The sequence below is a fragment of the Rhodovulum sp. FJ3 genome (genome assembly GCF_032918305.1).
Lineage (GTDB): Bacteria > Pseudomonadota > Alphaproteobacteria > Rhodobacterales > Rhodobacteraceae > SAT37.
The window spans coordinates 1-55898 of sequence record NZ_JAWJUU010000006.1; the positions used below are offsets into that span (position 1 = coordinate 1).

General features: G+C 61.5%; 54 protein-coding genes and 1 tRNA gene (1 of these 55 running past the window's edge). 19 read left to right on the top strand and 36 right to left on the bottom strand.

What is annotated here, in order from left to right; all coding sequences use genetic code 11:
- Positions 1–108, top strand: a 108-nt coding sequence (locus R1W00_RS14960; protein ID WP_317263723.1) for a 5-deoxy-glucuronate isomerase, incomplete at its 5' end; no start/stop codon positions are given.
- On the opposite strand, the gene R1W00_RS14965 is transcribed toward R1W00_RS14960, so the two are convergent.
- Genes R1W00_RS14965 through R1W00_RS14975 form a run of 3 tightly spaced genes read right to left on the bottom strand, consistent with a single transcriptional unit; the run spans position 100 to position 3209 of the window.
- Positions 100–1140, bottom strand: coding sequence for an ABC transporter substrate-binding protein (locus tag R1W00_RS14965; RefSeq protein WP_317263573.1), 1041 nt, complete (start codon positions 1138–1140; stop codon positions 100–102). The genes R1W00_RS14960 and R1W00_RS14965 overlap by 9 nt on opposite strands.
- Positions 1133–2545, bottom strand: a complete 1413-nt coding sequence (locus tag R1W00_RS14970) for a sensor histidine kinase (protein WP_317263574.1) — start codon at positions 2543–2545, stop codon at positions 1133–1135. The genes R1W00_RS14965 and R1W00_RS14970 overlap by 8 nt, the downstream gene beginning before the upstream one ends.
- Positions 2538–3209: a response regulator transcription factor gene (locus tag R1W00_RS14975; RefSeq protein ID WP_317263575.1), complete on the bottom strand. Its 672-nt coding sequence runs from the start codon at positions 3207–3209 to the stop codon at positions 2538–2540. Before R1W00_RS14975 ends, R1W00_RS14970 begins: the two co-directional genes overlap by 8 nt.
- Before the next feature lie 192 nt (positions 3210–3401).
- On the opposite strand from R1W00_RS14975, the gene R1W00_RS14980 reads away from it, so the two are divergent.
- From R1W00_RS14980 to R1W00_RS14995, 4 genes are all read left to right on the top strand, one after another.
- Entirely contained in the window at positions 3402–4388 is a 987-nt protein-coding gene (locus tag R1W00_RS14980) for a Bug family tripartite tricarboxylate transporter substrate binding protein (protein WP_317263576.1), read from the top strand.
- Between the two features lie 81 nt (positions 4389–4469).
- On the top strand, positions 4470–4901 hold the full coding sequence (locus R1W00_RS14985) for a tripartite tricarboxylate transporter TctB family protein (protein WP_317263577.1): 432 nt from the start codon (positions 4470–4472) through the stop codon (positions 4899–4901).
- A gap of 9 nt (positions 4902–4910) precedes the next feature.
- Positions 4911–6449, top strand: coding sequence for a tripartite tricarboxylate transporter permease (locus R1W00_RS14990; RefSeq protein WP_317263578.1), 1539 nt, complete (start codon positions 4911–4913; stop codon positions 6447–6449).
- 129 nt (positions 6450–6578) lie between these two features.
- On the top strand, positions 6579–7583 hold the full coding sequence (locus tag R1W00_RS14995; protein ID WP_317263579.1) for an AraC family transcriptional regulator: 1005 nt from the start codon (positions 6579–6581) through the stop codon (positions 7581–7583).
- 33 nt (positions 7584–7616) lie between these two features.
- Here R1W00_RS14995 and R1W00_RS15000 read toward each other — a convergent pair whose 3' ends face one another.
- A complete protein-coding gene (locus tag R1W00_RS15000; RefSeq protein ID WP_317263580.1) occupies positions 7617–7964 on the bottom strand; it encodes a helix-turn-helix domain-containing protein in 348 nt (115 codons plus the stop codon).
- Between the two features lie 123 nt (positions 7965–8087).
- Here R1W00_RS15000 and gstA point away from each other — a divergent pair, with 123 nt between their 5' ends.
- Genes gstA through R1W00_RS15020 form a run of 4 tightly spaced genes read left to right on the top strand, consistent with a single transcriptional unit; the run spans position 8088 to position 10261 of the window.
- Positions 8088–8699 carry a glutathione transferase GstA gene (gene gstA / locus R1W00_RS15005; protein ID WP_317263581.1) on the top strand — a complete coding sequence of 204 codons (612 nt, stop codon included), beginning with the start codon at positions 8088–8090 and terminating at the stop codon, positions 8697–8699.
- Positions 8696–9079 carry a nuclear transport factor 2 family protein gene (locus tag R1W00_RS15010; protein WP_317263582.1) on the top strand — a complete coding sequence of 128 codons (384 nt, stop codon included), beginning with the start codon at positions 8696–8698 and terminating at the stop codon, positions 9077–9079. The genes gstA and R1W00_RS15010 overlap by 4 nt, the downstream gene beginning before the upstream one ends.
- Position 9080: 1 nt before the next feature.
- Positions 9081–9302, top strand: a complete 222-nt coding sequence (locus R1W00_RS15015) for a 4-oxalocrotonate tautomerase family protein (RefSeq protein ID WP_317263583.1) — start codon at positions 9081–9083, stop codon at positions 9300–9302.
- Positions 9299–10261 carry a nitronate monooxygenase gene (locus R1W00_RS15020; RefSeq protein ID WP_317263584.1) on the top strand — a complete coding sequence of 321 codons (963 nt, stop codon included), beginning with the start codon at positions 9299–9301 and terminating at the stop codon, positions 10259–10261. Before R1W00_RS15015 ends, R1W00_RS15020 begins: the two co-directional genes overlap by 4 nt.
- A gap of 84 nt (positions 10262–10345) precedes the next feature.
- Here R1W00_RS15020 and R1W00_RS15025 read toward each other — a convergent pair whose 3' ends face one another.
- The 6 genes from R1W00_RS15025 to R1W00_RS15050 all read right to left on the bottom strand — a co-directional run bounded on the left by R1W00_RS15025 (position 10346) and on the right by R1W00_RS15050 (position 17043).
- Positions 10346–11848 carry an amidohydrolase family protein gene (locus R1W00_RS15025; protein WP_317263585.1) on the bottom strand — a complete coding sequence of 501 codons (1503 nt, stop codon included), beginning with the start codon at positions 11846–11848 and terminating at the stop codon, positions 10346–10348.
- Entirely contained in the window at positions 11845–13389 is a 1545-nt protein-coding gene (locus tag R1W00_RS15030; RefSeq protein ID WP_317263586.1) for an amidohydrolase family protein, read from the bottom strand. Before R1W00_RS15030 ends, R1W00_RS15025 begins: the two co-directional genes overlap by 4 nt.
- Positions 13386–14171, bottom strand: coding sequence for an ABC transporter ATP-binding protein (locus tag R1W00_RS15035; protein ID WP_317263587.1), 786 nt, complete (start codon positions 14169–14171; stop codon positions 13386–13388). Before R1W00_RS15035 ends, R1W00_RS15030 begins: the two co-directional genes overlap by 4 nt.
- Before the next feature lies 1 nt (position 14172).
- Positions 14173–15063, bottom strand: a complete 891-nt coding sequence (locus R1W00_RS15040) for an ABC transporter permease (protein ID WP_317263588.1) — start codon at positions 15061–15063, stop codon at positions 14173–14175.
- A gap of 11 nt (positions 15064–15074) precedes the next feature.
- On the bottom strand, positions 15075–15992 hold the full coding sequence (locus R1W00_RS15045) for an ABC transporter substrate-binding protein (RefSeq protein ID WP_317263589.1): 918 nt from the start codon (positions 15990–15992) through the stop codon (positions 15075–15077).
- 685 nt (positions 15993–16677) lie between these two features.
- Entirely contained in the window at positions 16678–17043 is a 366-nt protein-coding gene (locus R1W00_RS15050) for a carboxymuconolactone decarboxylase family protein (RefSeq protein ID WP_317263590.1), read from the bottom strand.
- A 153-nt stretch (positions 17044–17196) separates the two neighbouring features.
- Here R1W00_RS15050 and R1W00_RS15055 point away from each other — a divergent pair, with 153 nt between their 5' ends.
- Complete coding sequence (locus R1W00_RS15055; protein WP_317263591.1) at positions 17197–18162, top strand: LysR family transcriptional regulator; 966 nt, start codon at positions 17197–17199, stop codon at positions 18160–18162.
- Positions 18163–18383: 221 nt separating this feature from the next.
- On the opposite strand, the gene R1W00_RS15060 is transcribed toward R1W00_RS15055, so the two are convergent.
- Positions 18384–20036: a carboxylesterase/lipase family protein gene (locus tag R1W00_RS15060; RefSeq protein ID WP_317263592.1), complete on the bottom strand. Its 1653-nt coding sequence runs from the start codon at positions 20034–20036 to the stop codon at positions 18384–18386.
- A 51-nt stretch (positions 20037–20087) separates the two neighbouring features.
- Positions 20088–21629, bottom strand: coding sequence for a tannase/feruloyl esterase family alpha/beta hydrolase (locus tag R1W00_RS15065; RefSeq protein ID WP_317263593.1), 1542 nt, complete (start codon positions 21627–21629; stop codon positions 20088–20090).
- Between the two features lie 238 nt (positions 21630–21867).
- Between R1W00_RS15065 and R1W00_RS15070 the strand changes: the two genes are divergently transcribed.
- Complete coding sequence (locus R1W00_RS15070) at positions 21868–22512, top strand: TetR/AcrR family transcriptional regulator (protein WP_317263594.1); 645 nt, start codon at positions 21868–21870, stop codon at positions 22510–22512.
- Between the two features lie 314 nt (positions 22513–22826).
- Here the strand turns inward: R1W00_RS15070 and R1W00_RS15075 are convergent.
- From R1W00_RS15075 to R1W00_RS15085, 3 genes are all read right to left on the bottom strand, one after another.
- Positions 22827–22903: transfer RNA gene (locus R1W00_RS15075), tRNA-Met, on the bottom strand.
- Between the two features lie 85 nt (positions 22904–22988).
- On the bottom strand, positions 22989–24152 hold the full coding sequence (locus R1W00_RS15080; RefSeq protein WP_317263595.1) for an acetate/propionate family kinase: 1164 nt from the start codon (positions 24150–24152) through the stop codon (positions 22989–22991).
- Positions 24149–25537 (bottom strand): bifunctional enoyl-CoA hydratase/phosphate acetyltransferase, encoded by a 1389-nt coding sequence (locus R1W00_RS15085; RefSeq protein WP_317263596.1) that lies wholly within the window; start codon positions 25535–25537, stop codon positions 24149–24151. The genes R1W00_RS15080 and R1W00_RS15085 overlap by 4 nt, the downstream gene beginning before the upstream one ends.
- 119 nt (positions 25538–25656) lie before the next feature.
- Here R1W00_RS15085 and mnmH point away from each other — a divergent pair, with 119 nt between their 5' ends.
- The gene (mnmH, locus tag R1W00_RS15090; RefSeq protein ID WP_317263597.1) at positions 25657–26706 is read left to right on the top strand and encodes a tRNA 2-selenouridine(34) synthase MnmH; all 1050 of its coding nucleotides are present in this window, start codon (positions 25657–25659) and stop codon (positions 26704–26706) included.
- Here mnmH and selD read toward each other — a convergent pair.
- The 6 genes from selD to R1W00_RS15120 are packed head-to-tail and all read right to left on the bottom strand — an operon-like array spanning position 26703 to position 36293.
- On the bottom strand, positions 26703–28895 hold the full coding sequence (selD, locus tag R1W00_RS15095; protein ID WP_317263598.1) for a selenide, water dikinase SelD: 2193 nt from the start codon (positions 28893–28895) through the stop codon (positions 26703–26705). The genes mnmH and selD overlap by 4 nt on opposite strands.
- 33 nt (positions 28896–28928) lie before the next feature.
- Positions 28929–29972 (bottom strand): lipocalin-like domain-containing protein, encoded by a 1044-nt coding sequence (locus tag R1W00_RS15100; protein ID WP_317263599.1) that lies wholly within the window; start codon positions 29970–29972, stop codon positions 28929–28931.
- Complete coding sequence (locus R1W00_RS15105; protein WP_317263600.1) at positions 29962–32382, bottom strand: FtsX-like permease family protein; 2421 nt, start codon at positions 32380–32382, stop codon at positions 29962–29964. The genes R1W00_RS15100 and R1W00_RS15105 overlap by 11 nt, the downstream gene beginning before the upstream one ends.
- On the bottom strand, positions 32379–33038 hold the full coding sequence (locus tag R1W00_RS15110; RefSeq protein ID WP_317263601.1) for an ABC transporter ATP-binding protein: 660 nt from the start codon (positions 33036–33038) through the stop codon (positions 32379–32381). The genes R1W00_RS15105 and R1W00_RS15110 overlap by 4 nt, the downstream gene beginning before the upstream one ends.
- A gap of 58 nt (positions 33039–33096) precedes the next feature.
- A complete protein-coding gene (locus tag R1W00_RS15115) occupies positions 33097–35604 on the bottom strand; it encodes an ABC transporter permease (protein ID WP_317263602.1) in 2508 nt (835 codons plus the stop codon).
- Positions 35601–36293 (bottom strand): ABC transporter ATP-binding protein, encoded by a 693-nt coding sequence (locus R1W00_RS15120; protein WP_317263603.1) that lies wholly within the window; start codon positions 36291–36293, stop codon positions 35601–35603. The genes R1W00_RS15115 and R1W00_RS15120 overlap by 4 nt, the downstream gene beginning before the upstream one ends.
- Between R1W00_RS15120 and R1W00_RS15125 the strand changes: the two genes are divergently transcribed.
- Positions 36292–36987: an arylesterase gene (locus R1W00_RS15125; RefSeq protein ID WP_410901564.1), complete on the top strand. Its 696-nt coding sequence runs from the start codon at positions 36292–36294 to the stop codon at positions 36985–36987. The two genes, R1W00_RS15120 and R1W00_RS15125, sit on opposite strands and share 2 nt — an antisense overlap.
- Positions 36988–37036: 49 nt before the next feature.
- Here the strand turns inward: R1W00_RS15125 and hemC are convergent, their stop codons facing one another.
- Complete coding sequence (gene hemC, locus R1W00_RS15130) at positions 37037–37984, bottom strand: hydroxymethylbilane synthase (RefSeq protein WP_317263604.1); 948 nt, start codon at positions 37982–37984, stop codon at positions 37037–37039.
- Between the two features lie 103 nt (positions 37985–38087).
- Between hemC and hemE the strand changes: the two genes are divergently transcribed.
- Entirely contained in the window at positions 38088–39119 is a 1032-nt protein-coding gene (gene hemE / locus R1W00_RS15135) for a uroporphyrinogen decarboxylase (protein WP_317263605.1), read from the top strand.
- A 17-nt stretch (positions 39120–39136) separates the two neighbouring features.
- Here hemE and R1W00_RS15140 read toward each other — a convergent pair whose 3' ends face one another.
- Entirely contained in the window at positions 39137–39685 is a 549-nt protein-coding gene (locus tag R1W00_RS15140; protein WP_317263606.1) for an rRNA large subunit pseudouridine synthase E, read from the bottom strand.
- A gap of 73 nt (positions 39686–39758) precedes the next feature.
- Complete coding sequence (gene hemF, locus R1W00_RS15145; RefSeq protein ID WP_317263607.1) at positions 39759–40649, bottom strand: oxygen-dependent coproporphyrinogen oxidase; 891 nt, start codon at positions 40647–40649, stop codon at positions 39759–39761.
- A gap of 103 nt (positions 40650–40752) precedes the next feature.
- Between hemF and R1W00_RS15150 the strand changes: the two genes are divergently transcribed.
- Positions 40753–41136: a hypothetical protein gene (locus R1W00_RS15150; RefSeq protein WP_317263608.1), complete on the top strand. Its 384-nt coding sequence runs from the start codon at positions 40753–40755 to the stop codon at positions 41134–41136.
- Positions 41137–41139: 3 nt separating this feature from the next.
- On the opposite strand, the gene R1W00_RS15155 is transcribed toward R1W00_RS15150, so the two are convergent.
- The 3 genes from R1W00_RS15155 to clpS are packed head-to-tail and all read right to left on the bottom strand — an operon-like array spanning position 41140 to position 43321.
- Complete coding sequence (locus R1W00_RS15155; RefSeq protein WP_317263609.1) at positions 41140–41949, bottom strand: SDR family oxidoreductase; 810 nt, start codon at positions 41947–41949, stop codon at positions 41140–41142.
- 22 nt (positions 41950–41971) lie between these two features.
- Positions 41972–42985 (bottom strand): class I SAM-dependent methyltransferase, encoded by a 1014-nt coding sequence (locus R1W00_RS15160; RefSeq protein WP_317263610.1) that lies wholly within the window; start codon positions 42983–42985, stop codon positions 41972–41974.
- A 15-nt stretch (positions 42986–43000) separates the two neighbouring features.
- Positions 43001–43321 carry an ATP-dependent Clp protease adapter ClpS gene (clpS, locus tag R1W00_RS15165; protein ID WP_317263611.1) on the bottom strand — a complete coding sequence of 107 codons (321 nt, stop codon included), beginning with the start codon at positions 43319–43321 and terminating at the stop codon, positions 43001–43003.
- 134 nt (positions 43322–43455) lie between these two features.
- Here clpS and R1W00_RS15170 point away from each other — a divergent pair, with 134 nt between their 5' ends.
- Positions 43456–44157, top strand: coding sequence for an HAD family hydrolase (locus R1W00_RS15170; protein WP_317263612.1), 702 nt, complete (start codon positions 43456–43458; stop codon positions 44155–44157).
- Between the two features lie 248 nt (positions 44158–44405).
- Positions 44406–45845: a D-alanyl-D-alanine carboxypeptidase family protein gene (locus R1W00_RS15175; protein ID WP_317263613.1), complete on the top strand. Its 1440-nt coding sequence runs from the start codon at positions 44406–44408 to the stop codon at positions 45843–45845.
- Positions 45846–45851: 6 nt separating this feature from the next.
- Here the strand turns inward: R1W00_RS15175 and ccoS are convergent, their stop codons facing one another.
- From ccoS to R1W00_RS15200, 5 genes are all read right to left on the bottom strand, one after another.
- Positions 45852–46010, bottom strand: a complete 159-nt coding sequence (gene ccoS, locus R1W00_RS15180) for a cbb3-type cytochrome oxidase assembly protein CcoS (RefSeq protein WP_317263614.1) — start codon at positions 46008–46010, stop codon at positions 45852–45854.
- 10 nt (positions 46011–46020) lie between these two features.
- Complete coding sequence (locus R1W00_RS15185) at positions 46021–48210, bottom strand: heavy metal translocating P-type ATPase (RefSeq protein WP_317263615.1); 2190 nt, start codon at positions 48208–48210, stop codon at positions 46021–46023.
- A 5-nt stretch (positions 48211–48215) separates the two neighbouring features.
- Positions 48216–48674: a FixH family protein gene (locus R1W00_RS15190; protein ID WP_317263616.1), complete on the bottom strand. Its 459-nt coding sequence runs from the start codon at positions 48672–48674 to the stop codon at positions 48216–48218.
- 2 nt (positions 48675–48676) lie between these two features.
- A complete protein-coding gene (ccoG, locus tag R1W00_RS15195; protein WP_317263617.1) occupies positions 48677–50107 on the bottom strand; it encodes a cytochrome c oxidase accessory protein CcoG in 1431 nt (476 codons plus the stop codon).
- A gap of 98 nt (positions 50108–50205) precedes the next feature.
- Complete coding sequence (locus tag R1W00_RS15200; protein WP_317263618.1) at positions 50206–51108, bottom strand: LysR family transcriptional regulator; 903 nt, start codon at positions 51106–51108, stop codon at positions 50206–50208.
- Between the two features lie 94 nt (positions 51109–51202).
- Here R1W00_RS15200 and R1W00_RS15205 point away from each other — a divergent pair, with 94 nt between their 5' ends.
- Positions 51203–51367: a hypothetical protein gene (locus R1W00_RS15205; protein WP_317263619.1), complete on the top strand. Its 165-nt coding sequence runs from the start codon at positions 51203–51205 to the stop codon at positions 51365–51367.
- A 100-nt stretch (positions 51368–51467) separates the two neighbouring features.
- Here the strand turns inward: R1W00_RS15205 and ccoP are convergent, their stop codons facing one another.
- The 4 genes from ccoP to ccoN are packed head-to-tail and all read right to left on the bottom strand — an operon-like array spanning position 51468 to position 54893.
- Positions 51468–52337: a cytochrome-c oxidase, cbb3-type subunit III gene (gene ccoP, locus R1W00_RS15210; RefSeq protein WP_317263620.1), complete on the bottom strand. Its 870-nt coding sequence runs from the start codon at positions 52335–52337 to the stop codon at positions 51468–51470.
- Positions 52334–52543, bottom strand: coding sequence for a cbb3-type cytochrome c oxidase subunit 3 (locus R1W00_RS15215; protein WP_317263621.1), 210 nt, complete (start codon positions 52541–52543; stop codon positions 52334–52336). Before R1W00_RS15215 ends, ccoP begins: the two co-directional genes overlap by 4 nt.
- A gap of 11 nt (positions 52544–52554) precedes the next feature.
- A complete protein-coding gene (gene ccoO, locus R1W00_RS15220; protein WP_317263622.1) occupies positions 52555–53280 on the bottom strand; it encodes a cytochrome-c oxidase, cbb3-type subunit II in 726 nt (241 codons plus the stop codon).
- Between the two features lie 14 nt (positions 53281–53294).
- Positions 53295–54893, bottom strand: a complete 1599-nt coding sequence (ccoN, locus tag R1W00_RS15225) for a cytochrome-c oxidase, cbb3-type subunit I (protein WP_317263623.1) — start codon at positions 54891–54893, stop codon at positions 53295–53297.
- A 205-nt stretch (positions 54894–55098) separates the two neighbouring features.
- Between ccoN and R1W00_RS15230 the strand changes: the two genes are divergently transcribed.
- Positions 55099–55898, top strand: partial view of a universal stress protein gene (locus R1W00_RS15230; RefSeq protein ID WP_317263624.1) — the 5' portion only. It continues 40 nt past the right edge of the window; the window shows 800 of its 840 coding nt (coding positions 1–800); its start codon is at positions 55099–55101; the stop codon falls past the right edge of the window.

Below are 55898 nucleotides of genomic sequence, written 5' to 3' on the forward strand. Positions count from 1 at the left end.
CCCTGTGGCGCGCCCTATGGTATCGAAATGTACTACCTCAACGTCATGGCGGGGCCGCGCAGAAACTGGCGCTTCGTACCAGCTCCAGAGCTCGAACACCTATTGTAAAGGGGGAGGGGAGACAAAGTTTGACGACCAGAACTCGGCAAACCGGTCGAGTTTCTGGGCGTCCAGTGGCACAAGCAGTGCCGGGGACAAGGTAATGAAACGGCGCGCGCTGGGGATCAGGCCGGTGTCGCCTGCATCCTGCGGGAAAGTCAGGCCCGCCTGTTTGATTTGTGCCTGTCCCTCGGGAGATAGGAGAAAGTCCAGCAGGCGCGTTGCCGCCTGCGGGTTTTGGGCGCGTTTGGGGATCATGAAACCGCGCGACAGGAAGAGCGTGTAATCCTCAGGCAGGATCAAACCGACCGTCGAATGAACGCCGTTCGCGACGTAGGATCCCAGCACGTTATAGGCCAGCGCGTAGGTGCCATCGGCAACGCCGTTGATGATCTCGGCCGAGCAACAGGTGGCGACGGCGTCCGTGCGCGCGAACCCCTCAAGCAGCGCGCCGAACGTAGTGGCCTCAAGGCTATCGCTGTAGGCGAACAGATAGCCCAAGCCGGATTGTTCGATGTCATAGGTCGCGATTTTGCCACGCAGCATTTCGGGCTCTCGTCGCATCAGATCGAGGAGCGCGAAACGGTCACGTGGCACGTCGGCAGGATCGATTAGATCACGGTTGTAGATCATGACCGCGGGTTCCTCGGTCAGGCCCCAGAGTTCGTCCCGCCAGCGCCGTGAAGGCGGCAAAGAGGCCGTTAAATCAGAGCGATAGCGATAGGCGCAGGCCGCATTGACCAGATCGACCATCTGCTGTACCGCCGAGGAAAACACCACATCGGCGGGGGTGTCGGTTCCCGCGCAACCCGCCTTGGACTTGGCGTAGAGCGGGTTTGAGTTCCACTGCTCATAGGTGATCGTCAGGTCGGGGTTCATGTCCACGAAGCGTTCCAACGCGGGGCGGATGATCGCGAAATCGGTGGTGGAACGGATCAACAGGGGCTGGGACCCTGTGCCTAGGGTCGCAAGGGCCTCTTGGGCCGTTATGGGTGTGGCTAGGGCGATCAGCGCGGCCAAGGTGGTGATGAACTTACGCATCTGTTTTGTCCGTATGTTGCGCCAGCGGAAAGACCATTGTGATCCGGAAACCAGCCTCGTCACGGGCCATTTCGATCCGCCCGTCAAAGGCCGTTGCCACCGCATAAACGATCGACATCCCCAAACCACGGCTATCCTCGCCGGACGTATTGGACCGTTCAAACCGGCGGCCCAGTTTCGCGGCAATCTCGGGGGGCGGTCCGTCGCCTGCATCCTCAATCCACAGCCGCGCGGTGCCGTCCGTTTGACTGACCCCGATGCGGATCGGCGCGCGCCCGTGGGTCATCGCGTTCGAGAGCAGGTTGCTGGCCGCTTGGGTCAGGGAAAACGGGTCGGCAAGGACACAGATCGGGGCCTCGCCAATCACAAGTTGAACATCGTTCTCGGGCGATAGGACCTCATGGTCGCGCTGCTCCAGAACCTCAAGCGCGATGTCGCGCAGGTCGATCAATGTGCGGGGCAGGTTGTCGGTGCGGTGAATGACCATGGCGCGCGACAGCAACTGATCCAGCAGCCGGCCAAGGGTCCGTGTGCGCGCCACCAACCGGTCCACGGTGCGCCGTGGGGAATCGTCGGTCGGGGCGGTCAGGATGCTCTCGGCCTGAACACGGATGGCGGCGACGGGCGTGCGCAACTGATGCGCGGTGTCGGAGATCAGGTTGCGCATCACCCCCATCTGTCGATCCAGCCGCCCCATAAACCGGTTCATGGCGGACAACATCACCTCAACCTCGCCCGGGACATTGTCGGTCGGGATCGGGGTCAGGTCATAGGGATCGCGGTCGCGCAAGTTGGCCGCGATGGTTTCAAGCGGGCGCACCGCCGCGCGGATCGCGAAATAGGAGGTCAGCAACAAAACCATCCCCGCCGCCAGAATGGGAACCAACGCATCCAGCATCAGATCAAGCGCCATCACCTGACGCGCGCGCAGGGTTTGGCCCACGCTGATCCGGACCGCGCCGCTAAAATCCCGTTCGGCAAAGCGGCGGGTGACCTCGACAAAGCGCGCGGGTTCACCATGCATGGTGCTGTCGAAAAACGGGGAGGTCTGCGCGCGGGGATTGGAGACGGGGTTGAACTTGGCGTCCTCAAACCCCGTGATCAACACCCCGCCCGGTCCGCGCACGGCATAAGAGACGCGATCGTCAGGGGCCTGCGCCAGTAATTCGAACGCGGATACGGGCAGGTCGACCACGGCCCGACCGTCGATGATGCGCACGGATTCCGCGATGTCACTGGCCGCGCCGATCAGGATGCGGTCATAGGCGTCGCGCGCGGCCTGTTGGCCGTTCACCCACGCGGTCACCCCGACCAAAACGCCACCCAGCAACAAGAGCGCGATCACGATGCTAAGTACCCGTGACTGCAGCGACATGGTGGAATGGGCGCGGGTGTGATCAGTCATTGATCGCGATCCGGTAACCAATCCCGCGCTGCGTCGCGATGCTGACCGTGCTGCCCGACAGTTTGCGCCGCAGACGCGCGATATAGAGTTCAATCGCATTCAATCCGACATCCGCGTCGTTGAAGGCAAACAGCCCGTCATAGAGACGCTCTTTGGACAGGAAATGCCCTGAATGACGCATCAACAGGCCCAGCAAAGCGGCCTCGCGACGGGTCAGCGACAGGTGCTGATCGTCCAAGGTCGCGGACAATCGCGACGGCGAAAACCGCAAGGGACCAAGGATCAGTTCCTCGCCCTTTTGGCCGCCCTCACGCCGCATCAGGGCCCGTAACCGCGCCTCTAGCTCACGCTGATCAAACGGTTTCACAAGGTAGTCGTCGGCCCCCAGATCAAGGGTCTGCACACGGTCATCCACAGAGTAGAGCGCGGTCAGCATCAGCACCGGAACCAGATCCCCGCGCCCCCGAATACCGCGCAGCAAATCCGTCCCCGACCCGTCCGGTAGATTGATGTCCAGAATGATCGCGTCATAGGTTTGCACGCCCAGATAGTCCTCGGCGTCGGCGACACTCAGCGCATGGTCACAGGCGATTCCCGATTGCCCCAAACGGGTCACAACCGTCTCGGCCAGATCGACAGCATCCTCCACCATCAGCACGCGCATCAGTGATTCCTTTTCCCACAACCCATTGCCATCACGTCATTTTTTCCTGTGACAGGTTGATGACAGCTTTCCTGCGTAGAACGCTGTCATACCCCGCGAGGAGAAGGACGCAAAGAATTTCGGTCCTGCGGGGGCAAGGTGTGTGGCGCGCAAAAAACGTGCCACGCGGAAAATTCGTGGAGGAAAAATCGAATGATCAACGCAACCCGTATGGCGCTGGCCGCGCTGGCCCTTGGTGCATCCAGCATGACCGCTATGGCCGATGGTTTCACCCCTGAAAACCCCGAGTGCATCGCGCCCGCCAACCCCGGTGGTGGCTGGGACTTCACCTGTCGTCAGGTGGGCAAGTCGCTGCAGGATCTGGGTCTGCTGGACAAGACCATGCAGGTCGTCAACCTCGCCGGTGGCGGCGGTGGTGTGGCCTTTGCCGAGGTGGTCAACAAACGCGGTGACGACAACGATCTGATCGTCGCGGCAAGCTCGGCCACCGCAACCCGTCTGGCCCAAGGTGCATACCCGGGCAACAGCATGGATCAGGTGCGCTGGCTGGCGTCGATCGGCGCGGACTATGGCGTGATCGCCGTTGCTGCCGATAGCGACGTGACCACGCTGCCCCAACTGCTGGACAACATCAAAAACGACCCGACCTCGACCTCGGTCGCCGGTGGTTCGGCTGTTGGTGGCTGGGACCACCTGAAGGTGCTGATCGCGGCAAACGCCTATGGCATCGACGATGTACGCAGCGTCAAATACATCGCGTTTGACGGTGGCGGTGAGGCCGTGACCCAGCTGCTGGCCGGTTCGGTTCAGGCGTTTACTGGTGACATCTCCGAGGCCAAAGGCTTCGTCGACAGCGGCGACATCCGCGTGATCGCCGTTCTGTCGCCCGAACGTCTGGGCGGTGAATTCGCCGACATGCCGACCGCCAAAGAGCAAGGCGTTGACGCAATCGGCGCAAACTGGCGCGGTTTCTACGCCCCCGCCGACATGAGCGACGCCGCTTATGACGCATGGGTTGGCAAAATCTCGGACCTGTACGCTTCGGCAGAATGGAAAGAGATCATGGCCGCAAACGGTCTGGCCCCGCTGGACCTGCAAGGTGACGCCTTCCAATCGTTCGTTTCGGACAGCGTTGCCCAGATTCAGTCGATCTCCAAAGAAATCGGCATCATCAAATAATCACCACGCCTGTGGTAACGCCAAGGGCCGCCAACCGCGCGGCCCTTGGTCATTCCCTGCGCGACCAAGAGGAACCCACACATGAGTGACCGTATCTTCGGCATCTTTGGGGTCTTGCTGGCCATCGGTTTTGCCGCAGCCGCCCTGACCATCGAAGAGAGCTTTCTGTCCGACGCCGTTGGCCCCAAGGGCTTTCCGCTGATCATCGCGGTGGTTCTGGGCCTGTCCAGTGCCGTCATCGCCCTGAAACCCGATCCCGAACCCATCTGGCCCGCATTGCCGCGTCTGGTCGAGGTGATCGCGGCCATTGTTGTGATGATCCTCTATGCGCAGCTTTTGCCGGAAATCGGCTTTGTTTTCGCGACCGCCTTTGCCGCAAGCTATCTCAGCTGGCGCTTGGGTTCGGCCATCATCGGCGCGGTTCTGACCGGCGTGGGCACCTCGGTCGGCATCTATGTCATTTTCCATCTGGTTCTGGGGCTGTCGCTGGCCCGTGGGCCGCTGGGTTTCTAGGGGGACATCATGGAAACTTTGGCAAACCTAGGCGACGGGTTTCTGATCGCACTGACGTGGCAGAACCTGCTGCTGGCCCTGATGGGCTGTTTTCTGGGGACCATTATGGGCGCGCTGCCGGGTTTGGGCCCGTCAAACGGCGTGGCCATCCTGATCCCGCTGGCCTTTACCTTGGGTCTGGGCGCGACGCCGTCGTTGATCCTGCTGACCTCGGTCTATTACGGGGCGATGTACGGGGGCCGGATTTCGTCGATCCTGCTGAACATTCCGGGCGATGAGCCTGCGATGATGACCTGTCTGGACGGCCACCCGATGGCGAAGAAAGGCATGGCGGGCGAGGCCCTGTCCCTGTCCGGTATCGCCTCGTTTGTTGGCGCATTCCTTGCGACTTGGGGTCTGATCGCGCTGGCACCGCAGTTGGTGAAAATCGCCCTGCTGTTCGGTCCGGCGGAATATTTCGCCCTGTTCGCGCTGGCGTTCATGACGTTGGGCGGGGTGTCCTCGACCAATCAGGCGAAATCGGCATTTGCCGCCGCTCTGGGCCTTGGCCTTGCGATGATCGGTGTGGACACGCAAACCGGCGTGCCTCGGTTCACCTTTGGCGAGGTGCACCTCTACGACGGCCTGGACTTCCTTGTTGCTATCGTCGGTCTGTTCGCCCTGTCCGAGGTATTTATCTTCCTCGAAAACCGCCACGGTGGATCCGATGCGACCTCGGGCAAGCTCAAGATCGGGCGCCTGACCCCGCCGATGAGCATGATCAAAGAAACCACGCCGACGATGCTGCGGACCTCGTTCCTTGGGTTTATCGCGGGCGTTCTGCCGGGTGCGGGTGCATCGCTGGGTTCTTTCATCAGCTATTCGATGGAAAAGCGTCTGGTGGACAAGGACAACACCTTTGGCACCGGTGATCCCCGTGGCGTCGCCGCGCCTGAGGCTGGCAACAACGCCGCCGCCGGTGGTGCCCTTGTGCCGATGCTGGCGCTGGGTGTGCCCGGATCGGGGACGACGGCGGTTCTGCTGGCGGTTCTGCTGTCGCTGAACATCACGCCGGGGCCGTTGCTGTTCACCCAGAACCCCGATGTGGTTTGGGGCCTGATCGCCGCGCTGTTCATCGCGAACTTTATGCTCTTGGCTATGAACATCCCGATGGTGGGTCTGTTCACCCGCCTGTTGCTGATCCCGCCGCGGGTTCTGATGCCCATCGTTGCGATGGTGTCCTTTGTCGGCATCTACGGGATTTCGGGCTCCAGCTTTGACCTGATGGTGATGATCGGCTTTGGCATCATGGGCTGGGTTCTGCGCAAGCTAGACGTGCCTTTGGTCCCGATTATCCTTGGGACGCTCTTGGGCAACTCGATGGAAAACAACCTGCGCCGTGCGATCACGATCGACAATGGCAACTGGTGGACCCTGATCGATAGCCCGCTGTCGATTGCCCTGTGGGCGATTGCGCTGATCGGGTTTGTGTTGCCCCTGATCGTAGGGGCACGGGTCAAGGCGCGGATGCACGCCCGCCGTGACGAAGAAGGTTCGATCGCCGACTAACCGGCCATCCACACCACGTACCGCATAAAAACGCGCCCGCCGGACCCATGTTCGGCGGGCGTTTTCTTGACCCTCCCCATCGGCCCTGCAAGGCGCTATGCTATCGCCCAAGTTGCAGGGGGCCGCGCGATGGGTGTCGTCACAGGGTTATTCGCACGCAAGGTGATTGAGGCCGCCGGTCCGGGATTGGACCGCGCGTCCCTGTTTCGAGACCTCGGCCTGAACCCCGACGATCCGCCAACGGTGAAAACCATGGTGGCCGACGTCGATTACTATGCGTTTCTGGAACGACTGGCCCATCTAGTGGACGACCCCACCGGATTTCCCCTGCGCGTGGGGCAGAGCATGCAGTGCGACGATTACGGGGCCTTTGGCCTTGCGTGGAAGACCGCACCGACCCTGCGCGGTTCGCTTGAGCGGGCGGTGCGTTATGCGCGGTTGCTGACATCCGTGGCGGAATACGAGGTGCGCCCACACCCCAAAGGCGCGTTTTTCCTGCTGCACCGTGACGGGGTTCGCAAACTGGGGGTGCGCCTATCCAATGAGGCCACATTGGCCAGCGCCACGTCGATTATGCGTCAGGTTTCACCGGCCCCCGTGATCCCCCTTGCCGTTCATTGCAAACACGCCGCGCCCGACGATATCGCCCCGCACCACGCCTATTTCGGATGTGAAATGATCTTTGGCTCGGACAAAGACGGTGTGCTTTTGGATCACGCGACACTGGAGCGGTCCAACCGTCTGGGCGATCCGGCCATCGCGCAGTTTCTGGAACCGCATCTGCAATCCGAACTGGCCGCCGTGGCCGAAGAAACCTCGTTCCAGCAGACCTTGCTGCGCCGGATTTCCGATCGGCTTAGCGACGGCGCGCCACGCGCAGCCGAGATGGCCCGCGACATGGGGATGAGCGAACGCACGTTGCAACGCCGCCTGTCAGACGAAGGCACCACTTATCAATCTGTTCTGGAAAAAGCGCGCCGTCGTCTGGCCGAGGGATTATTGACCCAGAGCGGTCATTCCCTAGCGGAAATCGCCTTCCTCACAGGGTTCTCGGAACAAAGCGCGTTCAGCCGTGCCTTTAAACGCTGGACCGGTGATACGCCCGCCACATATCGCGACACATTCGACGGCTGATCCGTTCGCCGCCTCCGGCACGTTGCCCCGACCTTAGGCGCGCAGGGCCTTTAGCCGGTGTCCCACCTGAACAATCGCATCCAGCGCGGGGATCAGTTCCTCACCCAACGATGTCAGTTCGTATTCTGTCGACGGGGGCGATGTGCGGCGCACATGCCGCACCAACACGCCCCGCCCTTCCAACTCGGACAGGCGCGCAGAAAGGACCTTGGCCGAAATCGGGGGGATATCGGCGCGCAGCTCGCTGAACCGGCGCGGTCCCGCCCGCAGCGACCAGATAACATTGGGTGCCCATGCCCCCGCAATCACCGACATGCATTCGGTCAGCAGGCAGGGTTCCGGCGGCTCCGGGCTTTTGTTGTGACGCATTTTAAGGGGCATCGGGGTTACCTGGTTTCTGTGGAGTAACTCGTTTCTTTTGGTAACCATCGGAAACCACGTTGTCAACGGAAACTGCTTTGCCCATCTATCGGGTCATCGACAACCCTATAAGGCCAAAACACGATGAAACTCTTTTACAAACCCGGCGCCTGTTCTCTCGCTAGTCACATTGTCCTGCATGAGATCGGTAAGGCGTTCGAGATCGAGGCGGTAGATACGTCCGAGGGCAAGACCGCCGGCGGTGCCGATTTTCTGGCGATCAACCCCAAGGGCTATGTCCCCGCATTGCAAATGGATGACGGCGGTGTCCTGACCGAAGGTCCGGCAATTCTGCAATTCCTGTCCGACACCGCCCCGCAGGCTGGCCTCGCGCCCGAAGCTGGCAATCTGTCGCGCGCCAAAGTGCTAGAGCACCTGACCTATGTGGCGTCCGAACTGCACAAATCGTTTGGCCCGCTGTTCCGTTCGGCTTCGACCGACGAACAAAAAGACGCCGCGCGGGACCTGGTCGGCAAGAAATTCGATCACATCGAAAGCCTGTTGTCCGACGGTCGGGACTTCTTGGTGGATGGCGCATTTTCGATTGCCGACGCCCATCTCTTTACCATCTCCAACTGGGCGAACTTTACCGGTATCGACCTTGCGAATTGGCCGAACCTTGCCGCCTATGTGAACCGCATCGCCGCCCGTCCGGGGACACAGGCGGCCATGCGTGCCGAGGGTTTGATCCAATGACCCGCAACGATCATGCCGCAATCGTCGACCTGATGGAGGCCTATTTCGCGGGCCTTCATCACGCGGACAGCACCACACTGCGCCGTGTGTTTCACTCCCGCCTTGCCTATGCCTGCGCGACCGAAGGGGATGAACTGTACCTCGATCTGGAAACCTACATGGCGCGCATCGACAAGCGCGAAGCACCCGCAAAACGCGGTGAGCCGCGCGACGAAGCCATTCTGGAAATCGCCTTTGGCAGCGATCGTTTGGCCCGCGTCACTGCAAAGATGACGATGATGGGACGCAGCTATCTGGATTTTCTGACCCTTGTGCGCGAGGGTGCAGAGTGGCGCGTCATTACCAAGGTTTTCACCTTCATTCCCGATAAGGATCACTAGGATGCCCTATGTAAACATCAAGATCACACGCGAAGGCGGCCCCGAGGGGACCGGCCCGTCGCCCGAGGAAAAAGCGCGCCTGATCAAAGGCGTCACCGACCTGTTGACCGAGGTTCTTGGCAAGAACCCCGCCACCACGGTTGTCGTGATTGACGAGGTCGCCCTTGCGGATTGGGGGATCGGCGGTCTGCCGGTGCTGGACTACCGCAAGGCCGCCACATGAAGACCCGTCTGACAGAACGGCTTGGTATCGAATACCCCTTGATACAGGCACCCATGGCGTTTGTATCGGGGGGTCTTCTGGCGCGAACCGTGTCTGATGCGGGTGGTTTGGGCATGATCGGTGGCGGCTATGGCGACGATAACTGGCTGCTCCAACAGTTCGCCCTTGCACTGGGGGCGCAGGTCGGGTGCGGGTTCATCACATGGGCGCTTGCCCAAAAACCGCACCTGTTGGACCTTGCGCTGGAGCATGGGGCGAGCTCGATATTCCTGTCGTTTGGTGATCCCGCCCCGTTCGCGGAAAAGGTGCGGGGTCACGGCGCGACCCTGATTTGTCAGGTGCAAACGCTGCGCGATGCCCGCCGCGCGATTGAGGTCGGCGCGGACGTGATTGTGGCGCAAGGCTCCGATGCCGGTGGCCACGGCGCGGTGCGCGGCACGATGGCCCTTGTCCCCGAAATCGCCGACGAAATCGCGCGGTCAGGTCATGACGTAGCCCTTTGTGCAGCCGGTGGAATTGCCGACGGGCGCGGCATTGCCGCCGCATTGATGCTGGGGGCCGATGGGGTCGTGCTGGGCACTCGGTTCTTGGCCACGGCAGAGGCCCTGATCCATCCAAATATCTTGGCCAAAGCGTTGGACGCGGATGGCGACGAAACCCTGCGCACCCGTGTCGTCGATCTGGCCCGCCAGATTGACTGGCCCGAAGGGTATTCGGGGCGCGTTCTGGTCAACGACTTCATCACCAAGTGGCACGGCCAAGAACAGGCGTTCGAAGCGTTGCAAAAACAGGAACCCGTGGCCTGGGCCGCCGCCGTCGAAAATGGCGACACCACCATAGCCACCCCGTTCGTGGGTGAGGCAATCGGGCTGATCTCTGATGCGCCCTCGGCCAAGCAGGTCTTGCAATCCCTGATGGACCAGACACGGGAACGTCTCGGCGCCCAGATCGCGCGATAACCCGCCCGCGCAGAGCGACCACTCAAGAGCGCGCGTTCAATCTCGCGCTTTTGAAACGGACCCCTAGATGACGTGCGCTTAAATTCAATTCGGCACGCGTCGCTCCATCTGCAGGTCGTAGCGCCCTGCCTTTTGATACATCTCGCGGTAGTAGGGTAGTAGCCGTGCCATGCGTTTGTCGGCCTCGTCCATGGCCGATTTCTTTTGCGAGAAAAGCTCGGTAGCTTCGACCAGAATGTCGGCCTCACTGACGGTTGTCAGCTTTCCGGCTTGGACGACGATTTTTCCGGCAACCATGGTAAGCAGGACAGACTGTCCGAGTTCGCAATGTACCAGTTGCCGCGGAAGATCATTGAGCGGCACATAGGGCAGAGCGGCGAGATCGATCAACATGAGATCTGCGGGGGCGCCGATCGCAAGCGTGCCCAGACCCGCCTCGCGCATCGCGATGCCGCCGCCCACAGTTGCGGCACGGATCACTTCGCGGGCCTTTGGCCAACGCTCAAAATCCCATTCCGTGAGGTTGTGAATGACACCTGCGGTTTTCATCACCGACCACATATTAATGGCATCATCCGCGATTGCCTCATCTATCCCAAGGCAGACGGGGATGCCGCGGTCGTGGATGTCCCGCCACCGCATAATGCCGCTGCCGAGCCGCAAATTGGAGTTGGGATTATGCGCGATGCTGACGCCCGTCTCGGCCATCAGGTCGAGATCTCGGTCACTCACCCAGATCGCATGGATCACATTCATCCGATCACTGAGCAAACCGAGGTCATGGGTGTACTCCACAAGTGAACGCGCGTTGAGGCATTCCTCTCCAAAGACACGTTGCAGACGGGTTTCGAGCATATGCGCGTAAAACGGCAAGTCGTGGCGAAGGCTGAGATCATCGAGGCGTGCGAAGTAGTCTGGAGACACGCGTTGCGGTGCAGAGCACGAAACGGCCGCTTTGATACGCCCATCTTGGGCACCATGCCAGCGATCGATCAGGTAGTCATAGAGTTCGAGCAGTCGAGTGGCCGGAACGCCAGTGGCAGAGGCCAATGCGGGGCGTAGGTCATCAGGAACCAAGTCGCGCAAGAAGGGCAGTTTGTCCAATTCCGCAAGTTCCGGCTGGTCGAGCGCAAGGCGGGCGCGGATGCCACTGTCGGCATAGGCCTGCGCCACGGCGTCGATGATCTCCGGATCTGGTTCGGGGACAAAGAAACAGTCGTCTTGAACCGAGGTGGTTCCACACCGGAGCATCTCGATACAGCCCAGCATGGTGCGCAAATAGGCCTCACGCGGTGTAGGGCGCAGGACCTCCAATTCAGGACACTCATAGAGCATGAAAATCTCGAGCGGCAACGAAGGCAAGCGCCCTTTCATGTGGTTGACCGCCGAATGAAAATGCCCGTTGATCAGTCCGGGCATGACGAGGTTGCCATTGCCCTGGACCACGTTGTCGGTCGGCTGCGCGGCGATTGAGGGCGAAATTTCTGCGATGCGCCCGTCCCTGATTTTAAGGTCGCACGGGGCGCCCATGCCATCCGGGTGCTCTAAATCCAACAGTCGAACGTTTTGAAAGACCGTTGCACTCATGTCCGCGACGACGCCTTGTAAAATGGGACGCGGGCGCCTGTGTTTTGCAGATAGCCGTCATAGAAGTCCTCCACGACGGGAAAGACGTTTTCGCGCAGCCAGTGACGCTCACGCTCATCGCCGTCGCGTGGGGCCGACAGGGCCTCGGCGATTTGCGCAAGGATCGCGTCGCGGTCGATCTGCGTAAAGGTTCCGTCCTTGTAGACAATCTGCCCCTCGATCATGACGGTTTTGACGTCTTTGGTCTTGGCGCGATGGATCAACGCATCCAGCGGGGCAATGTCCGTGTCCTGAAACGGGAAGGTCGCGCTGTCATAGTCAAAAATGACCGCATCCATGCGCCGACCGACGTCCAGTCGGCCGATTTCCGAACCAAAAGCGGTCGTCAGGCCGCCGTGCTCGCTCGCCATTCGCAGGACTTGAGCGGGGGACGGGACATCTGAAATATCGAGCCCTGGCGTGCGGTGAACGGTAAGCGCCATCCGCATCTCTTGCAGCATGTCTCGGTCATCGTTGATCCCTGCCTCGTCCATGCCCATGCCCACAGTCATGCCGCGCTTTTGCAGTTCCATAAGCGGCAAGACTCCCGAGCGCAGTCGGAAGTTTGAAGAGCAATTGTGACAGATGCACGTGCCTGTCCCAGCGCAGATTTCGATATCTTCTTCTGTCATCCAAACCCCGTGACCCAAAGTCATATGCGGCCCGAGCAAGCCCAGCTTCTCGAGGTGTTTCACGGCGGTGGTGCCTGTCCTTCGGAAGGCGTATTCCTTTTGCAGTGGCGTTTCCAAAAGGTGCATATGCATGGGCACCTCTGCGGCTTGGGATTTCTCCTGCAGCGCAAGAAGCCCCTCATCCGTCATCCAATGCAGGTTTGCAGGCGCAAGCTGAATGCGCGAGCGGGCACTGGTGTTGTTCCGCGTCAGGACGTCGAAGAGTTGCAGAAAATCACTCAGTTGCAGCGTTTGGGCTGCAAAATGCGCCGCCATGACCTTGGCGACGTCTGCAGGCAGGCGCGCACAGAAATCTTCATCCGCCTCATAGACAAACCTGTTCTGCTCGCGCACGGCATAGCAATAAGAGACCCGCATGCCGATGTCGTCATAGGCACGCAGGACCGCACTTGCCGAGGCAACGACCTGATCGAAGTCTCCCGTCGCCCAGCCCTGAATGTGCTGCACGGTGGTCACGCCTGATGCGATCATTTCAAAGGCAGAAAACAGTGTGTCGAGGTAAGGGTCGATTTTGCGCATCGCCAAACGGGCCGCGAACCATAACTCAAGCGGATAGTCCGGTGCGCCCAGTTGAAGAGGCGTGAGTCCCAGATGGTGATGGCTGTTGACCAGCCCGGGCATGATCAGGTGATGAGGGTGACTGCTGACCCCCGCCTCGGGATAGGTGGCTTTGATCTCGGACAGGGTCCCAACGGCCACGATTTCGCCGTCCGTGTACGCGATTGCACCGTCGTCGATGATCTGCGGTTCGCCCTCTTCGGATACGCCTGTGACAATCCAGCGGGCTGAAATGATTTCGACTTGTGTCACAGCGACTCCTGCTCTTTGAAGGATTTCTCGACCTCTTCGCCCAAAAGGGCCTCACACTGACGCGCAAGGGCGATCATCTCGTCACTGCGCATGTCGCGCGGACGGGCAGCCTCAATCGGAATTTCGGCTTTGATCTGACCGGGGCGGGCCGTGAACACGATGACGCGGTCGGCAAGGGCCAGAGCCTCCTCAATGGAGTGCGTGACAAGCAGCACCGAGGCTTTGGATTTCTCCCAAGCGTTGAGGAGATGCGCCTGCATTCTGGCGCGGGTCTGCACATCAAGCGCGGCAAACGGCTCGTCCATCAGCAGAACTTTGGGTTCAACGGCCAAGGCACGGGCAAGAGCCGCGCGTTGCCGCATGCCACCAGAGAGCTCATGCGGACGTTTGTCCCCTGCGCCGTTCAGGCCGACGAGCCTGAGCAGGCGTTCGGCGGCCTCGTCCATCTTACGCGGGCTATCTCCCGCGATCTTTAGGCCAAAGGTGATGTTGTCGCGCACCGTCAGCCACGGATAGAGCGCGGCTTCCTGAAAGATCAGGCTACGCTCCGGCGAAGGATCTGTGACCTCAAGACCGTCAAAGGTGACGGCGCCTTCTGTCGCGTCCTCCAGTCCGGCTACGATGTAAAGAAGCGTACTCTTGCCGCATCCCGAAGGGCCAAGCAGGACCACGAACTCCCCCAATTCAACATCTAATGACAGGGACCGCACAGCAGGGACAGGTGAGGGCCCATCGGGGTTCCAGACCTTGGACACGTTTTTGATTTTCAAACCGGTTGCCATGTTACAACCCTCCCACGCTGGATGGACCAACCCACCACAGCACTTTGCGTTGTATGTATCGAAGCGTCTGATCGAAGGCGAACCCCGTTAATCCGATCAACGTCATGGTGAAGAAGACAAGGCTGGCGTTGAACGTATTGCGTGCCATCATCGTAACCTGCCCAAGCCCTGATCCGACCCCAACGGCCTCTGCGATCAGGACCACCATCCATGCTGCAAACAGGTTCATGCGCAGTGTCACGAACAACTCGGGCAGGATCGCGGGCAGGATGACATGGCGGTAGATCTGGCGCTTGTCGCACCCCATGACGCGGGCCAATTGGATGTAGTGAACGGGCACATTGTCGATCTGTGACAAGGTCGCCAGCGTCATGATGAAAAAGATCGCGATAAAGACCAAGAAGATCGCAGGGGGATTGCCAATCCCGAATATAAAGACTGCAACGGGCAGCCAAGCGACGGGTGAAATCGGCGCGAGCATCGTCACCAGCGGCAGCATCAGCTTGCCGAAAATCCGGAAATAGCGAATGCCCAACCCGACCGCCAAGGAAAGGGTAAACCCGAGAACAAGCCCTGCCGTGACACGGAACGAAGACCACGCGATCACGCCCAAAACAGAGAAAATCGAACCCCCAGTCGCCAATGCACCGGCCCGGGTCCCGCCCGGATCGAAAAAGCGGAATTGATCTGTCAGGTTCGCCAGAAAGATATGTGGTGGCGGAAGCAAGAGCGGGTTCGCCCACCCCCGCCACCATGCAAATTCCCAAAAGCCGACGAAGATCGCCAAAGAGGCAATCACCCACAAAGCCGGCTCCAAACGCGCGAGCAGTTTCTTGCCAAAGGTCTTGGTTTTCGGTTCAGCCACAGGCACGTCGAGAGTTCCGTCGGTCATGGGTCTATTGCTCAGGCTGTTTTCAGTTCAAGGCTGTCGTAGAGATCGCCATTTTCGGCGATGACTTCCTCAAGCAACGTCCAGTTCACGGCGGTGTCAGGCAGGGTGTTTTTGACGTACCCCATCTTCTGCATGGACACCGAGCGCTCGACGAAAAAGTCGGTGTTGTTGCGCTGGTCGATCATGACGGGCTGGCGCGATTGCGCGAGGGTCAGAGCCTCGAGAGAGGTTTTGTAATAGGTGCCTTGGGTTTCAGCCAGCGCGGCCGCGGTGTCCTGTTCGGACTGCATCTGCGCCGTCATCATGGCCTTGATCACTGCTTTGACGGCTTCGGGGTTTTCGTCAAGCAACGGAGTGCGCGCAGCCAGAACGCAGTCGGAATAGCCTTTGCCGTAGAGATCAAGCCCGTCGCTCAGGACCGACGAACCCGCTCGCTCGGTCAGACACTGGGTCGCATAGGGTTCGATGTGGCTGACCGCGTCGATCGCACCGTTGATGAAAGCAGCGGCAAGCTCAGGCGAGGAGTTGAAGTATTTGATCTCTGCATCCGCGAATTCCAATCCGGCGGAGGTCATGTAGTCATAGGGCAGAACTTCGAGCGTGTCGGCCTGGAAAGTACCGATGGTTTTCCCCTTGAGGTCGGCAGCCGAGGAAATCCCTTCAGAGCCGATCAAGATACAGCCTTCGACACCTGCCCCAGCCACGATCTGCACAGGGGCGCCTGCATCGACCAAAGTGATGAAGTTCGAGTAGGGAATGACCGAGACATCGACCATGCCCGCCCCGAAAAGGGTCACGACATCCGTCGTGGTCGGGGTTACGACGAAATCCAGTTCAACCCCATCGGGTTCGGCCAGTTGGCGTTCCTTGGCGAGGAAAATCCCAAGGTTACACAGGCCGCCGCCGTGTGTCGCCTTGATCGTTGTCATGCCGGCCGCCGAAGCTTGTCCGGGAGACAGCAGGCCAGCCGGAAGGGCAAAGCTTGCTGCAGCTGCCGCACCGCCTTTGAGGAAGCCGCGGCGGCTTGCCTGTTGAATACTATGATATGTATTTCCGCATCTTTCGCACATGTTATGTCCTCTCTGTCGGGACACAAACGAAGATTTCGGGCCAGTGAATTGAGCAGGTCGACCCCGTCACTCCGCTTGTGACAGTTTCGGCACGCCAACCAAAAAAGCAGTTCGGCAGTTGTGAGGAAGGAGATGCCACCCAACCGCTTTGCGCTGTGCTTAGGATTGCGAGAACACAGAGGTTCGGCTCATTAAAAAGCGCCAAGATGGCCAAAGTTAGATTGGAGATGCCTGTTTTTTGGCGAAAAATTCAGTCAGCTGCCATGAAACTGGGCGCCACATGTCCCTGTGAGCTGACATTGCTGCGCGCCGCAAAACTTAGAATCGCCGCACGACAGGTCACATTGAATGCCCCAACCATACCGCTGACGATGTCCTCAATGAGCCATGGAAAGGACAAACGCGGGACGGATGAGACGACGCTAACCGGAAGGTATGGTGGGGCCCAAGTCTGCGGTTCACCGGCCCATCACTCCGCCCATCTTGCCCTTTGGTCGGCCCCACTTGCCCGAGCATTCGCCCTTTTTGACACGACAACAGATGGTCATTCCTCGGCGCAGAGCGTTCTGAGCGTGTTCAAGGCATTGATCGCGGCAGGCAGGCCACCGTAAAGCGCCATTTGCCAGATCGTTTCCGCGATTTCCGTCTCTGTCAGCCCAACCTGTAGAGCCGCCTGAATGTTGATCCGAAGCTGGGGCGCCGTTTGTGCGCCCATCGCCGTCAGGGCCGCAATCGTCGCAATATAGCGGCTTTTGAGATCAAGGCCGGGGCGCGCATAAAACCGGTCATAAGCCATGTCGATAACCGTATCCGCCATGCCCGGCAAAAGATGCCCATAGCGTTCTTCCAGAACATCCCGCACCCCCGGGTTCAGCTGGTCTGCAAGCCGTGCGCCATCCGACTGTGTCATCGCGACACCCTCCCAAGGGTGAAACCCCCTTCTTCGACGACCCCGCCCCGCATCATTGCAAGCAATCCTGCGTTGGACGCGGCATAGGCACCGGCTACGATCGCTGCTTGGTTCTCAAATCGTCGTTCCATGAAGGTTCCTCGTGATGGACTGATGGAACAACTTGTAAACCACCAAGGATTCTATGATAATTTTCTAAATTTCTTCCAGTTTAAAAAGGATTTCTTTTTAATGGACCTTTTCACGGCCATGAGAACCTTTGTTGACGTCGTCGAGGCAGGGTCCATGAACGCGGCTGCACGCAAACGCAATGTCACCAGCGCGCTGATCGGACAAAGGATTGCCGCACTCGAAGATCATCTGGAGGTGCGACTGCTGAACCGGACGACCCGTCAACAAAGCCTCACCGATTTTGGCGAGAGATATCTGGAACAATGTCGGGATATCCTTGAACTGGTGGCCCAGTCCGAGGGCACCGCCAGCGACCAACAGACATCCCCCAAAGGTCGCTTGCGCATTGCCGCCCCGCACAGCTTTGGCAGTGAGGCCTTGATGCCCGCACTCAAGGGGTTCAACGACCATAACCCCGACGTCGAGATTGATCTGGTGCTCTCGGACAGTAATGAGGATCTGATCGCAGGCGGGTTCGACGCCGCCTTTCGCATCGGGACGCTCGAAGACAGCACCCTGCTGCAGACCAAGCTCAGGCCCTATCGAATGATGGTCTGTGCCTCGGACGCGCTGCTGACCGAAGTTGGCACGCCCCAATCTCCATCGGATCTTGATCAGTTTTTAGCAGTTCTCTTTTCAAGGACCGGACGCAGGGACTGGCGCTTTGCGAAGGATGGCGAGACGCGTCACTGGTCGCCCAAGGCGGCGATTTCGGTAAACTCTAGCCAAGCCGTGCGCACCGCGGCCAAAGCGGCGATGGGCGTCGCCATGCTTCCCGAATGTCTGGTTGCGCGCGACATCGCGGACGGCTCTCTGGTTCGGATTTTGGCCGACTGGCGCCTACCAGAACAACCAATGTCGCTGATCTATCATCGCGACCGCTATCGGCCGAAACGGCTCCAAGCGTTCATCGCCTTCGCCAGCTCTGCCTTTGGAACCGCAAAATGAAGCGACCTTTGACTTTGCTCTTTTCGCCGTACTGAGGCGGTTTCCCAGACCTGTCCATTTTCCGTCAAAACGCCACAAGCACCGCACCTGCAAGCGCAAACTCGACACAGGCGAAGCCGCCGTCGCGCAGGGTGTCGCGAGACGTTGGAGAGTTGCATATCCGTCATTCTTTCATAGACAATGGAAGACGGGCGCATGGCACGCCCGCCTCCGCCCGTTGGTTATTCGATCCCTGCACGGGCGAATAACTGCCCTTGGAAAAACGCGAATGCAGGGGGCGCGATGTAGGGGGCGACGTGACTTTTGGTGTTCAGGTGCATCGCCTGACGGGCCTGCGGATCGTACTGCGGCCACTCCGGCAGGTCGGGTGCTGCGGGCCTGCCGGTTTTGGCAAAGCTGACCCATGCCTCAGAGACGGTTTTTGCCAGCGTCGCAACCGCATCGCCGCCTTCGGTCATGATCACGCCCGCCTCCGTCGTCGCGTTGTCAAAGGCAAACGGAATTTCGATCGTATGCGGCGAGAAGAGTTTGCCGTCCATGATCGGGGTCATCCAGTCAAAGCGATAGGCATAGACAGGCGCATTTCCCGTCGCAGCCCGCACATCTAGGATCGTGTTCGACAGCGCGCCCATGGCGTAGTCAGAATACAGGCGGAAATAGAGCGCGGACGGCACATAATCGGGAAAATCCGCGCGGTAGGTCTCGAGCAGCCACGCCCCGTCCTCAGAGCCGAACATCTTGGTGACCCGATCCTCCAGCCCCTCGTCGGTCAGGTCATAGGCGGCCTGATCTTGCAGCATGAACAGGGTGAACTCTGTGCCGGTCTGGCCGAGCAGCAGAGGCACATCGGCGTTGGCCGGTGTGGTGTCGGGGTCGTGGACATGGCGCGTGATGAACTCGCCGTCGATCACCGGCCAAAAACCCGTCGGAAAGCCAGGGGCGGCGAAAGACATCGGGAACTCGGACATGACTTTGCGCTCGGCGTCGAGCACCTGCTGCATGCTCAGATTGGCCAATGCGGCGGGCGCGGTCTCTTCGGTCAGGTCCAGAGCATCCAGCATCAAACGCGCGACGTTGTCGGCCGCCTCGGAAGTGTGGAAGCGAGTAAGAGGGCCACTTTGTACGATGGCGCGGTGAAACAGGCCCTTGGCCGAGGGCACGCCGAGCAACGTGTTCACCTTCCAGCCGCCGCCAGATTCGCCAAAGATAGTGACGGTCTCGGGATCACCGCCAAAGGCTGCGATGTTGGCCTGCACCCATTTAAGGGCAGCGACCATATCCTTGACCGACAGGTTGGAGCTATCGGCAAAGTCCCCGCCCAAAATGCGCGAGAAATCGGTCAGACCGTGCGCGCCGAGGCGGTGGTTGATCGTCACGACGACCACGTCCCCGCGCGAGGCGAGCCGCGTGCCGTCATAGATCGCGCAGGAGCCAGAACCCGATTGCCAGCCACCGCCGTGCAGCCAGACCATGACCGGCAGGCCAGCGGCTCCTTCGGGGGCCCAGACGTTAAGGGCGAGGCAATCATCGCCCGCCTCAACGTAATCGGGCGGCGCAAATGCGGGGGTCACGGACGTTGCGTCCACGGGCTCGGGGCCTTGCGGGGCGGTGTCGGCGTGACGGTCGGCGACAAAGACCTCGGTCCACGGTGCGGGCGGCTGCGGCGGCAAAAAGCGGTTCGCGCCCGATACCGGCTGCGCGTATCGAAGCCCGAGATAGCGGGACACGCCGCCCTCTGTCACACCCTGAACGGGGCCATATTGCGTGGTCACAACGGGCGTAGCCTGCGCAAAGACAAAGCGCGGCAGAGAGGCAGCTATCATCGTGGCACCGCCGCTCATCAGCAGGGTTCTTCGGGTCAGGGAAATAGACATAAGGTGTCTCCTTCGGGAAAAAGGCGCACCCGTTCGGGTGCGCTGAAAACCTTAGTTGGCCATACAGGCGAAATTGTCCGCGATGTCGGGGTCGCCGCCTTGAAAGAGGGCTTCGAGCGGGTAAGCACAGATCGGCATTTCGCGCTCGGGCATCGACGGGGCGCGGGCCACCATCGCGGTCGGCACCTCGTCTGTTGCGGCCCATTCTTCCAGCACAGTGAGAGGGTCAAAGTCCTCAAAGGTGGCGTTTCCGCCGCCGCAATGGGTCATCCCCGGCACCATGAAGAGCTGGGCAAAATCCGCGCCCGTGTCCTCTTCGGCCTGATCATGCCATCGTGCGATATCGGTGGCGGAGAAGATCGGATCGGCGAGCCCTTGGAAAATCACCATCTTGCCGCCCTTCTGGGCAAAGGTGGTCAGGTAGGTCTCGTCGGCGTCAAAGTAGCCACCCACATCGGAGACCTCGTCGGCCATCTCGGCAAAGTCGGGATCAAGCGGGACCTGCTGCGGCGGGGTCATAAAGACCGCACCCGTAGAGGGCACCGTCAGAATCTGGTGCATGGCGGGCATCGTCTCGGTGCCCAGCTTCCACGCGCGCCACCCTTCGGCGGCGACACCCGGATCCCACGGCCAATCGGTATAAACGGCGTTGCCGTCGGCGTCGGTGGGTCCAGCCATCACGGCGATCAGCGCGTCGAGCTTGGCGTCATCCAACTGGCCGCGCAGCGCTTCGGGGGCGAACTCGCACTGGCGATAGGCGGCCACCACACCGTCCTCCAGCCCGTCGAGTGCATCGCACTGGCGGTTGATTTCCTCGGCCACGGCATCAAGGTCTTCGGGCGTTAGCGCACTATACATCGCATCGCGCGGCGCAACCTTGGCCCATTGCGTGACGTCCCACACACCGCCCAGCGCGGCCCGCGACAGGTGAAAACCCGGGTTGCCGGCGACCACACCATCAAACTCCAGCGGAAAGCGCTGTGCGGCCATCATCGCCTCGCGGCCGCCGTTGGAGCATCCCATGAAGTAGGACTGTTCGGGTGCCGCAGAATAGAAGGTCGAGATAAGGGCTTTCGCCGTGTTCGACACCTTGCCAATCGAGGCATAGGCCAGATCGAGCCGCGATTGCTGATCGGCGGTGAAATCGAGCGTCATACCGTCATGGCCGCCATCCATGCTGACCACCGCATAGCCGCGTTTGAGCGCGGGGGTGGCGGTGGTGCCGGTCGATGGAATGGTGCCGATAGCAGGTGCGATAAAGCCGTCCGTGCCGCCGCCACCTTGGAACAGGAACTTACCGTTCCAATCCTCGGGCATACGCAGTTGGAAGCGGATGCCATAGCGGCCATTCACGCCTTCGCGGTCTTCGATCTTGCCTTCGACGAGGCAATGCGCCCCGACCCCGACAGGGGTGGGCGAGCCGCCTGTCATTGCACTCATCGGGTCGGCGGGAACGGTGCCCGCGCCCACAGTGGCGGCCCCGTCGATCCGCACGTTATAGAGCGTCAGGCCCGTCAGGTCAGAGCAGCTATCTGCAAACACAGGGGATGTGAGCGCCGTCGTCAGGAACGCGGCGGTGAGAGTGAGTTTCATATCGTTGGTCCGTGGTTAAAAAGAGTGGGAAACGCCCGTGCGCGTTTGGGAAATCTCCCACAGCTTGGCGGCAAGCTCGGGATCGCGGGCCAGTGGCTTTGGCCCGGCCTTCCCGAACCAGCAATGCAGCGCTGGTCATTTCGGCGGTTCACTCATATAAATGACTTGCGGTTATTTATCTACTGACTTCGCGTCAGTTATCAAGGGGCAAACCGCGCTTGTGGAGGAGAATTCGCGTATGTCATTGCCGGAAAACAGAAAACGGGCTCGGTCAGATGACGAGAAAGAGGCCCGCCGCCGTGCGATCCTGCGCGCGACTCGGGTGATGATTGAGGAAAAAGGGTTCGAGTCTCTCACGATGAACGCGATTGCGGGTGAGGTCGGCGTGTCCAAGGGCACGCTCTATCTATACGCCCGCAACAAAGAGGAGTTACTCCTCGCCGTGTTCTCCGATGCCATGGAAGAGGTCGTCACCCTTATCGAACAAGCACCGGCCGACACACTGGCGCAGAGCCTCGTCGATGCCCCTGCCGATGTGCCCCTGTTTCTGCCGCTTCTGGCGCGGCTTTTCACCGACTTGGAGCAAGCTGTTGGCGATGAGGTGCTGTTTACCGAGAAGCGCCGAATGCGTGGGATGGGCCTGCGCGTGGCGCAGGTGATCAGTGATCGAACCGGTACTCCGCTGGAACAGACCCGAGAGGCCAGCATGGTGTTGATGCTTGCCATGCAAGGAGCTGCCCAATTTGACCTCGCCTCCCGCCGCAAGCCTGAAGACGTTCCCGAAGATCTAGAGACGATGTTCGCGAAAGAGAGTTTCAGAACCTCCTACGGCATAGCCGTTCGGCTGGTGCTGAACGGTCTGACGCCGCCCGTGGAACGTTGAAAGTAGCAAAAACAAAGGGGGCTCAGAGTGCGGATCAAGCATGCTGAAACATTTCAGATTTCACCAAACCGACCACTCGCGACCCGCCACATGAAGGCGAATGCCTGATCCTGAGCGGGCATAAATCACTGGCGTCAGTAGCGAATGGCGACTCACCGCCCCTACGTTGCCGGTCGTCGCGGAGACCGGCACCATTGACGCAAAGGCCGCAGCTTGTGTTCTAAAACCGGTGAGGTCAGCATGGACACGATCGAAAGGGCGCGATGGCGCGCATCTCATCGGTCTTCAAGCCGTCTAAAAAATTGGGGGATGCTTGGTAGCGGAGGAGGGACTTGAACCCCCGACACGCGGATTATGATTCCGCTGCTCTAACCAACTGAGCTACTCCGCCGTAAGCGAGGGGCTGAATAAGAGAGCACGGGCCAACCGTCAATAGGGAAAGCGGCAAAAACCGGATTCTTTTTCGCCCTGCCCGATCAACCGCCCAGCACGCCCTTAACGGCGCGAGCAATCACCCGTTCCTCATCGGTTTTCAGGGCCAGAACGCGCACCCGTCCGGCACCGATATCCGCCTGCCCCTTAGCATTGGCTGTGTGGTTCAGATGAACGCCCAGCCACCCCATCCCGTCACAGATCATCTGTCGGATGGGGGCCGCGTTTTCACCGATCCCGCCGGTGAACACCACCGCGTCCAGACCGCCCATATCCGCCGCCATCCCACCAATTTCATGGCGGATGCGGGTGACATAGGTGTCAATCGCCTGTGCCGCTGCTGGATCGTCGCTGTCCAAAAGGGTGCGCATATCATGACTGATCCCCGACAGGCCCAACAACCCACAATCACGGTACAGCATATTGGACAGCGCCCGCGCATCCATGCCCCGGTCCGTCATCAGATACAGCATCACGCCCGCATCTAACGCACCGGGTCGCGTGCCCATCACCAACCCGTCCAGCGCGCTGAACCCCATGGTGGTTGATATGCTCTGCCCGCCGATCATGGCGCACATGGACGCGCCATTGCCCAGATGCGCAACAATCACACGACCCGCAACCACCTTGGGAAAATCGCGGCGCAACTGATCCGCAATGTAGGTATAGGACAGGCCGTGAAACCCATAGCGACGCACACCCGCGTCGAAGAACGCGCGCGGCAGGCCGAATTCATCAAACCGCCGCTCGTGCCCACGGTGAAAGGCCGTGTCGAAACACCCGACCTGAACCGCGTTTGGAAAGGCCTCGATTGCCGCACGCACACCGGCCAAGTTGAACGGCTGGTGCAGCGGGGCAAGCGGGGAGAACGTCGCAAGGGTGCGTAATGTCTCTTCATCCAACACCTGCGGTGCGGCATAGTGATCGCCGCCATGTACGATCCGGTGCCCAACCCCCGTCACCGCGCGCCCGTTCAGAACCGGCCCGAGATGATCCAGAATGGCCACCATGGCGGTGTTGTGATCGGCCTTGCCAATGTCTTCGCGACAGGGGTCGATCCCGTCGCCCGACATTTTTAGGCGCGCCGCATCGCCAAGGTTTTCGATCTGGCCTCGGGCGATTTCGATAGGGTCCGTGCCCGCCGCATAGACCGCGAATTTGACCGAGGACGAGCCCGCATTCAGGGTCAGGAACACCGCGTCACTCATACAGTGCCCCGTGTTTTCGCCTGATGCAGAACCGCGATGGCACAGGACAATAGACGCGCCTTTTCGTCGTCTGCACGGCTGGTCAGAATGATCGGGCACGCCGCGCCCAGAACCACCCCACCGGCCAGCGCATGGGCAACGAACGTCAGTTCCTTGGCCAACATATTCCCCGCCTCGAGGTTCGGCACGATCAGGATATCGGCATGACCCGCAACGGCGGACGAAATGCCCTTGGTTCGCGCGGCCTCTAGGTCAATCGCGTTGTCCATGGCCAAGGGGCCGTCGACCATCCCGCCGGTGATCTGTCCTCGATCCGCCATCTTGGACAGGATCGCCGCGTCCAAGGTGCTGGGCATATTCGGGTTCACGGTTTCGACGGCCGATAGGATGCCGACCTTGGGCATGTCCTGCCCCAGAGAATGCGCCAGATTGATCGCGTTCTGAACGATGTCCACCTTGTCCATCAGGTCGGGCGCAATGTTTATCGCCGCGTCGCTGACCATCAGCAGATGATCGACGCCGGGCACATCCATCACAAACACATGCGACAGGCGACGACCGGTGCGCAGGCCGTCGGTTTTGCTGAGAACCGCGCGCAACAGGTCATCGGTATGCAATTTACCCTTCATCAACGCCTTGGCGCGGCCCGAACGGACAAGATCCACGGCCAAGCGCGCGGCCTCGGCCCCATGCCCCGCCACGTCGATGATTTCCAGATCGCTGATGTCCTCGCCGATTTCATCGGCAGTCGCCAGAATGCGGGCGCGTTCCCCAATCAGGATCGGGGTCAACAGCGTGTGCCGCCAGCCCAAGATCGCACCTCCAAGGGACGCCGCATCCTGTGGCATGACAACGGCGGTGGGCATGGGCGGTATCGGCTCGGCCTCATGCAAAAGGCGGTCGAAATGCGGATGCGTTTGCACGGTGAGGCCCGGCACGTCGCGCAAATCCACGGTGACCTTGATCGCGGGGGCGGTGACCTCGGCCTCGCCATGGGCGACGGGGGTGCCATCGGCCAGTTCGACCTGTGTTTCAAACCGCGCCAGACGGTCCGCGCCCTTGTCGATCAGGCGCACACGCACGACGACCGTGTCGCCCGCATGGGCGCGCCCCGTAAACGTCAGGCTCTGGCGTTGATACAACGTCCCCGGCCCGGGCAGGGTATTGCCCAGAACGCCGGAAATCAGCGCGCCCAGCCACATCGACGGTGCAACCGCCTCGGGCGTGCCATCGCCATCCCCGTCTTCACGCGGCAGGTGCATGGGGTTCATATTGCCCGACGAATTGGCAAAGACGTAAAAGTCCTCGGCGCGGCAGAGATGGGTGATCTCGGCGCTCATCCCTGCTTGCAGGTCATCCCATGGTACATTGCTGTGGAGGGTCATGCGCCACCTTTCGTTTCTGGGGCGGTTTTGCACCTGCAACATAACGCCCTTATGACGAGGCGAAAAGCGGTGGCTCGGATGTCTCTTTCACAATTGCGGGCGTGCGCGTATCAAGGGCTATGCCCCAGACATTGCGCCACCTTTCTGACCTGAATGCCTTAAAATTCGACACAGTGATCGATGTTCGTTCCCCGTCCGAATACGCCGAGGATCACATCCCCGGCGCGATCAGCCTACCGGTCCTCAGCGACGCCGAACGCGCCGAGGTCGGCACGATCTATGTTCAGGACAGCCCGTTTCTGGCGCGCAAGATCGGCGCGGCCTTGGTTGCACGCAATGCCGCGCATCATCTGGAAACAGCGCTGGCCGACCGGCCCAAGGGGTTTACGCCGCTGGTCTATTGCTGGCGCGGGGGTCAGAGGTCAGGGTCCTTTGCCCTGATCCTGAAACAGGTGGGATGGCAGGCCGATACGGTCGAGGGTGGCTATCGCGCGTTCCGGCGTTTGGTGAAGTCGGCCCTGTATGATGATCCGTGGCCCTGTCCGGTGGTGGTGCTGGACGGCAATACCGGCACGGCCAAAACCGATATCCTAATCCGTGCGGGGCAGATGGGCGCGCAGGTTCTGGATCTGGAGGGCATGGCGAACCATCGCGGGTCGGTATTCGGGCCGATGGCGGGCGGGCAGCCATCGCAAAAGGCGTTCGAGACGCGCCTTGCCATGGCGGCGGCGGCACTGGACCCTGCGCGGCCGGTGTTGGTTGAGGCCGAGAGCACCAAAATCGGCGACATCAACCTGCCCCCGTCGTTGTGGGCGGCGATGAAAACCGCCCCGCGTGTGGTGATCGAGGCCCCCATCGCCGCGCGGGCCGAGTATCTTGTGTCGGCATATGCGGAGATTGCGGCGGATCGCGATGCCTTGGCCGAAACCATTGCGCGCCTGTCCAGCATGCACAGCGCGGACCGCATTGCCGCATGGGCCGAGATGGCGCGGACGGGGTCGGTGGTTGATTTGGCGGCAGAGTTGATCACGGATCACTACGATCCGCGCTATCGCCGCCAACGGGCCCGCCACACGCCCGAGGTGATTGGGTCCATTTCTCTATACGATCTGTCAGAGGCACAGCGCGCGGAGGCCGCCGCGCGGGTGGCAGAGGTCTTGGCGCGCTAGGTCAGTGTGATGTCCTTACCGGTCATTTCACCGATGTCCGCCGCGTCATAGCCCGCGTCGATCAGGGCGCGCAGGGTCGCGGACACCTTGTCCGCAGGAACCGTTGCCAGCAGCCCGCCCGCCGTTTGTGGATCGATCAGAAGGGCATGTTCGGAGCGGTCCGGATCGAACCCGTCGATCCCGCCACACAGGCGCAGGTTCTGGGGGAACAGGGAGGAGCGCACACCGTCCGCCGCCAGTTCCCGTGCGCCCGCCATCAACGGTACGCGCGCCACGTCGATCCGCGCGCCAACACCGGAGCCGCCCACAATCGTGCGCAGGTGCCCGATCAAGCCGTACCCCGTCACATCCGTCATCGCATGGGCAACGGGGGACAGGATGCGGGCGGCCTCGCCCCCCTCCTGTCCCATCCTGCGCAGGGCCTCGACCACCACCGCGCCTGGGGCGGCGGCGCGCATCTCGGCGGCCATGATGGTGCCACTGCCAATCGGTTTGGTCAGGATCAGACGGTCGCCCGCGCGGGCCTGATCGACGCTGTGCCCCCGCGCATCGCCCGCCAAAGTGCCCGTGACCGTGTACCCGATCGACAGTTCCGGCCCGACACCGGTGTGCCCCCCGATCACCGCCGCACCGACCCCGTCAAACACAGACGCCGCGCCCGCCGTGATTTCGCGCAGGACCTCGCCCTGCATCCGGTCGCGCATACGGGGCAGGATGATGTTGGACAAAACCGCCTGTGGGGTCGCGCCCATGGCCCAGACATCGCCCAGCGCATGAATGGCCGCGATCCGCGCCATGACATAGGGATCATCCCAGAACGCCCGCAGATGATCGACCGACAGCACCTGCAGCCCGTCCCCCGCGCGCAGGATCGCCGCGTCATCCCCGCCACCCAGAACCACATCGGGCCGCAGCGCACAGGCACCGTCCGCAATGCCGGTCGCCAGAACATCCGCACCGGGTTTCGCTGCACAGCCACCGCACGGCATCTCACCCACGGTGAGCAGATCGGACAGACCTTCGGCCAGTTCTCCGTCCGGCACATCGGGCGCGCCCATCACCGGTAGGTCGCGGAATTGGTCCATGAACTTGCGGTCGATCTTGTCCTTCCATCGCCAGAGCCAATCGCCCTCCAGCCGGAGCGAGAGCTTATCCGCGACGGCATGTTTTCCGCCGGTCGAGATCAGTTTCAGGTAGTCCTTTTGCGGATAATAGGGTTTGCGCGCCCCGCCCTGTCCGGCCAGATCTGCACGCAGGTTGTGAAACAGGATCGGGGCCTGACGGACGGCAAACACACCGGCCTTGGGGCGCGGATCGTGGGTCATATGGGCACAATCCCCGACCGCATAGAGACGCGGATCGGTTTCGGTGCGCAGATCGGGCAGCACCCGAACAAACCCGTTTTCAAGCGCCAATCCGGTGTCCGCCAGCCAATCCTGTGGCCGCGTGCCCGCCGCACCAAGGGTAAAGTCCAGATCGACACGGCTCTCGGTCAACTGCACCCCGCCCGCATCGACCGCCGCGATCCGCGCGTTGGTGCGCACATCGACGCCCAAGGCCTCTAGCCGCGCCATGAGCGCCCGCCGCGCACCCGAACCAATCCCCGGCAGGGGCGTCGCGCCTGCCTCAAACAAGGTCACGCGCGCATCCCGCCCCATGGCGCGCAGACGATGCGCGCAGGCCATGGCAAGCTCACACCCCGCGACGCCCGCGCCGATGACGCCGACGCGGGGCGCATCCCCGCAGCTGTCCAGAAACGCGGCCCACCGATCGGCAAAGGTGCCAAGGGGTTTGGCCGGAACCGCGTGGTCCGTGAACCCCGGCAGGGCGGGCAGGTCCGAGGTTATCCCGACATCAATCGACGCGATGTCGTAAAACACCGGCGCGTGCCCCGTGACCGTGATCCGGCGCGACATGCGATCAATCCCCGTGGCGCGCCCGATGATCACCCGCGCCCCCGCCGCGCGGGCCAGCCGCACTAGGTCAATGTCCAGATCGCCCCGCGCATAATGGCCCGCGACCATACCGGGCAGCATCCCCGAATAGGGCGCGGTCGGACCGGGATTGATCACCGTCACCCGCACCCCTGCCATCGGGGCCATCGCCCATTTGCGCAGAACCAGAGCATGGGTATGCCCGCCCCCGATCAGGACCAGATCACGCGTCAACGGGTGGGGGGCTGTTTGCATCATGCACCTATGGTTGTTGCGCTAGACTAGACGCTAATACCCCGTCATTTCCAGATAGCCCTTACCATTGTGCGTTCCCGTGATGCGCACCGGCCCCTCCCAATAGGCAAACAGGGTGTCCATCCATGCATTCGGGTTCAGGGCGGTGATTTCCACGTCCACGCCGCGTTCAGGGACCTCGACGCGCCATTTGATCGGCACCTCACGCCCCGCAACGGGTGCGCGTGCCAGCGGGGTCAGGATCACGGACCCATCGGCCATCGGCGCGGCGCCCCCGTCGGGTGTAATCCACGTGCCCGAGGTATAGGCGTCCCCGTCCTCTTGGCGTAGCTGAAACCCCATCATCCGCGTGTCATCATCGAAATGTAGCGACACCCAGTCCCATCCGCGCTGACCCGGGTCCAGAGGTTGCGACGACCATTCACGGTCAAGCCACGCCTGCCCGCGCACCTCAACCGGCCCATCCGGCAGGTTCAGCGTACCCGTCACCTCATAAAACGGCTGGGAGTAGTAATAACTGGCCTGACCGCTAGCCGATTTGACGGAATAGCCCGCATCGCCATGGGCCACCAACGGACCATCGGCGGACAGGCGCAGGTCATAGGAAAACTCATCACCCCGCGCGCGCAGGGCCACGTCCGACACATCCGCCCCCGCCATGGCCCAATCGTCAATCCAGACCTCATAGGGGTCGGCAATTGCGCCCGCCTGCCCGACGCCATCGCGCGCGAACCGTTCGGCCACGAAATGCGCCTCGGGCGTGGTGATCGCCGCGTGGCCCATCCAGATTTGCGGACTGTCCCAGCCATCGGTCGATGCGGGCGCAAGAGCCGAGCGGAACAAGGTCCATTGGATGCCGTAATCGCGTCCGTCGGCCCCGCGCAGGTTGGCGGTCACATACCACCACTCGATCCTATATTCGGGATGCGCGCCGTGATCCGTGGGGAAATCCAACGCCCGTCCGCGTGCGGGCACGGCAAACCCGTCGGCCTGTTCGCCAAGGCCCGCGAACCCTTGTGACCACGCAGGCGCGCCGATCAGACAGACCAGACAGATCAGGATCATCCTAACGCTCATTCGCGAACACCTTTAGCAAATCGGACGGCGAAATCCGCGACATCCGCCACGCGGGCCACGCCGCCGCCGCCACACCGGCCAGAACCGCCCAAATCGCCAGCCACACCCAATCGGCGGGGAACAGGAACATCGGCAATTTCCACCCAAAGGCCGCGACGTTCACCACGGCCAGCAACCCCCACGCAAGCCCAAGCCCCACGGGCAGAGCATAGACCATGGCGAACAGGGCCAAAATCGCGCTGCGCAGCACCTCTAGCCGCGCCAGATCGCGCCGCGTTGTGCCCACCGCCCAGACCGGCGCAACCTGCGGCAGGCGCATGGACGAGAGCGTCAGCAGGCTCATGAACATGGCAACCGCCGCGACCCCAAGCGTCAGAATGTTGAGCGCCGCAGTCACCTGAAACGTGCGTTCGAAAATCTGCAGGGACACGCGCTTGACCACCGCCTGATTGTTCACCGCATCCTCGGGCCAATCCAGATCGCGCAACAACGCCGCGCGGATCGCCGCCGACTGATCCGCATCAACGCGCAGGGCATAGCGCAGGCGTTCCACATTCGGGAATCGCGTGATCAGGGCGTCGATCCCGATCATCGCCTGCCCCAATGGGTTGCCATAATCGCTATAGACCCCAAGGACGGGCATTTGCGTCCCGTCGGGCAGGCTGACCATATCGCCAAGGTCCAGAACATCGCGGCGATACATCTGTTCGTTGATCAGCACCCCCTGCCCCGCCGCCAGACGGTCCCATCCGTCCGGTGCCAGCGCCAGCATGGGCCAATTGTCGCGATAGGTCGCGTGATCGGCCACGCCAAACACCTGTCCCGGTGCGCCGTTCAACATGCCCTCCACCGACCAGATCGGAAGGGCGGCATCGATGTCCTCCCGCGCGGCCATCCATGCGCGCAGGTCCTCGGCGGCCTCGGCGCTTGGGGCGGTCACGTACAGTTCCGACGCCAACCGTTGATCCAGCCAACCGGTGAACGTCTGGCGAAAGCTGCTGACCATGGTGCCGACGCCGACGTTAACGGCCAGTGCCAGCATCAGCGCCATCAGGGCCAGCGACAGCCCCGGCAATTGTTGGCGCGTATCGGCCCAGAACCAATGCGCCATCGGCGCGTGGGCACGCCCCGAAATGAGATAGAGCGCAATCGCCAACACCACGGGCAACAGGATCGCCGCCGCAATCATCCCCGCGCCCAGCAAGACAAACCCGCCCGCAATCCCCGGCAAAACCCGCAGCCCAACCGCGCCAATCACCGCCAGACCGACCGCCGCCCCCACCGGCATCACCCAGGCGCGCGGACCCGCGTGGCCCCACGCACGGGGTTTGGCCGCGGCAAGGATCGGCAGACGTGCCAGCCGCCACAAGCTCTGCGCCGCCGCGACAAGGGTGCCCAGAACCGCAATCGCGATCCCGCCCAGCCACCAAATGGGCGGCAAGGCCAAAACGCCCCCCACCGACGCGCCGTAGAGGCCGCGCAGGGTCGCCGCCACATCGGGCAACAGGGTAGCCGCAATGCCGTATCCCAACACCACGCCCACCGCCCCCGCGATCAGGGCAAGGACCAGAACCTCAGCCACCAGAACCGCGAACAGCGTCCGCAGGGGCACCCCGATCGCGCGCAGGGTGCGAAAGGTCGTGCGGCGTTGCTCAAACGCCAGACCGATGGACGAATGCACAATGAACAGACCCACCGCAAAAGACAGCAGGCCAAAGGCGGTTAGGTTCAAATGAAAACTATCCGTCAGGCGGGCGATATCCGTGCCCTGTTCCCCCGCGCGCAGACGCAGGTCGGGGGCAAGATCGAACAGGGGCAAAAGGCCCGCAGGTTGATCCAGCAGCACGATCAGATAGCTGAGGCGCGCGCCAAGGTTCAACGCGCCCTGCGCCACGCCAACGTCCATCAGAACGGTGTTCGGGGGCACTTGGGCGTCCTCGACCACGCGCAGCTCGGGAAACCGCGCGGCGGCAACTTCGGCCACGTCGGGGGCGGCAAAGATCACCCCATCGCGGGCGAAAAACGCGCTCAGGTCGAAATCGTCCTGTTGAATTTGTGCAGGCTGGGCGGCCATGGGCGCGGTCACCGGATCAATGCCCAGAACGCGGATCGGGCCATCGGGCGTCTCAATCTGTTCCGACACAACCGGCGACACCAACCACCCCGCACGGCGCAGGGCAATGTACCGCGCCTGATCAACCGTGCCGCCATCGGTGGCCAACAGACGGTCAAACTGGTTCTGCTGCACAAGGCCCGCCGCCTGATCATAGCTCTGGCGGGCTTGGGCGTTGATCGCCTGCACCCCCGTCCACAGGGCCGTGGCCAGCGCGAGACCGGCAAGCAGGCTGATCAACTGGACCAGATGCCGCCGCCAATGGCCGATCAGCGCCTGAAACACCGCGCGCGTCATTGCGCCAAACGCCCGCCGGACAGGTGCAAGCGATGGGGCAACATCCCCGCCAGACGTTCGGAATGGGTGACCATCAACAGGGTCGTGCCCGATTGCGCGACAAGGTCCAGAAACACCTGCATGACCGTGTCCGCCGTCGCCTCGTCCAGATTGCCGGTGGGTTCATCCGCGAACACGACGGCGGGACGCGTGGCCAAGGCGCGGCCAATCGCGACGCGCTGTTGTTGCCCGCCCGAGAGCTGCTCCGGATAGCGCGCGACCATCCCCGACAGACCCAGACGGTCGATCAGATAATCGCGCCAATCGCCGTCGACACCGCCATTCAGGCGCGCCTGAAACGTCAGGTTATCGGCCACGTTCAGGGATGGGATCAGGTTGAATTGCTGAAACACAAGACCCACATGTGCGCGTCGAAACGCCGCCGCGCGCCGGTCAGGCAGATTGGTCAAATCGGCCTCGCCCACATTGACGGTCCCGCCATCGGGACGTTCCAGACCCGCGCAGATGTGCAAAAGGGTGCTCTTGCCACTGCCCGATTCACCGGTCAGAGCGGTCGCCGTTCCGGTCACCAAATCGAAGGACACCCCGTCAAAGACCGTCAGGGTCTCGCCCCCGCTGTGGAAACGTTTGGACAGGTGGGACGCGGTGACCTGCATGGGACCTCAACCGGTTAAACTACGGGCGCAGCACAACATGGAGCAAACCGTCCCGCAATCAATCGGCGGCGCGTAATATCCGCGCAGGTCGGGCGCGCAACGGCGCCCACGCAAATCCGATCCCCGACAGCAAGGTCACAAGGCCACCCGCCCCGATTACCACAGCCGCCGAAACGGGGTCGAACCGGAAATCGCCATCCATCACGAATGTGATCACCGCCCATGCCGACGCCCCGCCCGCGACCACGGCCACAAGGCCCGATGCCGCGCCCAAGATGCCCGCGCGCAGGGTCAGATAGGTCAGGATCATCCGACGCTCGGCCCCGAGAGTTTTCAGGATCGCGGCCTCATACATACGGGCATTTTGCGCGGCGGCGGCGGTGCCGATCAACACAAAGACACCGGTGATCAAGGTCGCCCCCGCCCCGAATGTAATCGCGGCGGCCATGTTGCCGACAAGGCCCGCCACACGTTCAATCGCATCGCGCACCGAGATCAGGGTGATATTGGGATATGTGCGCGACAGGTCACGGACCAGCCCCGCTTCGGCCTCGCGATCCGCATAAATCGTGCTGATGAAACTGTGCGGCGCGCCCTGTAGGGCGGCGGGGTTCATTGACATGACGAACCCGATCCCAGCAGTCGAAAAATCAACGATGCGAAAGCTGCTGACCGTGGCGGTGATATCGCGGCCAAGGACGTTGACGGTGATCGTGTCGCCAATGTTCAAACCGATCTCGCGCGCCTCTTCGTCGGCGAAACTGACCAAGGGCGGACCGCTGTAATCGGCGTCCCACCATTCGCCCGCCGTGATCACTGTGCCACTGGGCGGTGTCGGCGCATAGGTCAGACCACGGTCGCCGCGAATGACCCAATGATCGCCTGCGACCTCTTGGGCCGGACGGTCGTTGATCCGCGTGATCACCCCGCGCAGCATGGGCGCGGTTTCGACGGTTTTGACCCCCTCATCCCCCGTGACACGGTCGAGATAGCCCTCGATCTGGGCGGGCTGGATATCGACCACGAAATAGGACGGGGCCACATCAGGCAATTCCCCCGCGATGGCCAGTTGCAGGTTGCGATCCACCTGCCCCACCGCCGCCAGAACCGACAGGCCAAGGCCAAGCGACAGGACAACCGACCGTGCCTCCCCCCCCGGTGCGGAAATCCCGCTGAGGGCCAGTCGCAGCACCGGTCGCCCCTGTACGAACCGCGCGCGCATCATCGCCCGCGCACCGCGCCGCACCGCCCATGCCGCGCCGGTCAACAGGATCAGCGACCCCGCCACCGCGACGGCGGACCCGATGGCGATGTGGGGCACGCCGGACAGGATCGCGGAACTGGCCACCAACATGGCCGCCAACAGGCCCAGCACAGCCGCAATACGCCACCCCGGCAAAACGCGGGTTGGCGACACGGCATCGCGAAACAACGACGCCGCGCGGATCTGCCCCGCCCGCGCCAAGGGCCAGAGCGAAAACAACAACGCACACAGCGTCCCATAAAGCGCCGCCTCGCCCAGCGCGGCGGGATAGACGCCCACCTCAACCGACAGGGGCAGGTTCGCCGCCAGAACCGGATAGGCGGCAATGGGCACTACCGCACCAATCGCAACGCCAACCGCAATCCCGATGACGGCCAGCACGCCGATCTGCATCAGATAGATTTGAAAGATCAGACGGTTTTCCGCGCCCAACGTTTTCAGGGTCGCAATCACCGGCACCTTACCGTCCAGATAGGCCCGCACCGCCGCCGCAACACCGACACCGCCAACGGCCAGCCCCGCCAGCCCGACCAGCACCAGAAACGCGCCGATCCGGTCCACGAACCGCGTCAATCCGGGCGCGGCGTTGCGACTGTCGCGCCACCGCATGCCCGCATCGGCAAACCGTGCCTCGGCCCGCCGTTTCAGGGCGCTGAGGTTCGTGTCCGGCGGCAGGGTCAGCTTATATTCCGTCTCAAACAGGGTCCCCGCCCCCAACAGGCCAGAGCCCTCCAAGGCCTCCCGCCGCACAACCATCGGCGGCCCAAGCGTAAACCCGCCCCCCGCATCATCGGGCAGCTGGTCAAACACACCGCCAAGGGCAAACGCCTTGGTCCCCAGTTGAACCGTATCGCCGACGTTCAGCCCCAGCCGTTCAACCAACGTGCGCGCCATCACGACGCGATCGCCGCGCAACGCCTCAGCCAAATCCGCACCACCCAGATCGACCGTGCCGTACAGGGGATAGGCCCCATCGACCGCCTTGACCTGTGTCAGCGCGCGGTCCTCACCGGCTACCACCATAGACCGGAATTCCACCACCTCGGCCACACGGGTGGCGTTGCGGGCCATCCAGCCGCGCTCTTCCTCAGTGGCATAGCGATAGGTGAACTCCATCTGGGCATCCCCGCCCAGCAACACCGCGCCCTGATCGGCCACCGCACCCTGCACCGCATCGCGCACCGACCCGACAGTCGCAATCGCCGCGACACCCAAGATCAGGCACAACAGAAACACCCGAAAACCGCGTGTGCCCGACCGCAATTCCCGCCGCGCAAGGCGCAGAGCGACGCCAAACCTCATGCCGCGCCCTCGGCCATCTCGGGCGCAATCGACCCATCGACCAAACGCACCACACGGTCACAGCGCGCGGCTAAGGCATCCGAATGGGTCACCAAAATCAACGTCGCCCCATGGCGGTCACGCAACCCGAACAGCAAATCCATAATCGCCGCCCCGTTCGACCCGTCCAGATTCCCCGTCGGCTCATCCGCCAACAAAATCCGTGGCCGCGTCACGGCGGCGCGGGCCAAGGCCACACGCTGTTGCTCGCCCCCCGACATCTGACCCGGAAAATGATCGACCCGCGCGCCCAAACCAACGGCGCCTAATTCTTCGCGCGCCCGTTCAAACGCATTCCGTACGCCGGCCAATTCCAACGGCACCGCCACGTTTTCCAGCGCCGTCATCGTCGGGATCAGGTGGAAAGACTGAAACACCACCCCCATATGTTCCCTACGAAACCGTGCAAGCGCATCCTCATCCATCGCGCCCAGTTCTCGCCCCATGACCGACACAACACCGGAACTTGCCTGCTCTAACCCGCCCATGACCATCAACAATGACGACTTCCCCGACCCCGATGGCCCGATCAGGCCAAGGGTCTCTTCCGCCCCCACCGTCAGGGAAATATCGCGCAGGATATCGACCTGCCCCGCATTCCCTGCCAAACGTAAATTCACATGTTCCAAGCGGACGACAGGATCAGTCATGCAAAACCTTCTGAAAATTGGGGCACATGGTCGATATGGGGCCTTCGCGCGCGCCCGCAACCGGATTATCGCGATTGCCACCACATTCATGATGCTGACCGGCGCGTCCTTTGCCGAACCCACAGCCATCGCGGCCCTCGGCGATAGCCTGACCCAAGGCTACGGCCTACCCGCCGATCAGGGGTTCGTGCCACAACTGGACCGCTGGCTGACCGCTCAGGGCGCCGATGTCACGATGATCAACGCGGGCGTTTCGGGCGACACCACCGCCGGGGGCCTCTCGCGTATCGACTGGACGCTGACCGACGACGTGGACGCCCTGATCGTCGCGCTTGGCGGCAACGACGTGCTGCGCGGCATTCCCCCCGAAACCGCGCGCGCAAACCTCACCGGCATTCTGGACCGCGCCGCCGCCCGCGATCTGCCGGTCCTGCTGATCGGGATCACGGTGCCCGCGAACTATGGCCCCGACTACCAAACAGCCTTTACCGCGATCTATCCCGATCTCGCCGCCGATTACGACGCCCTGCTCTACCCGAATTTCCTAGCGGCACTGACGACGGATACCGACCTCGACACCGCGTTCAAAACCCTGATGCAATCCGACGGCATCCACCCCAACGCCGCCGGCGTCGCCAAAATCGTCAACGACCTCGGCCCGCATGTGCTCACGCTGATCGAACAGGGGCGCTAACCCCCGTTTTCATCTTGGCAAAAATACTCGAAATCCCGACCCCGACGCCTTAGCCACGCCAGTCGAAAAAGCCCTCACCGGCCTCGCTCAGCAACGCCCGCGCCAGATCGCGCCCCATCTCGGCCCCGTCAGCAATGCTGCCCCAGCGTTCGCCTTCATAGCACTGACCACCATCGGGGCGCAAAATCTGCCCCCTCAGCCACAGCTGATCGCCCTCCAGCATCGCCAGACCGGCAATCGGCGTCTCGCAAGACCCGTCCAGCTCGGCTAGAAACGCGCGCTCGGCCGCCAGACGCTGACCGGTCTCGACGTGATGAATACGCGACAGCATCTCGGTTGCACGCGCGTCATCCTCGCGCCACTCAATCCCGATCGCACCCTGCGCCACAGCGGGCAGCATCTCTTCATGCGCAATCGGTTTCGTCGCGATCTCATCCATGCCCAAACGGTTAAGACCCGCCATTGCAAGGAACGTCGCCGCCGCAACGCCATTTTCCAGCTTGCCCAGACGGGTCTGCACATTGCCGCGGAATTCCACGACCTGCAGGTCGGACCGGAAATGCAACAACTGTGCCCGCCGCCGCAGGGACGAGGTCCCCACAACCGTACCTTCGGGCAGTGTCGTCAGGCCATCGAACCGCATCGACACGAACGCATCGCGCGTGTCCTCTCGCGGCAGGTAACAGTTCAACGTCAGACCACCGGGTTGTTCCACCGGCATGTCCTTCATCGAATGCACAGCAATATCGATGTCGCCGCGCAGCATCGCGTCTTCGATCTCTTTGGTGAACAGCCCCTTGCCGCCGATCTCTTTCAGCGGGCGGTCGATGATCTTGTCCCCCGTGGTCTTGATCACCACGATTTGAAACGCCTCATGAGGCAGGTTCCACGCCGCCGCCAGACGGTCACGGGTTTCATTCGCCTGCGCAAGCGCCAAGGGCGAACCACGGGTCCCAATTTTCAGGGGCGAAGCGGGGGTCGGAAGCGAAATCGTCATACCCGTTCTCTAGCGCCGTGCGCGACCTCTGGCAATCCATCACGCTTGACATGGGCGCGGTGGCGGGCGACCACACAGCAGATAAATTCCGAAGGGGGACGATATGGCCGAACAGAAAACCTTGCTGCGCGCTTTGGCGGGTGAAAAACTGGATACCCCGCCGGTATGGATGATGCGTCAGGCGGGGCGGTATCTGCCGGAATATCGGGCCACACGCGCACAGGCGGGTGATTTCCTGTCGCTATGCTATAACCCTGATTTAGCAGCCGAAGTCACCCTACAACCGATCCGCCGCTACGGGTTTGATGCGGCGATCTTGTTTGCCGATATTCTGTTGGTGCCTCAGGCGCTGGGGGCCGATCTGTGGTTCGTCACAGGCGAGGGTCCGCGCCTGTCCACCATCACCGATCAGGCCGGTTTCGACGCCCTGAAAGGCGTCGATGACATCCACGAAACCCTGTCCCCGATCTATGAAACCGTGAAAATCCTGTCGCGCGAATTGCCGCAGGAGACCACCCTGATCGGGTTCGCAGGCGCACCGTGGACCGTCGCCACCTATATGATCGCCGGTCGCGGCACCAAGGATCAGGGCCCTGCCCATGCGCTCAAGGACGAAAACCGCCCCGTGTTCGAGGCCCTTTTGGACCGGATCACGGCGGCCACCATCGAATACCTTGCCGCGCAAATCGACGCGGGCGCCGAAGTCGTGAAAATCTTCGACAGTTGGGCGGGCTCGCTCAAGGGCGACGATTTCACCAAATACGCGCTGGAACCCGCGAAACAGATCATTGCGGCCCTCAAGGCGCGCTATCCGCATATCCCCGTCATTGCCTTCCCGCGTGAAGCGGGCGATGGCTATATCGGCTTTGCCAAGGCGACCGGTGCGGATTGTGTCGCCATCGACAACTCGGTCGATTCCGACTGGGCTGCGGCCAATGTACAGGTCGACGGCTGTGTCCAAGGCAACCTTGCGCCCCACCACATGGTCACCGGCGGTCAGGACCTGATCGATGAGACGCGCCGTATCGTAAAGGCGTTCAAGAACGGGCCGCATATTTTCAACCTCGGCCATGGGATCACACCCGATGCCGATCCGGAAAACGTTCACGTGATGCTTGAGGCGATCCGGGGCTAAAGCGCGGCGCGGCGGACCTAACTGTCCGCCGCCCGCCACTCACCGTTGGCCAAACCATCAATTGACCAATTCCCGATGCGATAGCGGATCAGGCGTAGGGTCGGATGCCCTACGGCGGCTGTCATTCGCCGCACCTGACGGTTGCGCCCTTCGGTGATAGTCAGCTCTATCCAACAATCAGGCACGGATTTGCGATATCGCACCGGCGGGTTTCGGGCCCAGAGACCATCTGGCTCATCCATGCGGCGCACCTTGGCCAGGCGGGTCAACCCGTCCTTCAACTCAACCCCTTTGCGCAACGCCTCAAGCGCCGCGTCATCGGGAATACCCTCAACCTGCGCCCAATAAGTCTTGGGCGTTTTGTAGCGCGGGTTCGAAATCTTGGCCTGTAGCGGACCATTGTCGGTCAACAATAACAACCCCTCGCTGTCCCGATCCAACCGCCCTGCCGGATAGACCTTGGGAACATCGATATAGTCGGAAAGGGTCTGACGCTCAGACCCTTCGGTGCCGCGATCCGTGAACTGCGACAGGACATTGAACGGTTTGTTGAACAGGATCAGCATCTCACCGGCTCACCCGAAAAATCTTCGACGAAGATTTTTGCCCCGCGAATTTTCGTCGAAAATTCGCGCACCCTCAGACCCATTTTGCCAGTGGCGGCAGGCTCATCAAAACCGCATTGGCGTCGTGACCGGTTTCCAAGCCGAACTTGGTACCGCGGTCATAGACAAGGTTATATTCGGCATAGAGACCGCGGTGGACCAGTTGTTTGTCCTTGTCCGCCTCATCCCATGGCTGTTCCCGATGAAGATCCACCAGCGGCACGTAGGCGGGCAGGAACGCGCGTCCGACATCTTGGATAAAGGCGAAATCCGCCTCCCAATCACCCGTGTTATGATCGTCTAGAAAAATACCGCCGACACCCCGTGCGCGGCCACGATGAGGGACAAAAAAATACTCATCCGCCCACTCTTTGAACCGCGGGTAGTAGTCCGCATTGTGGCGATCACAGTGCTCTTTCTGAACCGCGTGGAAGGCCGCCGTGTCTTCCTCATACTCGATACAGGGGTTCAGGTCGGACCCACCCCCGAACCACCACGCGTTCGGGGTCCAGAACATCCGCGTGTTCATGTGAACCGCCGGACAATGCGGGTTTTGCATGTGCGCGACCAGAGAAATCCCCGACGCCCAGAACCGCGCGTCATTCTCCATTCCCGGCACACCGCGAGCGGCCATCGCTTTTTGCGCGCGGGGGCCCAGCGTGCCGAACACGGTGGACACGTTCACGCCGACCTTTTCGAACACGCGTCCGCCGCGCATTACGCTCATCAAACCGCCACCGGCGTCTGATCCGTCCTCGGAGGTGCGCTTGGTCGGGGTGACCTCAAACCGGCCTGCGGGTTGACCGGACAGGGGCCCGTCCACCTGACGGTCCTCCAGCCCCTCGAACGCCGCGACGATGTCATCCCGCAGCTGCCGGAACCAGTCGGATGCACGGGTTTTGCGGGTGTCGAAATCGTCGCTCATCTTGGTCTCCTTGGCGCTTTGACGATTGGTTATCAGTTTTGATCTATCGTCACCAGAGCCTGAAGGGGCTATGCTCTGCGTGTATTTGTCCGGTGGAGGTTTCATGCGGTTACCCATCCTTGCGCTCGTCCTTGCCCTGACGGGATGCACCAGCGCGCTGCAGAATTGCGAAACGGCGGCGCAGGCGGAATTCAACACGGTGTCGGCCCTGATCCTTGAGACCCGCCAGAACATTGAGCGCGGCTATGCGATCGAGCGCACATCGGACACCAGTATCGGCGTCCAATTCTGTATCGCGGACCAGATCGGCGGGAACTTTGGCGTCCAGTTCTGCAATGAAACCGTGGTTGAGGAAACCGAGACACTTATCCCGATCGACCCTGCGGCCGAGCAACGCAAACTGGCCACGCTAGAGGCGCGGCTGGACGTCCTGCGCCCTGTGATGGAACGGGAACTGGCCGCGTGCCGCGCGGAATTTGGAACCTAGGCCCTAGTGCGCGGGGGCGGCGACCGGATCGATTAGGGTCCGGCCACCGTCGACCGTCATGATCTGACCGGTGACAAAGCTGGACGCGTCCGAAGCAAGGAATTGCACGGCCTCGGCCACCTCACCCGGCTTGGCGATGCGCGACAGGGGCGTGTGGCATTTGATGTCCTTGCGGAAATCCGAGTTCTCTTTCAGCGCGTCCTTCAGGCTGGCCGACAGGACCGATCCGAACGCCACCGCATTCACGCGGATGCGGTGCGGCGCCAAAGCCACGGCCAAGGACCGTGTCATCTGATCCAGCGCGGCACAGGAAATCGAATAGCCCAGCAACTCAGGCTGGGCACGGCGCGCGGCGATGGAGGACAGGTTGACGATCGACCCGATATTGCCCTCTTCCTGTCCGTCGGCCTCGGCCTGTTTGATCATGCGGCGGGCGACATATTGGCTTAGGCGCAGACTGGTCAGCATGTTTTGCTGCATCAGGTCCATCACCGCATCATCCTCGGCGTTCAGGGGATCGGACGCCATGATCTGACGGCTGGCGTTGACCAGAATATCGACCCGTTCGAAGGCATCAATCGTGGCCGACAGCAGGTTCGCGATGGTCAATTTTTCGCGCAAATCACCGACGAAATAGCGCACGTTGCCCTCTTGGGCACCGGGATCACCCAGTTCATTGGCCAGCTTGCCTTCGTCCATGTCGGCAAAGACCACATTGGCGTCATGAGAGGCCAGATGGCGCGCGATGGCCAGACCGACCCCATTGGCGGCACCGGTGACAATCGCCGTTTTACCTGCAACCGAAAACGTCATGACCCAATCTCCTGGTTCAAATCTATCGCCCGCGCGCCGGCGGCTTGGTGCCTTTCAGGACGCGGCCGGCGTGCAAGACCTTAAATCCGCTGGTCCCGCCAATCTCTTCTACATCGCGGAACAGGTTTGTCAGGTCTTTTTCATAGGGCAAATGGCGGTTCGCCACCAAAAAGAGCTGACCTGTCGGCGTCAGGGCGCGCGCGGCGGCCTGTAAAAACGCGATACCGATGTCAGGGTCCCCCGCGCGGGACACGTGGAACGGCGGGTTCATGATGATCGTATCAAACCGCATTGGCGCGGTGTCACGGGCCACATCGAACCAGATAAAATCGGCGCGTGGATCGGTGACATTCACGCGCGCACAGCTCAGCGCGGCGTGCTCGGCCTCTAGCAGGAATAGACGCTCAATCTTGTCATTCTCGGCCAGAACATGGCGGGACAGATACCCCCATCCGGCGCCGAAATCGGCCACCGCGCCCTTTAGCCCGCGGGGCAGCGCGTCCAGCAATGCGGCCGAGCCTTTGTCGATCTTTTCGGCGGAAAACACGCCTGCGACGGTGGTGAACCCATCCGCGATTTCGCGCGGGGTCTGGTGCCAATCGGCGACGGCATCCGCCTCGCCGCGCACCACGAACACCTTGCCATGGGCCTTGGAAAAGGCGGGATCGGCGCTCAGATGTTTGCGGCAATCCTTGAGCAGGCTGTCGATCCCGTCGGTCTTGTGCCCGTCCACGATGACAGGGCCACCGTTGACGCGGCCAAGGGCATCGTGGATTAAATGGCGCGCCTCGGCCTTGGAGCGCGGCACGCAAATAAGTGCGGCATCGAACGCGCCCTCCGGTTCGGGCAGACAGGTGAACCCGCGCGCGGACAAGGCGTCGAAATCGGGTTTAAACCCCTGAAATACGGTGATTTCCCCATCCGAAAAGGCGGACAGATCGGTGGTCGAACGCGCACGATAGACCGCAATCCGCAGGCCAGACGTGACAGGGATCAGGCCCGCAGAGGCGGCCAGAGTGAGACGGCTATCAGACATAGGCGGGCGTGTGCCCTATTCCTTTTCCATGGTGCATTGCAGCGGATGTTGATGGCGACGCGCGAAGTCCATCACTTGGGCCACCTTGGTTTCGGCGACCTCGAACGAGAACACGCCGACAACCGCCAGCCCCTTTTTATGCACGGTCAGCATCAATTCAAATGCCTGACTGTGGCTGAGGCCAAAAAACCGCTCAAGCACATGCACAACAAATTCCATCGGCGTGTAATCGTCGTTCAGGATCATGACCTTATACATCGGCGGGCGCTGGGTTTTCGGACGTGTTTTGGTCGCGATCCCGCTTTCGCCGTCGGTCTGATCATCGTCGCCAGACATGATATGTTCGATGACAGTCACCAAAATGACGCCCCATGTGCTTGGAATTGTTGAGCTTGACGATCAGTATATAGGCGAAGCGTCGCCCGTGAAAAGGGTCGTATCATCACACAAACGCGTTGTTGAGGCCTCAAATGCACAAACTTCTTACGACTATTGGCTTTGATGCCGACGATACGCTTTGGCAGAACGAGCAGTTCTTTCGCCTGACCCAAGACAGATTCGCGGAATTGTTGGCCGATTATGTGGATGCCGACCACCTGTCCGAGCGTCTGTTGGCGGCCGAGAAACGCAACCTTGGGCATTACGGATTCGGGATCAAGGGGTTCACCCTGTCGATGATCGAAACCGCGCTGGATGTGACCGACCACAAGGTGCCCGGTGAGGTGATCCATGACATCCTGATGGCGGGGCGCGATATGCTGCGCCATCCGATTGAGCTGTTACCGGGGGTGCGGGAAACCATCGCCGAACTGGCCGCCGATTACCGGATTTTGCTGGTGACCAAGGGCGATTTGCTGGATCAGGAGCGCAAACTGGCCCAATCGGGGTTGGGCGAGATGTTCGACGGCGTGGAAATCGTGTCAGACAAGACCGCGCAGGTCTATCGCCGCATTTGGGACACCCACGCGGACGGGCCGGAACGGTCCATGATGGTCGGCAATTCGATGAAATCGGACGTGGTTCCGGCGATCGAGACCGGCGCATTCGGCGTCTACGTGCCGCATGAAGTGACGTGGGAATTGGAACACGCGCCTAAACCATTGGCACATCCCCGCTATCACGAGATCACAACCCTGTCCGAATTGCCCGCGCTGATCGCCGAGATCGGATAACATGTAGTGGACCTTGTCGCGGCACCCGCAACATATAGAAAACCCCCTACTTTTGAGTCCAAATACCTATAAAATAAAGTGTTTCCGGCCTCGCCCCCCTGTGCTAGTCTTGGCCTAATAATTACCGACCGGGAAAACTCGGCGGATTGAGGCAGTAAAAGGCAAGCGTTGTGCGCAACATTGGGCAGTGCGTCCGTCAGGGACTCATCCTTGCATTTGTGGGTTTATTTGCGGCACTTGTGCCGTTGATGGCCGTTTCCGCACCCTATGCGGCGATGGTGATCGACGCGCGCAGTGGCGAAATCCTGCATGCCGAAAACGCCGATTCCCGTTTGCACCCCGCCTCTCTGACCAAGATGATGACGCTCTACGTAGCGTTCGAGGCCATCGAGAACGGCGAAATCTCGCTGGATACCATGGTCACCATTTCGAAAAAGGCCGCCGCCGAGCCGCCGTCGAAACTGGGCATGCGTGCGGGGCAGAAAATCAAACTGCGTTATCTCCTGCGCGCTGCGGCGATCAAATCCGCCAACGATGCCGCCACTGCGATTGGCGAGGCGATTGAGGGTAGCGAAGCCGCCTTTGCCCGCCGCATGAACCGCACCGCCAAAGCCATGGGGATGAGCCGCACCACATTTAAGAACGCCCACGGCCTGACCGAGGCGGGGCACCTGTCCACGGCGCGCGACATGACCCTGCTGGGGCGGCACGTGTTTTATGACTATCCCGACTATTACAACCTGTTTTCGCGGATCACGGCGGATGCGGGCGGCAAGACCGTGGCGCATTCAAACCGTCGCTTCCTTGGCAGCTATAAGGGCGCGGACGGGATCAAAACCGGCTACACCCAAGCGGCGGGTTTCAACCTTGTGGCCTCGGCCGTCCGTGGAAACGAACGCATTATCACCACCGTCTTCGGTGGCCGCTCGACCACATCGCGCAACGCCAAAGTGGCCGAACTGATGGATCTCGGGTTCAAACGCGCGCCGTCGCGTGTGGCCGTCAACCGTCCTGCGCGTCCGCCCTATTTGGGCAAATCCGGTACGCCCGGCGGTGTTGGCAAAACCATCCGCGTGGCCTTTGGCATGAAAAAATCGCTGCTGCCGCGCCCGCGTCCGGGTGCCGATCCCGTGGCCGAGCCGCCCGCCGAACTGCTGTTGGCGATTCAGGACGGCATCCAAGAGGCCGTGACCGCCGCGAATGACGCGGCACCGCAAGACACACCCGAAGCCGTCGAAACGGCGGTTCAGCCTGACACCGTGATCGTCGCCCAGACCGACCCCGCCCTGCGTCCGCGCAAGCGGCCCGCCGCCCCTGCCCCCGTTGTGGTGGCCGAGGCCGAGGTCGCGCCGGACCTGACCCCGCCGGATCGCCCCGAGAACCTGACCCTTGCCGCACTGCCTGCGGGTGGCACAGAACAGGAAATCGTCACCCGCGCCTCGTCCTCGGGCGGGCGCCATTGGGGGATTAACGTCGGCAAATACGGGTCCCGCTATCAGGCCGAGCGCGTTCTGCTGCAAACCGCGCTGTCGGAAATCGGCACGCTGGACGGGGCACTGCGCAAGGTGCGTCAGTCCAACAAAGGGTTCGAGGCGAATTTCGTCGGGATGACCCAAGAAGAGGCCGCGCTGGCCTGTCGTCGGCTAGAGGCACGCGGCAAGGACTGCGCCCCCATCGGCCCGTCCTAAGCGACCTTAGGGACGCGGGTGGTCGTCCCAATCCCCTGTCAGAATGCGTTGGCTATCGCCCTCGGGATCGTCGTATTGGCGCGACCGCAGGGCCCAGAAAAATGCGGCCAGACCCAGCCCCCCAAGCAACAGGGAAATCGGGATCAGGTAGGCAAGCATTTCCATCGGCAGGGTCCTATTTGCGCAGACGCAGGGCGTTCAACGAGACCGTAATCGAACTCGCCGACATGGCCAAGGCCGCCGCCAAAGGCGTGGCAAAACCCACAATCGCGATCGGCACGGCGATAACGTTGTACAGAGACGCAATCGTGAAATTCTCGTGGATGCGTTTGGTCGCCTGTCGGGCGATGCCAATGGCCGCGCCCACGGGTTTCAGATCCCCGCCCAGCAGCACGATGTCCGATGCCACACGCGCCGCGTCCAGCGCGGATGCGGGAGAAATCGAGACATAGGCGGCGGTCAGGGCGGCGGTGTCGTTCAACCCGTCCCCGACCATCAGGACATGACGTCCCTGCTCGGTCAGGTCTTGCACCACGGCGGCCTTTTCGGCGGGCAGGACACCGGCGTGAAAATCATCAATCCCGACCCGCGCGGCCAGATCGGCCACCGGCGCGGCACCGTCACCGGACAACAGTTTCACGTCGATCCCGCGTGATTTCAGATCGGCCACCAGTTCCGCCGCCCCGTCGCGCAGGTGATCGGCAAAGGTGAATTCGACGGCGGGCGTCGCGCCCACGCGCATCCAGACAGCCATGGTCGCGCCTTGGCTTGCGCCGACCCATTCAGCGCGGCCAAAATGAACCATGTGCTTGTCCATGATCCCCTGAACGCCATATCCCGGCACCTCTTGGATGTCGCGCACGGCGGCGGGGGCGATGCCCATCGCGCGCACCTCTTTGGCGAATGCGCGGGCCAGCGGGTGGGATGAGCTATCGGCCAGAGCCAGACCAACGGCCAGTGTTTCGGCGTCAAAACCGGTCAGGTTGGTTGGCGTCGGCGCGCCCTTGGTCAGGGTGCCGGTTTTGTCGAACACGACCGTGTCGACCTCGGCCAGACGCTCCAACGCGGTGCCGTTTTTGATCAGCATCCCGTGTTTGAACAACCGCCCCGAGGCCGCCGTCGTCACCGCAGGAACGGCCAAACCTAACGCGCAGGGACAGGTGATGATAAGAACCGCCACGGCGATATTCATCGCCTGACGCATATCGCCCCATGTGTAGATCAGCCAGCCCACAAAGGCGAGCGCGGCAAGGATATGCACCCCCGGCGCATAGAGTTTCGCCGCGCGATCGGCGAGAGACGTGTATTTGTTCTTGGCACTTTCGGCGACGGCCACAAGATCAGCCATTTGATGCAGCGAGCTTTGCTCACCCGCCGCCGTGACGCGCACGTCCAAGGGACCGGTCAGGTTGACCTCGCCCGCAGAGACATCCCCGCCCACACCCGCGAACACCGGCAGCGTTTCACCGGTCAGCAGGGAGCGGTCAACTTCGCTCTGCCCCCGTACAATCACCCCATCGACGGGCACACGGCCACCGGGTTTGACGCGGACGATGTCGCCCACGACCAGTTCGGCAATCGCGACAGTTTCCTCGCCCGATGTCGTCACACGCAGGGCGCGCGGCACCTCAAGCGCGGCAAGCTCTTCTGCGGCGGACCGCGCCACGGCGCGGGTACGGAAATCCAGATACCGACCGGCCAGCAAAAAGAACGTCAGCGACACCGCCGCGTCGAAATAGGCGTGCTCACCCGATTGCAACGTCTCCAGAACCGAGGACACAAAGGCCAGCAGGATCGCCAAGGAAATCGGCACATCCATGTTCAACCGCCCAGCCCGCAACGCGGCATAGGCGTTTTTGAAAAACGGCTGACCGGAAAACGCGATGGTCGGCAGGGCGATCAGCGCAGAAATCCAGTGAAACAGATCCCGCGTCGCATCCGCCGCGCCCGACCATACGGCCACGGATAACAGCATGATGTTCATCATCGCGAAACCCGCCACGCCAAGGCGCATCAACAATTCGCGCCCTGCCTTTTCCGTCGCGGTGGTCGACAGGATGCTGGCGTCCAGTTCATGCGCCTCATAACCCAGACCGTCCAGCACACCGATCATATCGGCGGCAGTGACGCCCGGATTGGCGGCGATGCTGACGCGCTTCATCGTCAGGTTCACCCGCGCCGAATGGACCGCAGGATCGGCGTTCAGCCCCCGTTCAACCGTGGAAATACAGCCCGCACAGTGGATCGTCGGCAGGGCCAACAGGATCGTTGCCTCGGCGTCATCGGCCTTGGCCGCGATATCCTCGGCCATGGGCGCGACGGTGCAAGCAGGACAGGCAGACACACGGGCGGGACTGGCGGTCATTCGAATTACCCCCGAACGATCAGTTCAAGACGTTGCAAAAACGGCGTGCCGTCGGGCGCGGTGGCCTGAACCCGCATCATCCACTTGCCACGGCCCAGATCGGCATCTGCGCGGAATTCCCCGCCCGCCAGAACAAAAACCGGCGCGATGTCATCGCGGGCCTCGGTCGTGCGCCCGATCAGAACGTCGAGCGTTTCAGGCGCAACCGCGCGCCCGTCCTGATCCCGAAACACCAAGGTCACCGCGCCGTCGGCATAGGACGCCTCGGCCTGCCAGCCCAGCGCCAGTTGCGCGTCGCGCTTGGTGTTGAACTCTTGGCTGGCGACATAGGAGTTCTTGGTCTCGAGGCCCGGGAAAGTCCGGACCGCCTGAACCGCCATGAACACGTTGACGGCGATGATGACCGCAAAGGCACCGGCGGTGATAAAGAACACATGCCGCCCTGTCAGTTCACGTTCTGCCATGATCAGTTCTCCGTTCCATTGAATACGGTATCGGCAAAGGTGCGATCGCCGTTGGTGTTGTCCTCAACCCAAAAGCGGAATTCGGTGCGTTCCTCACGGGCGGCGTCCGATCCGGGGGCTGCAATAACATACACACGTTGCAGCAATTGGGTATCGGCAGGCACGGTCACGGTTTCATAGGGCGTGCCCTCAATCTGGACCCGCATGGCCGGATCACCCGAGATCGAAATGTGGAACGGGCGGTCCTCACCGTGCTTGTTGCGCAGGCGTACGTCATAGGTGTTGCGGATCGACCCGTCGGACAGCGTCACATAGGTCGGGTTACGGACCGGCGACACGGTCACGTCCAGATCGGGACGGATGAACAGGGCCACGACAAGGCCTACGCCAACCAAGCTCCACAATGTCGTGTAAAGGATCGTGCGCGGACGCAGGATGTGTTTGATGATCGGCTTGGGCTCTTGGCCCGCACGTTCGCGGGGTTCATCCGTCAGAGCCATGTAATCGATCAACCCGCGCGGCTTGCCGATTTTTTCCATCACATCGTCACAGGCGTCGATGCACAAGGCGCAGGTGATACAGGCCAATTGTTGACCGTCGCGGATGTCGATGCCCATCGGGCACACGTTCACACAGGCCATACAGTCGATACAATCGCCCAACTGGTCCGCGTTTTCGGCCTTGCGGTGTTTGCCGCGCGGCTCACCCCGCCAAGTGCGATAGCCAACGGTCAGGGTGTCCTCATCCATCATGGCGGCCTGAATACGCGGCCACGGGCACATGTAGATACAGACCTGTTCGCGCATGAACCCGCCAAACACAAAGGTCGTCATCGCCAGTACACCGATGGTCGTATAGGCCACGGGATGCGCGCTAAAGGTCAGCAGATCCACCAACAGCGTCGGCGCGTCGGTGAAATAGAACACCCATGCCCCGCCGGTCGCCACGGCAATCAGGAACCACAGCACCCATTTCGTCAGACGCAGGCGGATTTTCTTGACGTTCCATTTCTCACGCCACAGCTTGACCCGCTTGTTCCGGTCCCCTTCAACCCAGCGTTCAACAAGGATAAACAGGTCGGTCCAGACGGTTTGGGGGCAGGCATAGCCGCACCACACCCGCCCAAGCGCCGAGGTGAACAAAAACAACCCCAGCCCCGCCATGATCAACAAACCGGCCACGAAATAGAATTCATGCGGCCAAATTTCGATCCAGAAGAAGAAAAAGCGCCGGTTCGCCAGATCGACCAGAACTGCCTGATCGGGCAGTTTCGGCCCACGATCCCAACGGATCCACGGCGTCAGGTAATAAATGCCCAGCGTAAACGCCATCAGCCACCATTTCAGGTTTCTGAACTTGCCGCTGACACGACGCGGAAAGATGGGCTCACGCGCGGCGTATAGTTTTTCGGGGGTCTGATCGGTGGAACTCAAGGAATCAACTCCGGACAACCTTTTTCGGATTGTGGCCGTTTTTGCATTCCACGGGCGGCGCGGCCTTGACCTAGGTCAAAACCTACATCGGAAAGTCATCAAGTAACTGTGTCGATATCTTGGGGGTGTTGCGCCGCCTGTTTGCGCAGCCAGCTCACAAAGGCGCGCGCCGCTGGACGCAGGGCGCCCTCGCGGTAGACGATGAAATAACCCTTCATCCGTCGGTCTTCGTACAACAGTTGCAACCGCCCCGCCGTCAGATCGGGTTCGACAAAGGCCCGCGCGATAACCGCAATCCCCTGCCCGTTGCGCGCGGCGTCCAGCATCAGGTTTCCGGGCAGGTGCGTCAGACGCCTGGGCACCGCCACATCCACCCCGTGACGCGATAGGAACTGGGACGCCTCAGAGGTGCCAAGTTCCTGTAACCACGGGAAATCCACCAGATCGGCGGGCGCGTAGGCGTCGCGTTCCTCGACCACTCCCGGCGCGGCGACAATCGCAATGGGCGTTTCCACCAACAGTTCGGATTTCAACCCCACCCAGTCGCCCGTGCCGTGGCGGATGCCAACGTCGATACCGCCCGGCCTAAACTCTTTCAACTGCGGCGTCGGGTCCAGCATCAGGGACAGGCCCGGATGGCGGTTCTGGAAATCGGGCAGGCGTGGCATCAACCACGTCGCGGCAAAGGCGGGGGTTGCCGTGATCATCAACGGACGCGCCTCATCCTGACCGGTCAGGGCGGCCACCGTTCGCGCAATACCGCCAAGCCCTTCGGTCACCGCATCGGCCAGCATCTGACCATCAGGGGTCAGGGCCAAGCTGCGCCCGCTGCGGTCGATCAGGTTCAGCGACAGGTGATCCTCTAGCGCGCGCAACTGTTGGCTGATCGCGGCGTGGGAGACGTTCAACACCGCCCCTGCCCGCGCCGTGTCACCGGTTTGCGCCAAAGCCGCCAGCGCCCGCAGCGCCGTCAGAGGGGGAAGAACAGACCAATCAATCATGTAAGCACACCTTACAAGATAGAATTATTCCTGAATAGGAGATTCCCGCGTCATCCACTTAATAAGGGACATACCGAATGAATGGAGCAACCCGATGCTGAACATATTTGCAAAAACTTTCACAACCGCCACCCGTACCAACGGCCAAGGCATGGATCGCCGCCGCCATGAAGAGATGCGCAAACGCAATCAGGATGAACTGTTGCGGTGGGCGCCGGAGGTCTGGAAAGAAGAAATCGCGCGTCATCGCGGCGAATGATTGCCCGCGAAATAAAAGGTGCGCCGCCCCCAGGAAACGCGCGAACAGGACGGGGGTCGGCGCACAGCCAGTGGCCCGAGGGGGCCACCGGATTCACATGTTACTCACCACCGCCAAGGCCGTGGACATAGGCGGCAACGGCGCGGATCTCGGCCTCGCTCAGACGCGAGGTCCACGACGGCATCACACCGAAACGGGCGTTTTCGACCGTATAGGTGATGTCATCCACCGACCCACCGTAGAGCCAGATCGCATCCGTCAGGTTCGGCGCACCTTGGAAACGGTCGCCCGTGCCATCTTCGGCGTGACAGGCGGCGCAGTTGTCCAAGAAGACAGTCTCACCAGCGGTCGCCAGTGCGGCGTCGGCCTCTTGGCCGGAAATCTGGCGGACGTATTGAACAACGCCTGCGATTTCCTCTTCGGCCAGAATTTCACCGAACGCCGGCATTTCCGAATAGCGCGCATCGGGATCTTCTTCGTTCCGGATGCCGTGCGAGATGGTCAGGTGGATGTCCTCAATCGAACCACCCCACAGCCAATCGTCGTCCAACAGGTTCGGATAACCCTGACCCTGAACACCAGCGGCACCGGCGCCGTGACACTGGGCGCACCACGTTTTGAACACAGCCGCACCCGCGTTCTGGGTGTAGTTGGCCAGTTCCGCATCCGCCGAAATCGCAGTCAGATCAGCCGCCTCAAGCTTGGCCTCAATCGGCGCGTTCAGCTCTTCAAAGCGGGTGATGTCCTCGGCCACTTCGGCCCGCGTGCTATAGCCCAGAACCCCCGGCGTTGCGCCGGAAATCAGAGGCCACGCCGGATAGGCGATCGTGTAAAGCACGCCCCAGAAAATCGTGGCGTAAAAGGTCCACAGCCACCAACGCGGCAACGGGTTGTTGAACTCTTCGATCCCGTCCCAGGAATGACCCGTCGTTTCGACGTCACCCGGTTTTTTGGTTGGTTTGTCAGTCATGTCCGCGCCTCCTTGGAAGGCGATACTGCGTATTCAGCACCGCTGGCGGGTTTCTTTTCATACCGAAAGGGAATGTCTGCGGTGTCTTGGTAGGTGGCGGTGCTGCCCGGGCGAAAGGCCCAGACAACAATCCCCAGAAAGAACACCGTCATGCAGAGCAGAACCCAGCTATCGGCAAATTCACGCAGCAACGAATAGGTATCCATGATCCCCTCCGTTACCGGCTTGCGACGGGTTCGAAGGTCGAGAAATCAACCAGCGTCCCCAGCATTTGCAGATAGGCGATCAGGGCGTCGGCCTCGGAGATCCCCGGTTGGCCGTCAAAGTTACGCACCTGCGCACCCGGATACCGCTCAACCAGACCGTCGTAATCGCCCCACGGATCGGCCTGCACCTTAAAGTCGGCAGCAGCATTTTCGATCATCTCGTCGGTGTAAGGCACACCAACCAGAGCGTGGGTTTTCATCAGGTCCTGAACGTATTCGCCCTCGATCAGCTTGTCTTCGAGGAAGCCGTATTTCGGCATCACCGAGGCAGGCACAACCGACTGCGGGTTGCGCAGGTGGTCGACGTGCCATTCGTCCGAATAGCGACCACCAACGCGGGCCAGATCGGGACCAGTGCGTTTCGACCCCCACTGGAACGGGTGGTCGTACATCGATTCCGCAGCAAGGCTATAGTGGCCATAGCGTTCGACCTCATCGCGCATCGGACGGATCATCTGGCTGTGACAGACATAGCACCCTTCGCGGATGTAGATGTCACGGCCCGTCAGCTCCAGCGGCGAATAGGGGCGCACGCCTTCGACTTCTTCGATGGTGTTTTCCAGATAGAACAGCGGAGCAATCTCCACGATCCCACCGACCGTTACCACCAAGAAGCTGAAGACCAGCAAGAGCGTCGCGTTCTTTTCCAGAACTTTATGTTTGTCGAGAATACCCATTTTCGACACCCTCCTTATTCAGCGGGAACCGCAGTCACAGCTTCGGACTTGGCCGAAACCGACGAGACGGTTTTCCAAAGGTTAAAGCACATGATCAGAGCGCCGCTGAGGTACATGACACCCCCAAGACCGCGGACCACATAGTAGGGGAACTTGGCTTCGACCGTGTCGGCGAACGAGTTCACAAGGAAGCCCTGTGCGTCAACTTCGCGCCACAGCAGACCTTCGGTAATACCCGACACCCACATCGAGGCGGCGTAGAGAACGATACCGATGGTGGCCAGCCAGAAGTGCCAGTCGACCAGTTTCAGGCTGTAGAGACGTTCGCGGTTCCACAGTTTCGGCACCAGGAAGTACAGCGCGCCAAAGGTGATCATACCGTTCCAGCCCAGAGCGCCCGAGTGCACGTGACCGATCGTCCAGTCCGTATAGTGCGACAGCGAGTTGACAGCGCGGATCGACATCATCGGACCCTCGAACGTGGACATGCCGTAGAAGCCGATCGAGATAACCATCATACGCATGATCGGATCGGTGCGCAGCTTGTCCCATGCGCCAGACAGCGTCATCAGACCGTTGATCATACCACCCCACGACGGCATCCACAGGATGATCGAGAACACCATGCCCAGCGTCGATGCCCAGTCAGGCAACGCGGTATAGTGCAGGTGGTGCGGACCGGCCCAGATGTACAGGAAGATCAGCGCCCAGAAGTGGATGATCGACAGTTTGTACGAGTAAACAGGGCGTTCAGCCTGTTTCGGCACAAAGTAGTACATCATCCCCAAGAACCCTGCGGTCAGGAAGAAGCCCACAGCGTTGTGGCCGTACCACCACTGCGTCATGGCGTCCTGAACACCGGCGAACACTTGGACCGACTTGGAGCCAAAGATGCTGACGGGGATCGACAGGTTGTTCACAACGTGCAGCAGGGCCACCGTGACGATGAACGACAGGTAGAACCAGTTGGCCACATAGATGTGCTTTTCCTTGCGCTTGAGGATCGTGCCAAGGAACACCGCCAGATAGACGACCCAGACGATGGTCAGCCAAAGGTCAACATACCATTCGGGTTCGGCGTATTCTTTGGACTGCGTCGCGCCCAGCAGATAGCCAGTCGCGGCCAGCACGATCACCAACTGAAAGCCCCAGAACACGAACCATCCGGCGTTGCCGCCCCAAAGGCGCGTGGCCGAAGTACGCTGAACCACATAGAACGAGGTCGCGATCAACGCGTTCCCGCCGAATGCAAAAATCACCGCCGAGGTATGCAGCGGACGCAGACGGCCAAAGTTGGCAAAGCCCTCGGCCCATTCAAAGTTCAGCCCCGGAAAGGCCAACTGAAATGCGATGAACGTGCCGACCAGAAACCCGGCCACACCCCAAAACGCGGTTGCAATGACACCGGCGCGCACGACGCCGTCCATATAACCGCTTTTATCAACAACTTTTTTCTCATCCGCCGTCCGGACGACCCAAACAAACATACCGGCCGAAACCGCCATGATGATCAGGGCGTGTACCAGATAGGCGACATCACGGGCATAGTTCGCGGCGATCGCGGCAAGCACCGCAATCACGCCGAACACGGCCATTTTAACGTAATCCCACATCTTGCGTCCCTTCGTCATTCCCGTGGCGATTCGATTCGGGGGCCACGGGTCTATTTCCGACGCTTGGGATATGCCTTTGGGCCGGTCACGCCGCCTTGATCCATGTCAAGAGTTTGGGAATGCCCCCTTGATCCGCGTCAAAGCGCACCACCCCTCGCCCGCCTAGGATGGGATCAGAACAAGTCGACCGAGACGGAGGTTTCTCATGGCTTACAAAACGATTCTGACCGTTGTCACTGACACTGACCTAAAATCCAGCGCGCTTGACGCTGCTATCACCCTTGCGCGGCGCGAGAACGCCCATTTGGAAATCGTCTGTCTGGGCGTGGATCGCACCCAGACGGGCTATTACTATGTGGGGGCAAGCGCGGTGATCATGCAGGAAACCCTGCAAAAGGCCCAAGAGGACGCCGAGGCCATTGAAAGCGTCATCCAGACGCGGATGGCGAATGAGGATTGCGTCTGGAGCAGCGAGGCCATGGTCGCCCAGATCACCGGCATCACCCAATTGATCGCAGGCCGCGCGCGGTTTGCCGATCTGGTGGTTCTGCCCCGCCCCTATGGCGCGGAGCGCGGTCTAGAGGATGAGGCCGTGATCGAGGCCGCGCTGTTCGACGCCCATGCGCCGGTTCTGGTCGTACCCGATTCCGACGCCTTCACCGGTTTTGGCACCCGCCCGATCCTTGCATGGAACCAGAGCGCCGAGGCGCTTGCCGCGATCCGCGCCTCCCTGTCGGCGCTGTCGGATGCGCCCAGCGTGAACATCGCCATTATCGATCCGCCTCAACACGGGCCAGACCGGTCCGATCCGGGTGGGATGCTGTCACAGATGCTGGGCCGGCATGGGGTGCGCGCCGAAATCTCGGTTCTGGCCAAAACCATGCCGCGGGTGTCGGATGTTCTGATGCGCCATGTGCAGGACATCAACGCAGACATGATCGTGATGGGCGCCTACAGCCATTCGCGGTTCCGTGAGGCCCTGATGGGCGGCGCAACGCGTGACAT

What these genes read in the sequence shown, in the direction of transcription:
- R1W00_RS15060 (WP_317263592.1), bottom strand. Translation starts at nt 20,036, where the DNA reads ATGTCTATTTCCCTGACCCGAAGAACCCTGCTGATGAGCGGCGGTGCC.
- R1W00_RS14970 (WP_317263574.1), bottom strand. Translation starts at nt 2,545, where the DNA reads ATGACTGATCACACCCGCGCCCATTCCACCATGTCGCTGCAGTCACGG.
- R1W00_RS15140 (WP_317263606.1), bottom strand. Translation starts at nt 39,685, where the DNA reads ATGCTGATCCTGTTCAACAAACCGTTCAATGTCCTGTCGCAGTTCACG.
- R1W00_RS15175 (WP_317263613.1), top strand. Translation starts at nt 44,406, where the DNA reads ATGGCCGTTTCCGCACCCTATGCGGCGATGGTGATCGACGCGCGCAGT.
- R1W00_RS15055 (WP_317263591.1), top strand. Translation starts at nt 17,197, where the DNA reads ATGGAACAACTTGTAAACCACCAAGGATTCTATGATAATTTTCTAAAT.
- R1W00_RS15160 (WP_317263610.1), bottom strand. Translation starts at nt 42,985, where the DNA reads ATGTCTGATAGCCGTCTCACTCTGGCCGCCTCTGCGGGCCTGATCCCT.
- R1W00_RS15105 (WP_317263600.1), bottom strand. Translation starts at nt 32,382, where the DNA reads ATGACGCGCGCGGTGTTTCAGGCGCTGATCGGCCATTGGCGGCGGCAT.
- R1W00_RS14995 (WP_317263579.1), top strand. Translation starts at nt 6,579, where the DNA reads ATGGGTGTCGTCACAGGGTTATTCGCACGCAAGGTGATTGAGGCCGCC.
- R1W00_RS15100 (WP_317263599.1), bottom strand. Translation starts at nt 29,972, where the DNA reads ATGAGCGTTAGGATGATCCTGATCTGTCTGGTCTGTCTGATCGGCGCG.
- ccoS (WP_317263614.1), bottom strand. Translation starts at nt 46,010, where the DNA reads ATGGAAATGCTTGCCTACCTGATCCCGATTTCCCTGTTGCTTGGGGGG.
- R1W00_RS15150 (WP_317263608.1), top strand. Translation starts at nt 40,753, where the DNA reads ATGCGGTTACCCATCCTTGCGCTCGTCCTTGCCCTGACGGGATGCACC.
- R1W00_RS15085 (WP_317263596.1), bottom strand. Translation starts at nt 25,537, where the DNA reads ATGACCCTCCACAGCAATGTACCATGGGATGACCTGCAAGCAGGGATG.
- R1W00_RS15185 (WP_317263615.1), bottom strand. Translation starts at nt 48,210, where the DNA reads ATGACCGCCAGTCCCGCCCGTGTGTCTGCCTGTCCTGCTTGCACCGTC.
- R1W00_RS15025 (WP_317263585.1), bottom strand. Translation starts at nt 11,848, where the DNA reads ATGAGTGCAACGGTCTTTCAAAACGTTCGACTGTTGGATTTAGAGCAC.
- R1W00_RS15045 (WP_317263589.1), bottom strand. Translation starts at nt 15,992, where the DNA reads ATGACAACGATCAAGGCGACACACGGCGGCGGCCTGTGTAACCTTGGG.
- R1W00_RS15015 (WP_317263583.1), top strand. Translation starts at nt 9,081, where the DNA reads ATGCCCTATGTAAACATCAAGATCACACGCGAAGGCGGCCCCGAGGGG.
- hemF (WP_317263607.1), bottom strand. Translation starts at nt 40,649, where the DNA reads ATGAGCGACGATTTCGACACCCGCAAAACCCGTGCATCCGACTGGTTC.
- R1W00_RS15080 (WP_317263595.1), bottom strand. Translation starts at nt 24,152, where the DNA reads ATGAGTGACGCGGTGTTCCTGACCCTGAATGCGGGCTCGTCCTCGGTC.
- R1W00_RS15120 (WP_317263603.1), bottom strand. Translation starts at nt 36,293, where the DNA reads ATGACTGATCCTGTCGTCCGCTTGGAACATGTGAATTTACGTTTGGCA.
- R1W00_RS15065 (WP_317263593.1), bottom strand. Translation starts at nt 21,629, where the DNA reads ATGAAACTCACTCTCACCGCCGCGTTCCTGACGACGGCGCTCACATCC.
- R1W00_RS15040 (WP_317263588.1), bottom strand. Translation starts at nt 15,063, where the DNA reads ATGACCGACGGAACTCTCGACGTGCCTGTGGCTGAACCGAAAACCAAG.
- R1W00_RS14980 (WP_317263576.1), top strand. Translation starts at nt 3,402, where the DNA reads ATGATCAACGCAACCCGTATGGCGCTGGCCGCGCTGGCCCTTGGTGCA.
- mnmH (WP_317263597.1), top strand. Translation starts at nt 25,657, where the DNA reads ATGCCCCAGACATTGCGCCACCTTTCTGACCTGAATGCCTTAAAATTC.
- clpS (WP_317263611.1), bottom strand. Translation starts at nt 43,321, where the DNA reads ATGTCTGGCGACGATGATCAGACCGACGGCGAAAGCGGGATCGCGACC.
- R1W00_RS14965 (WP_317263573.1), bottom strand. Translation starts at nt 1,140, where the DNA reads ATGCGTAAGTTCATCACCACCTTGGCCGCGCTGATCGCCCTAGCCACA.
- R1W00_RS15050 (WP_317263590.1), bottom strand. Translation starts at nt 17,043, where the DNA reads ATGACACAGTCGGATGGCGCACGGCTTGCAGACCAGCTGAACCCGGGG.
- R1W00_RS15215 (WP_317263621.1), bottom strand. Translation starts at nt 52,543, where the DNA reads ATGGATACCTATTCGTTGCTGCGTGAATTTGCCGATAGCTGGGTTCTG.
- R1W00_RS14990 (WP_317263578.1), top strand. Translation starts at nt 4,911, where the DNA reads ATGGAAACTTTGGCAAACCTAGGCGACGGGTTTCTGATCGCACTGACG.
- R1W00_RS15155 (WP_317263609.1), bottom strand. Translation starts at nt 41,949, where the DNA reads ATGACGTTTTCGGTTGCAGGTAAAACGGCGATTGTCACCGGTGCCGCC.
- R1W00_RS15010 (WP_317263582.1), top strand. Translation starts at nt 8,696, where the DNA reads ATGACCCGCAACGATCATGCCGCAATCGTCGACCTGATGGAGGCCTAT.
- R1W00_RS15020 (WP_317263584.1), top strand. Translation starts at nt 9,299, where the DNA reads ATGAAGACCCGTCTGACAGAACGGCTTGGTATCGAATACCCCTTGATA.
- hemE (WP_317263605.1), top strand. Translation starts at nt 38,088, where the DNA reads ATGGCCGAACAGAAAACCTTGCTGCGCGCTTTGGCGGGTGAAAAACTG.
- R1W00_RS15070 (WP_317263594.1), top strand. Translation starts at nt 21,868, where the DNA reads ATGTCATTGCCGGAAAACAGAAAACGGGCTCGGTCAGATGACGAGAAA.
- selD (WP_317263598.1), bottom strand. Translation starts at nt 28,895, where the DNA reads ATGCAAACAGCCCCCCACCCGTTGACGCGTGATCTGGTCCTGATCGGG.
- hemC (WP_317263604.1), bottom strand. Translation starts at nt 37,984, where the DNA reads ATGACGATTTCGCTTCCGACCCCCGCTTCGCCCCTGAAAATTGGGACC.
- R1W00_RS15110 (WP_317263601.1), bottom strand. Translation starts at nt 33,038, where the DNA reads ATGCAGGTCACCGCGTCCCACCTGTCCAAACGTTTCCACAGCGGGGGC.
- ccoN (WP_317263623.1), bottom strand. Translation starts at nt 54,893, where the DNA reads ATGTGGGATTACGTTAAAATGGCCGTGTTCGGCGTGATTGCGGTGCTT.
- R1W00_RS15200 (WP_317263618.1), bottom strand. Translation starts at nt 51,108, where the DNA reads ATGATTGATTGGTCTGTTCTTCCCCCTCTGACGGCGCTGCGGGCGCTG.
- ccoP (WP_317263620.1), bottom strand. Translation starts at nt 52,337, where the DNA reads ATGACTGACAAACCAACCAAAAAACCGGGTGACGTCGAAACGACGGGT.
- ccoO (WP_317263622.1), bottom strand. Translation starts at nt 53,280, where the DNA reads ATGGGTATTCTCGACAAACATAAAGTTCTGGAAAAGAACGCGACGCTC.
- R1W00_RS15170 (WP_317263612.1), top strand. Translation starts at nt 43,456, where the DNA reads ATGCACAAACTTCTTACGACTATTGGCTTTGATGCCGACGATACGCTT.
- R1W00_RS15125 (WP_410901564.1), top strand. Translation starts at nt 36,292, where the DNA reads ATGCAAAACCTTCTGAAAATTGGGGCACATGGTCGATATGGGGCCTTC.
- gstA (WP_317263581.1), top strand. Translation starts at nt 8,088, where the DNA reads ATGAAACTCTTTTACAAACCCGGCGCCTGTTCTCTCGCTAGTCACATT.
- R1W00_RS14985 (WP_317263577.1), top strand. Translation starts at nt 4,470, where the DNA reads ATGAGTGACCGTATCTTCGGCATCTTTGGGGTCTTGCTGGCCATCGGT.
- R1W00_RS14975 (WP_317263575.1), bottom strand. Translation starts at nt 3,209, where the DNA reads ATGCGCGTGCTGATGGTGGAGGATGCTGTCGATCTGGCCGAGACGGTT.
- R1W00_RS15115 (WP_317263602.1), bottom strand. Translation starts at nt 35,604, where the DNA reads ATGAGGTTTGGCGTCGCTCTGCGCCTTGCGCGGCGGGAATTGCGGTCG.
- R1W00_RS15190 (WP_317263616.1), bottom strand. Translation starts at nt 48,674, where the DNA reads ATGGCAGAACGTGAACTGACAGGGCGGCATGTGTTCTTTATCACCGCC.
- R1W00_RS15205 (WP_317263619.1), top strand. Translation starts at nt 51,203, where the DNA reads ATGCTGAACATATTTGCAAAAACTTTCACAACCGCCACCCGTACCAAC.
- R1W00_RS15000 (WP_317263580.1), bottom strand. Translation starts at nt 7,964, where the DNA reads ATGCCCCTTAAAATGCGTCACAACAAAAGCCCGGAGCCGCCGGAACCC.
- R1W00_RS15035 (WP_317263587.1), bottom strand. Translation starts at nt 14,171, where the DNA reads ATGGCAACCGGTTTGAAAATCAAAAACGTGTCCAAGGTCTGGAACCCC.